The 57,671-nt window shown below is 37.0% G+C and carries 61 protein-coding genes and 3 pseudogenes (2 of these 64 only partly in view); 47 read left to right on the forward strand and 17 right to left on the reverse strand.

Features of this window, described 5'->3' with window-relative positions; genetic code table 11:
• A protein-coding gene (locus tag MHI18_RS19585) for a DUF4183 domain-containing protein (protein ID WP_340849882.1) crosses the window boundary here: on the forward strand, positions 1-287 show its 3' portion. 64 nt of this gene lie to the left of the window's left edge; only the last 287 of its 351 coding nucleotides appear in the window; the start codon falls outside the window, past its left edge; the stop codon is at positions 285-287.
• Positions 288-377: 90 nt separating this feature from the next.
• On the opposite strand, the gene MHI18_RS19590 is transcribed toward MHI18_RS19585, so the two are convergent.
• Positions 378-1,112, reverse strand: coding sequence for a glucose 1-dehydrogenase (locus MHI18_RS19590; RefSeq protein ID WP_340849884.1), 735 nt, complete (start codon positions 1,110-1,112; stop codon positions 378-380).
• Between the two features lie 331 nt (positions 1,113-1,443).
• Between MHI18_RS19590 and MHI18_RS19595 the strand changes: the two genes are divergently transcribed.
• Positions 1,444-2,607, forward strand: coding sequence for a YhgE/Pip domain-containing protein (locus tag MHI18_RS19595; RefSeq protein ID WP_340849885.1), 1,164 nt, complete (start codon positions 1,444-1,446; stop codon positions 2,605-2,607).
• 53 nt (positions 2,608-2,660) lie between these two features.
• Positions 2,661-3,200 (forward strand): PadR family transcriptional regulator, encoded by a 540-nt coding sequence (locus MHI18_RS19600; protein WP_340849887.1) that lies wholly within the window; start codon positions 2,661-2,663, stop codon positions 3,198-3,200.
• Positions 3,201-3,280: 80 nt separating this feature from the next.
• Here the strand turns inward: MHI18_RS19600 and MHI18_RS19605 are convergent, their stop codons facing one another.
• Genes MHI18_RS19605 through MHI18_RS19620 form a run of 4 tightly spaced genes read right to left on the reverse strand, consistent with a single transcriptional unit; the run spans position 3,281 to position 5,467 of the window.
• Positions 3,281-4,006, reverse strand: a complete 726-nt coding sequence (locus tag MHI18_RS19605) for an ABC transporter permease (protein WP_340849890.1) — start codon at positions 4,004-4,006, stop codon at positions 3,281-3,283.
• Complete coding sequence (locus tag MHI18_RS19610) at positions 3,990-4,859, reverse strand: ABC transporter ATP-binding protein (RefSeq protein WP_340849892.1); 870 nt, start codon at positions 4,857-4,859, stop codon at positions 3,990-3,992. The genes MHI18_RS19605 and MHI18_RS19610 overlap by 17 nt, the downstream gene beginning before the upstream one ends.
• Before the next feature lie 21 nt (positions 4,860-4,880).
• Complete coding sequence (locus MHI18_RS19615) at positions 4,881-5,237, reverse strand: DUF2178 domain-containing protein (RefSeq protein WP_340849894.1); 357 nt, start codon at positions 5,235-5,237, stop codon at positions 4,881-4,883.
• The gene (locus tag MHI18_RS19620; protein ID WP_340849896.1) at positions 5,234-5,467 is read right to left on the reverse strand and encodes a helix-turn-helix transcriptional regulator; all 234 of its coding nucleotides are present in this window, start codon (positions 5,465-5,467) and stop codon (positions 5,234-5,236) included. Before MHI18_RS19620 ends, MHI18_RS19615 begins: the two co-directional genes overlap by 4 nt.
• 409 nt (positions 5,468-5,876) lie before the next feature.
• On the opposite strand from MHI18_RS19620, the gene MHI18_RS19625 reads away from it, so the two are divergent.
• Positions 5,877-7,262, forward strand: a complete 1,386-nt coding sequence (locus MHI18_RS19625) for an L-cystine transporter (protein ID WP_340849897.1) — start codon at positions 5,877-5,879, stop codon at positions 7,260-7,262.
• A gap of 73 nt (positions 7,263-7,335) precedes the next feature.
• Here MHI18_RS19625 and MHI18_RS19630 read toward each other — a convergent pair whose 3' ends face one another.
• The gene (locus tag MHI18_RS19630) at positions 7,336-7,551 is read right to left on the reverse strand and encodes a hypothetical protein (protein ID WP_340849900.1); all 216 of its coding nucleotides are present in this window, start codon (positions 7,549-7,551) and stop codon (positions 7,336-7,338) included.
• Positions 7,552-7,712: 161 nt separating this feature from the next.
• Here MHI18_RS19630 and MHI18_RS19635 point away from each other — a divergent pair, with 161 nt between their 5' ends.
• From MHI18_RS19635 to MHI18_RS19680, 10 genes are all read left to right on the forward strand, one after another.
• Positions 7,713-8,570, forward strand: a complete 858-nt coding sequence (locus MHI18_RS19635; RefSeq protein ID WP_340849902.1) for an N-acetylmuramoyl-L-alanine amidase — start codon at positions 7,713-7,715, stop codon at positions 8,568-8,570.
• Positions 8,571-8,882: 312 nt separating this feature from the next.
• On the forward strand, positions 8,883-10,241 hold the full coding sequence (locus tag MHI18_RS19640) for an acyclic terpene utilization AtuA family protein (RefSeq protein ID WP_340849903.1): 1,359 nt from the start codon (positions 8,883-8,885) through the stop codon (positions 10,239-10,241).
• Positions 10,238-10,546 carry a DUF4387 domain-containing protein gene (locus tag MHI18_RS19645; protein ID WP_340849905.1) on the forward strand — a complete coding sequence of 103 codons (309 nt, stop codon included), beginning with the start codon at positions 10,238-10,240 and terminating at the stop codon, positions 10,544-10,546. The genes MHI18_RS19640 and MHI18_RS19645 overlap by 4 nt, the downstream gene beginning before the upstream one ends.
• A gap of 48 nt (positions 10,547-10,594) precedes the next feature.
• Entirely contained in the window at positions 10,595-11,497 is a 903-nt protein-coding gene (locus MHI18_RS19650) for an ABC transporter permease (RefSeq protein ID WP_340849906.1), read from the forward strand.
• Between the two features lie 11 nt (positions 11,498-11,508).
• Entirely contained in the window at positions 11,509-12,387 is an 879-nt protein-coding gene (locus tag MHI18_RS19655) for a carbohydrate ABC transporter permease (RefSeq protein ID WP_340850340.1), read from the forward strand.
• A gap of 44 nt (positions 12,388-12,431) precedes the next feature.
• The gene (locus tag MHI18_RS19660) at positions 12,432-13,889 is read left to right on the forward strand and encodes an extracellular solute-binding protein (protein ID WP_340849908.1); all 1,458 of its coding nucleotides are present in this window, start codon (positions 12,432-12,434) and stop codon (positions 13,887-13,889) included.
• Positions 13,890-13,902: 13 nt separating this feature from the next.
• Complete coding sequence (locus MHI18_RS19665; protein ID WP_340849909.1) at positions 13,903-15,045, forward strand: ADP-ribosylglycohydrolase family protein; 1,143 nt, start codon at positions 13,903-13,905, stop codon at positions 15,043-15,045.
• On the forward strand, positions 15,020-17,173 hold the full coding sequence (locus tag MHI18_RS19670; protein ID WP_340849911.1) for an ADP-ribosylglycohydrolase family protein: 2,154 nt from the start codon (positions 15,020-15,022) through the stop codon (positions 17,171-17,173). The genes MHI18_RS19665 and MHI18_RS19670 overlap by 26 nt, the downstream gene beginning before the upstream one ends.
• Before the next feature lie 63 nt (positions 17,174-17,236).
• Positions 17,237-19,150: an alpha/beta hydrolase gene (locus MHI18_RS19675; protein WP_340849912.1), complete on the forward strand. Its 1,914-nt coding sequence runs from the start codon at positions 17,237-17,239 to the stop codon at positions 19,148-19,150.
• A 66-nt stretch (positions 19,151-19,216) separates the two neighbouring features.
• Entirely contained in the window at positions 19,217-19,447 is a 231-nt protein-coding gene (locus tag MHI18_RS19680; protein ID WP_340849915.1) for a hypothetical protein, read from the forward strand.
• Positions 19,448-19,856: 409 nt separating this feature from the next.
• On the opposite strand, the gene MHI18_RS19685 is transcribed toward MHI18_RS19680, so the two are convergent.
• Entirely contained in the window at positions 19,857-20,051 is a 195-nt protein-coding gene (locus MHI18_RS19685; protein ID WP_340849916.1) for a YqaE/Pmp3 family membrane protein, read from the reverse strand.
• Between the two features lie 491 nt (positions 20,052-20,542).
• On the opposite strand from MHI18_RS19685, the pseudogene MHI18_RS19690 reads away from it, so the two are divergent.
• The 3 genes and pseudogenes from MHI18_RS19690 to MHI18_RS19700 all read left to right on the forward strand — a co-directional run.
• Positions 20,543-20,719, forward strand: a pseudogene (locus MHI18_RS19690) (PadR family transcriptional regulator); the annotation flags it as partial.
• A 136-nt stretch (positions 20,720-20,855) separates the two neighbouring features.
• A complete protein-coding gene (locus tag MHI18_RS19695) occupies positions 20,856-21,068 on the forward strand; it encodes a hypothetical protein (RefSeq protein ID WP_340849918.1) in 213 nt (70 codons plus the stop codon).
• A gap of 116 nt (positions 21,069-21,184) precedes the next feature.
• Positions 21,185-21,571, forward strand: a complete 387-nt coding sequence (locus tag MHI18_RS19700; protein WP_340849920.1) for a hypothetical protein — start codon at positions 21,185-21,187, stop codon at positions 21,569-21,571.
• A gap of 127 nt (positions 21,572-21,698) precedes the next feature.
• Here the strand turns inward: MHI18_RS19700 and lexA are convergent, their stop codons facing one another.
• The gene (gene lexA / locus MHI18_RS19705; RefSeq protein ID WP_040375154.1) at positions 21,699-22,322 is read right to left on the reverse strand and encodes a transcriptional repressor LexA; all 624 of its coding nucleotides are present in this window, start codon (positions 22,320-22,322) and stop codon (positions 21,699-21,701) included.
• Positions 22,323-22,479: 157 nt separating this feature from the next.
• Between lexA and yneA the strand changes: the two genes are divergently transcribed.
• From yneA to MHI18_RS19745, 8 genes are all read left to right on the forward strand, one after another.
• Positions 22,480-22,791 carry a cell division suppressor protein YneA gene (gene yneA / locus MHI18_RS19710; protein WP_340849924.1) on the forward strand — a complete coding sequence of 104 codons (312 nt, stop codon included), beginning with the start codon at positions 22,480-22,482 and terminating at the stop codon, positions 22,789-22,791.
• Between the two features lie 66 nt (positions 22,792-22,857).
• On the forward strand, positions 22,858-23,517 hold the full coding sequence (locus MHI18_RS19715; protein WP_340849925.1) for a YneB family resolvase-like protein: 660 nt from the start codon (positions 22,858-22,860) through the stop codon (positions 23,515-23,517).
• Positions 23,518-23,585: 68 nt separating this feature from the next.
• Positions 23,586-23,822, forward strand: coding sequence for a DUF896 domain-containing protein (locus tag MHI18_RS19720; RefSeq protein WP_340849927.1), 237 nt, complete (start codon positions 23,586-23,588; stop codon positions 23,820-23,822).
• Between the two features lie 248 nt (positions 23,823-24,070).
• Positions 24,071-26,077, forward strand: coding sequence for a transketolase (gene tkt, locus MHI18_RS19725; protein WP_340849929.1), 2,007 nt, complete (start codon positions 24,071-24,073; stop codon positions 26,075-26,077).
• A 142-nt stretch (positions 26,078-26,219) separates the two neighbouring features.
• Positions 26,220-26,660, forward strand: a complete 441-nt coding sequence (sirA, locus tag MHI18_RS19730; protein ID WP_340849931.1) for a sporulation inhibitor of replication protein SirA — start codon at positions 26,220-26,222, stop codon at positions 26,658-26,660.
• 86 nt (positions 26,661-26,746) lie between these two features.
• Entirely contained in the window at positions 26,747-26,962 is a 216-nt protein-coding gene (locus MHI18_RS19735; RefSeq protein WP_040375160.1) for a YneF family protein, read from the forward strand.
• Positions 26,963-27,303: 341 nt separating this feature from the next.
• Positions 27,304-28,080, forward strand: coding sequence for an SDR family NAD(P)-dependent oxidoreductase (locus MHI18_RS19740; protein WP_340849934.1), 777 nt, complete (start codon positions 27,304-27,306; stop codon positions 28,078-28,080).
• Between the two features lie 748 nt (positions 28,081-28,828).
• Complete coding sequence (locus tag MHI18_RS19745) at positions 28,829-28,999, forward strand: hypothetical protein (protein WP_340849936.1); 171 nt, start codon at positions 28,829-28,831, stop codon at positions 28,997-28,999.
• A 395-nt stretch (positions 29,000-29,394) separates the two neighbouring features.
• Here the strand turns inward: MHI18_RS19745 and MHI18_RS19750 are convergent, their stop codons facing one another.
• Complete coding sequence (locus MHI18_RS19750) at positions 29,395-31,107, reverse strand: methyl-accepting chemotaxis protein (RefSeq protein WP_340849938.1); 1,713 nt, start codon at positions 31,105-31,107, stop codon at positions 29,395-29,397.
• A 585-nt stretch (positions 31,108-31,692) separates the two neighbouring features.
• On the opposite strand from MHI18_RS19750, the pseudogene MHI18_RS19755 reads away from it, so the two are divergent.
• The 3 genes and pseudogenes from MHI18_RS19755 to MHI18_RS19765 all read left to right on the forward strand — a co-directional run.
• Positions 31,693-31,991, forward strand: a pseudogene (locus tag MHI18_RS19755) (manganese catalase family protein); the annotation flags it as partial.
• Positions 31,992-32,691: 700 nt separating this feature from the next.
• A complete protein-coding gene (locus MHI18_RS19760; protein ID WP_340849940.1) occupies positions 32,692-34,029 on the forward strand; it encodes a TrkH family potassium uptake protein in 1,338 nt (445 codons plus the stop codon).
• 24 nt (positions 34,030-34,053) lie between these two features.
• Entirely contained in the window at positions 34,054-34,716 is a 663-nt protein-coding gene (locus tag MHI18_RS19765) for a potassium channel family protein (protein ID WP_340849942.1), read from the forward strand.
• 376 nt (positions 34,717-35,092) lie between these two features.
• Here MHI18_RS19765 and MHI18_RS22165 read toward each other — a convergent pair whose 3' ends face one another.
• Together MHI18_RS22165 and MHI18_RS19770 are read right to left on the reverse strand one after the other, a co-directional pair.
• A complete protein-coding gene (locus MHI18_RS22165; protein ID WP_445670048.1) occupies positions 35,093-35,170 on the reverse strand; it encodes an LPXTG cell wall anchor domain-containing protein in 78 nt (25 codons plus the stop codon).
• 15 nt (positions 35,171-35,185) lie between these two features.
• Complete coding sequence (locus MHI18_RS19770) at positions 35,186-35,767, reverse strand: LppM family (lipo)protein (RefSeq protein ID WP_340849944.1); 582 nt, start codon at positions 35,765-35,767, stop codon at positions 35,186-35,188.
• Positions 35,768-36,103: 336 nt separating this feature from the next.
• Between MHI18_RS19770 and MHI18_RS19775 the strand changes: the two genes are divergently transcribed.
• From MHI18_RS19775 to MHI18_RS19805, 7 genes are all read left to right on the forward strand, one after another.
• Positions 36,104-37,582 carry an alpha-N-arabinofuranosidase gene (locus tag MHI18_RS19775; protein WP_340849946.1) on the forward strand — a complete coding sequence of 493 codons (1,479 nt, stop codon included), beginning with the start codon at positions 36,104-36,106 and terminating at the stop codon, positions 37,580-37,582.
• Positions 37,563-38,564 (forward strand): MBL fold metallo-hydrolase, encoded by a 1,002-nt coding sequence (locus MHI18_RS19780; protein ID WP_340849949.1) that lies wholly within the window; start codon positions 37,563-37,565, stop codon positions 38,562-38,564. Before MHI18_RS19775 ends, MHI18_RS19780 begins: the two co-directional genes overlap by 20 nt.
• A gap of 15 nt (positions 38,565-38,579) precedes the next feature.
• Positions 38,580-39,749, forward strand: a complete 1,170-nt coding sequence (locus MHI18_RS19785) for an acyl-CoA dehydrogenase family protein (protein WP_340849951.1) — start codon at positions 38,580-38,582, stop codon at positions 39,747-39,749.
• A 34-nt stretch (positions 39,750-39,783) separates the two neighbouring features.
• Entirely contained in the window at positions 39,784-41,322 is a 1,539-nt protein-coding gene (locus tag MHI18_RS19790; protein WP_340849954.1) for a class I adenylate-forming enzyme family protein, read from the forward strand.
• Positions 41,323-41,413: 91 nt separating this feature from the next.
• On the forward strand, positions 41,414-42,175 hold the full coding sequence (locus tag MHI18_RS19795) for an SDR family NAD(P)-dependent oxidoreductase (protein WP_340849956.1): 762 nt from the start codon (positions 41,414-41,416) through the stop codon (positions 42,173-42,175).
• Positions 42,176-42,204: 29 nt separating this feature from the next.
• Complete coding sequence (locus MHI18_RS19800; RefSeq protein ID WP_340849959.1) at positions 42,205-42,654, forward strand: FAS1-like dehydratase domain-containing protein; 450 nt, start codon at positions 42,205-42,207, stop codon at positions 42,652-42,654.
• Positions 42,655-42,669: 15 nt separating this feature from the next.
• Positions 42,670-43,089, forward strand: coding sequence for a MaoC/PaaZ C-terminal domain-containing protein (locus MHI18_RS19805; RefSeq protein WP_340849961.1), 420 nt, complete (start codon positions 42,670-42,672; stop codon positions 43,087-43,089).
• A gap of 123 nt (positions 43,090-43,212) precedes the next feature.
• Here MHI18_RS19805 and MHI18_RS19810 read toward each other — a convergent pair whose 3' ends face one another.
• The gene (locus tag MHI18_RS19810) at positions 43,213-43,368 is read right to left on the reverse strand and encodes an aspartyl-phosphate phosphatase Spo0E family protein (RefSeq protein WP_081704894.1); all 156 of its coding nucleotides are present in this window, start codon (positions 43,366-43,368) and stop codon (positions 43,213-43,215) included.
• Between the two features lie 255 nt (positions 43,369-43,623).
• On the opposite strand from MHI18_RS19810, the gene MHI18_RS19815 reads away from it, so the two are divergent.
• The 11 genes and pseudogenes from MHI18_RS19815 (at position 43,624) to MHI18_RS19865 (ending at position 54,312) form a co-directional block, all read left to right on the forward strand.
• Positions 43,624-44,331: a cytochrome c biogenesis CcdA family protein gene (locus tag MHI18_RS19815; protein WP_340849965.1), complete on the forward strand. Its 708-nt coding sequence runs from the start codon at positions 43,624-43,626 to the stop codon at positions 44,329-44,331.
• Between the two features lie 196 nt (positions 44,332-44,527).
• Positions 44,528-44,887: a response regulator gene (locus MHI18_RS19820; protein WP_340849968.1), complete on the forward strand. Its 360-nt coding sequence runs from the start codon at positions 44,528-44,530 to the stop codon at positions 44,885-44,887.
• 118 nt (positions 44,888-45,005) lie between these two features.
• Positions 45,006-45,488, forward strand: a complete 483-nt coding sequence (locus tag MHI18_RS19825; protein WP_445670022.1) for a CcdC family protein — start codon at positions 45,006-45,008, stop codon at positions 45,486-45,488.
• Positions 45,489-45,713: 225 nt separating this feature from the next.
• Complete coding sequence (locus MHI18_RS19830) at positions 45,714-47,042, forward strand: erythromycin esterase family protein (protein ID WP_340849971.1); 1,329 nt, start codon at positions 45,714-45,716, stop codon at positions 47,040-47,042.
• A gap of 201 nt (positions 47,043-47,243) precedes the next feature.
• Positions 47,244-47,692, forward strand: a pseudogene (locus MHI18_RS19835) (GrpB family protein).
• A 26-nt stretch (positions 47,693-47,718) separates the two neighbouring features.
• The gene (locus MHI18_RS19840; RefSeq protein WP_340849973.1) at positions 47,719-48,243 is read left to right on the forward strand and encodes a GNAT family N-acetyltransferase; all 525 of its coding nucleotides are present in this window, start codon (positions 47,719-47,721) and stop codon (positions 48,241-48,243) included.
• A gap of 109 nt (positions 48,244-48,352) precedes the next feature.
• Positions 48,353-48,541 carry a hypothetical protein gene (locus tag MHI18_RS19845; RefSeq protein WP_340849978.1) on the forward strand — a complete coding sequence of 63 codons (189 nt, stop codon included), beginning with the start codon at positions 48,353-48,355 and terminating at the stop codon, positions 48,539-48,541.
• Positions 48,542-48,645: 104 nt separating this feature from the next.
• Positions 48,646-49,074 (forward strand): DUF2621 domain-containing protein, encoded by a 429-nt coding sequence (locus tag MHI18_RS19850; RefSeq protein ID WP_040375172.1) that lies wholly within the window; start codon positions 48,646-48,648, stop codon positions 49,072-49,074.
• A gap of 155 nt (positions 49,075-49,229) precedes the next feature.
• Entirely contained in the window at positions 49,230-50,375 is a 1,146-nt protein-coding gene (locus MHI18_RS19855; RefSeq protein WP_340849980.1) for an exonuclease SbcCD subunit D, read from the forward strand.
• Positions 50,372-53,503, forward strand: coding sequence for an SMC family ATPase (locus MHI18_RS19860; RefSeq protein ID WP_340849982.1), 3,132 nt, complete (start codon positions 50,372-50,374; stop codon positions 53,501-53,503). Before MHI18_RS19855 ends, MHI18_RS19860 begins: the two co-directional genes overlap by 4 nt.
• Before the next feature lie 20 nt (positions 53,504-53,523).
• Positions 53,524-54,312, forward strand: coding sequence for a type II pantothenate kinase (locus MHI18_RS19865; protein WP_340849984.1), 789 nt, complete (start codon positions 53,524-53,526; stop codon positions 54,310-54,312).
• Between the two features lie 4 nt (positions 54,313-54,316).
• Here the strand turns inward: MHI18_RS19865 and MHI18_RS19870 are convergent, their stop codons facing one another.
• Both MHI18_RS19870 and MHI18_RS19875 read right to left on the reverse strand, forming a co-directional pair.
• On the reverse strand, positions 54,317-54,688 hold the full coding sequence (locus MHI18_RS19870; RefSeq protein WP_340849986.1) for a hypothetical protein: 372 nt from the start codon (positions 54,686-54,688) through the stop codon (positions 54,317-54,319).
• Between the two features lie 122 nt (positions 54,689-54,810).
• Complete coding sequence (locus MHI18_RS19875; RefSeq protein WP_340849987.1) at positions 54,811-54,945, reverse strand: small acid-soluble spore protein P; 135 nt, start codon at positions 54,943-54,945, stop codon at positions 54,811-54,813.
• Positions 54,946-55,080: 135 nt separating this feature from the next.
• Between MHI18_RS19875 and MHI18_RS19880 the strand changes: the two genes are divergently transcribed.
• Positions 55,081-55,503 carry an NUDIX hydrolase gene (locus MHI18_RS19880; protein WP_445670023.1) on the forward strand — a complete coding sequence of 141 codons (423 nt, stop codon included), beginning with the start codon at positions 55,081-55,083 and terminating at the stop codon, positions 55,501-55,503.
• A 43-nt stretch (positions 55,504-55,546) separates the two neighbouring features.
• Here the strand turns inward: MHI18_RS19880 and MHI18_RS19885 are convergent, their stop codons facing one another.
• The 3 genes from MHI18_RS19885 to MHI18_RS19895 all read right to left on the reverse strand — a co-directional run.
• Positions 55,547-55,879 carry a hypothetical protein gene (locus MHI18_RS19885; RefSeq protein WP_340849991.1) on the reverse strand — a complete coding sequence of 111 codons (333 nt, stop codon included), beginning with the start codon at positions 55,877-55,879 and terminating at the stop codon, positions 55,547-55,549.
• 45 nt (positions 55,880-55,924) lie between these two features.
• On the reverse strand, positions 55,925-57,190 hold the full coding sequence (locus MHI18_RS19890; RefSeq protein WP_340849994.1) for an MFS transporter: 1,266 nt from the start codon (positions 57,188-57,190) through the stop codon (positions 55,925-55,927).
• Between the two features lie 280 nt (positions 57,191-57,470).
• Positions 57,471-57,671: the final stretch of a phosphorylase family protein gene (locus tag MHI18_RS19895; RefSeq protein ID WP_340849997.1), read on the reverse strand. 555 nt of this gene lie beyond the right edge of the window; the window shows 201 of its 756 coding nt (coding positions 556-756); its start codon lies beyond the right edge, outside the window; it ends in the stop codon at positions 57,471-57,473.

A 57,671-nucleotide genomic window follows, 5' to 3' on the forward strand; every position in this document is an offset into this window, starting at 1 on the left:
TACCTTCAGAAGAGGTTCGTTATCGCCTTCCTAAAAAAGTGAAAGTCTATGAGTATTACTCAATTTCAGATGGACATTGCAGAGTATTTAAAGAAGCGGATGGTGTTAAGGAATTAGGCAAACAAGAAATTTTAGATCCAAACGATGTTTCGTACATGAATCTTTTTGTAAATGGAGTGTTACAACCTAAAGAAAGTTACGATGTCCAAAGGGGAGTAATTAAGCTAAACACATTAGACGTACCGCCAAAAGGAGCGCCAGTCATCCTGCAGATGTTTATAGTATGAAATTAATTGATGTAAACTTTTTAAATAAAAAAGCGAAAAATCGAAAAAAACTGGTTGTCCTCAAAAGAGACAACCAGTCGTTTGTTTACATTATTGAGCTGTTAAACCACCATCAGCTACGAATTCAGAACCTGTAGAATAGCTTGATTCTTCAGAAGCTAGGAATAAAACCAGATTTGTTATTTCTTCTGACTGTGCAACACGTTTAAGAGGAATATGTTTTGCAAATTCCTTAATGACTTCCACAGCATCGCCTGTTGTAATCATTGGTGTTTCAATTACACCTGGGTGTACAGAGTTAACGCGAATGCCATATCTAGAAAAATCAATGGCCGCTGCTTTTGTCATCCCACGAACAGCAAATTTTGTATCTGTATAGCCGATAGCTCCAGCTACTAAACCATTCATAGAAGAAATATTAACGATTGATCCGTTTTCTGTTTTCTTCATTGATGATACGACAGTTTTCATTCCTAAGAATACTGATACTTGGTTGATATTGACGATTTTTAAATATTGATCTAAAGAAGTTTCTTCAATAGAGTTGTTCAAACTGATACCAGCATTATTTACTAAAATATTTACAGGTCCAAATGCCTTTTCTGTTTCAGAAACGACGTTTTCCCAATCTGCCTGACTTGTTACATCTTGTTTAATAAACATAGCATTTTCCCCAAGCTCATTTGCAAGAGCTGTACCTGCTTGTTCGTTTAAATCAGTTAGGACAACTTTTGCGCCCTCTTCTACAAATTTACGAGCATGAGAAGCTCCCATACCGCCTGCTGCACCGGTAACAATTGCCACTTTATTAAGTAATCTTTCCATACTAACACCTCTTTTTTGAATTTGATAGTTTAACTATCAATATGTGCAGGTATATTCTATCCCATTTGTTCAACTTTAACAAGAAGAAAGAAAAAGGGAATACACGACAAGAGTTAGACCACGGTAAATTTGTTCCAATCTTTTTCATAGACAAGAATCATCATCTGTATAGTATATCCAGAAAAAGTCCATTTAATAGGGTCTATATTTTTTGTTTACATAATGAATAGATTAACGTATACTAATGAAATCAATTAAAGTACTTTAATTAAAGTAGTTATATTAAAGTAGTTTGATTAAAATGAATCTTTAGTTAGGATGGATGCAACAAATGAAATTTACTCAATTCTTGAAAACACAAGGTGCAATTGCTGCCATATTCATGGGGATATTCTATTGCCTTTGTATGCTAGGCATATTCCTGCCAGGTTATACCGCAATTCCAGGTAATATCGACAAATTGCCGATTGCCATCGTCAACGATGATGCTGGAGAATACGGAGAGAAGATAGCCAGCCAATTACAAGAAAACTTACCGTTTAAAGAAATACAAACGGATATAACCAATAAACAAGCATTAAAAGAGTTAAATAAAAATGATTTAGCGTTAGTCGTACACATCCCGAAAACATTCTCAGCGGATATGCAAAACGGCGAAACATCATCTAGTATCGACTTTACTATTAATGAAGCAGGGGCAACTGTTGTATCTTCTTCAATGACGTCAATTGTTGCAGAAATTAACAACCAGTTGAGTGCCCAATTCTCTCAGCAAACAGCTCAGGGCGTATTAATGAACTTTAATTTACCTGAAGATCAAGCTGCTGATATGGCAAAACAAATTGAAACAGCTTATGCAGGAAATATCGTGACTATCAATGAAGTACCAGATGGTATGCATAACAATATGCTGCCGATGTTCTTAACGATGGCAGGATATGTTGGAGCCATGATCGGTGCGATGCAATTAATATCTTCATTTAGACAAAGCCGTGTAAAAGCGAGCAAAACACGTTTATTCATGTATGTACAATTAACTGCGATATTGATTGCCGTTATTTCGTCATTGGTTGCGCTAGGCATAACTTATTTAGTTAATGATCCAAGCGGAGATCTATTCTTTAGTACGTTAGGTCAACAAATTTTAAACTATATGGTCTGTTTCAATTTCACAGCTATTTTGATTTTCTTAGTTGGTGATGGCGGTATGGTTTTAAATATTCCAATTTTATTAACACAAACCATTGCAAATGGAGCCACAATTACACGGGATATGATGTATGCACCATATGAATGGATGAGCTACATCTCACCAATGTATTATTCAGTGCAGGCATACTATGCAAATCTTTATAGCAGCATTAGTCCAAGTCCATATCTATGGTCTATGGTTGCTGTCGGTCTAGGTGCGATGCTCATCAATATTCTTATCGTTGCATTTGTTCACAAAAAAGAACCAGTAGAGATTCAAGCGATTGAAACAGATGCTGCTTAAATGATGGTTAGTTTGCTATAATAAGGATAATTCTTCTTGAAGGAGCGTAAAGAATGTCCATACAAGTTTTTATATTGTGCAAACTGATAGAAGGTAACAATTATCCTTATAAACTAAAAAAACTGCTTTCCCATCCGATTCCATTTGATGAATTTGGTGGACTGACAGAAAGCAAACTGTATTACCATTTCGATTCCTTAGCAAAACATGGGTTCATTGAAACAGTAGAAGTCATAAAAGAAGACCATAGACCGGATAAACAAGTGTTTGGAATTACAAATAAAGGCCGTGAAGAATTACCAAAAAAAATCTACAAGTTGTTTGAGAATGCTGTTTCTATTAGTGATATGTTGGTAGGACTTGCCTATATCAAGCATGTGGATCGTGATCAGGTAGTAAAGATACTAGAAAAAAACCTAAAAGAATTCAGGACTCGCCGAGAATATATCTTGGATTTTGAAAAACAAATTCGGAAAGACCAAGTGAAAGAAAACTTTTTGAATTATCTTCAAGGCTACTATTCAAGTAAATCGGAGCATACAATTTATTGGCTTGAAGAGTTAATTAAACAGATTCAAGAAAAGAAAATATAAGAATAGACCCCAGCTCCTTTCAAAGGAGCTGGGGTTTTATGTCGAAGAATCATCTATGAATAGGGAACCTTCTGAGTAGCCTATATTTCAATTTTTCTACTTTTGCTGAGAACAAGTGCAAATAGTATGAGTAAGCTTAAAATACCAATAAAGTATTGTAGAGGAGAAAGGGGGTTTGAACCAACCATGACTGGATAGAAGTAACCAGGAAAGTTTTCAATTAGACTGGAAAGAAATTTATTATCAGTACCTATTACCACATTTGACAAAATATTATGAACGAAAAGTAATGAAGCTGTCAAAATAACATATACTGCAGCACTCCGAATCCCATGTAATATTAAAACATATACGAATAAAAAATAAGTTAACACTAGAAGGAAGACGTTGGTAAAGAATCCAAGAAGGAAGGGCACCGTTAAATCTCCCGGTACTCCGAGGTGACTTGCAGCTAGAATCATCAATAATCCTACTGTTGCATAGAGGAAACTCACGAGTAGTGAAATATAGATATTGGCTAGTACATAGTTCTTTCTGTTTTGCTTTGAGTTGTTAATCAAAGAGATTGTCTTAGATGAATAATCTCTATTAACAAAGTAAAGTGGGTGCAATACAGCTGCAAGCATGCCCAACATGCAATAAAAGTTTGAGACATGTTTTATCCCAAACGAGGTATTTCCCTCTAGGATAAAATAAACCATGATTAGTGCGGGTCCTAATCCTGCTAATATTCCCACAGCTAAATGGCCCTTCTTAAATAGTTCACCCATATTGTAACTAACATAATGTTTAATATTTAGAATCATGATATTCGCCTCTAAGTTTAGACATATACACATTACGAAGCGTTTTCTTTTCTGCAGTAAAATCAACTAACCTTACTCCCAATTGATTAAGAAAATTAATAATTTCAGTATTTTCAGCAGTTGTTTCAATTTGGAGTGTGCTTTCATTTGAATGAATGATGTCTCCAAACATTTGATGTTCGATAAACATTGCTAATTCAGTAGCATTAGCAAATGATAGTTTTAGAATATTCAGTCTTTTGTTGTTAAATTGTTCTTCTTCTCGAATGGTGCCTTTTTCTAATATAAAGACTCGATCACATATGGTTTCAATATCTTCTAACTTATGGCTGGAAATTAAGATTCCAACATTCCACTCTTTTGATAATTTTTTTAATTGTTGTAATACCTCGAGGGATGTTTCTATATCCATGCTGTTTGTCGGTTCATCTAATACGACATAATTTGGCTTATTCAAAAGACTGATGACTACCCCTAATTTTTGCTTCATTCCCAGGGAGTATTCCTTCACCTTTTTATTTAATACATCAACTAATTGAAGACCCTTTAGAAGCTCTTCGTATTCACTAAACTTGAAGGTATTCCCATAGATTTTTGAGAAATAGGACAAATGGGCTAATCCAGTCATATTATTGAATAGTTTGGGTTCTTCAATCAAGTATCCGACGGAACTGTTACATTCAACAGTTCCATCGAAAGTCTGAATGATTTGCGTAATCACCTTCATAAGTGTGCTTTTCCCCGCGCCATTACGACCAATTAGACCAACGATTTCCCCTTTTTTAAAATCAAAAGATAGTTCTTTTAGAACGACAGATTCTCCATATTTTTTAGTAACTGATTTTATCAGCATTTACTAATCTCCTTTCCTCTTTTAATTTAGGAAATCTTTTTTATATCGAATAGCTAGATAGATTCCCCCAGCGATGAATGCTAGAGAATACTTAAATAAAAAGAATAGTTGCCACATATATTCTTTCGGAAAAATCATGTCTAATAAAATGACTACAGCAAACATTATGTAAGTGCTCTTTAAGTAGATTGAACTTGTTCTTTCGTCAGTTTTGCCTATCTTACTTCTATATACAAATACAAGTATTACTCCGATGATTATCAGGCCTAAACCGCCAACAAGCATCATATTCCAATGATCGTTGGATTCCTCCACCCAAATTTTAAATGGATGAAAGATTTTTTCTGTGATCTTTCCTGTAATCGAATTATCTTTCATTTTGAATCGGCTCCTTTCAGATAAGTAAAAATATCGGTAACATCCACTTTAAAGAAATCGGCAATGCGAAAAGCAAGCAGTAACGTAGGTACATAATTTCCTTTTTCCATTACGAAGATGGTTTGTTTTGAGACACCAACTTTTTCTGCCAATTCTTGCTGAGACATTCTGGCAAGTACTCGATATTCGTAGACTTTATTTGATATCGAATCGCCAAAATCCTTCTTCATATTTATCACCTCTTTAAAAAAACATAAATCAATCTATTCTAAAAGTAAAGTAAACTTATACAATGTTAAAAATTAATTATATTTAAGGCGTGGTTTTTAAACACAAATGGAAATCTATTTTACATACGATGGAGAGTATTTATACTCAAATGGAAATTCATATAGGCCGATGAAGGCATTCCTAGAGGCATCTTGGAATGAACAAGGTGGCAGAGTGGCAGAATATAATGTGAAGTTAATTTGACGCTGAAACGGCAAATAAATTGCTGGAATCATACGAATGTTCAGGGTATTTATCAAAATGGTTTTTGTCAGATTTTTTTGTGGTAAATAATTATCTTATGTTGTATGATAGTTTTCAGGTATTTATTATTCCGATTTCTTTAATCGGGATTTAGGGGGATTAAGTATGATTGGTTATGTGTTATTGAATATTGCTATTATGATTATTCTTTTAGCGGTTTTGTTCTATATGAATAGAAAACACGTTTCGTTTACAAAAAGAGTATTTACGGCATTAGGATTAGGAATTTTATTTGGACTTCTCTTACAGTATTTTTATGAACCTAATTCAGATGCAATTGTTCAATCGGCTGACTGGTTTAACATAGTTGGTTCAGGATACGTTAAGTTCCTGCAAATGATTGTTATGCCGCTTGTATTTATCTCAATATTGTCTGCATTCACTAGATTGAAACTAACGAGTAATATCGGTAAAATTAGTTTCTTAATTATTGGGATATTAATCGTTACAACTGGGATTGCAGCTGCTATAGGAATTACGGCTGCTACTGTATTTAACTTAGAAGCTGTTCAAATCGAACAGGGTGATGCAGAAGTTAGTCGTGGAGATCAAATTACGGAATCTTACGGAACGATTCAAGAAAAAACGATGCCGCAGCAAATTATAGAATTAATTCCTGCTAATCCATTCCTGGATTTAACAGGAGCGCGCCCGACCTCGACTATTTCGGTTGTTATTTTTGCAGCCTTCTTGGGAATCGCTTATTTAGGTGTTAGAAGAAAACAACCGGAACAAGCTGAATTTTTCGCGAAAATTGTAGACACGTTACACAGTATTATAATGCGAGTCGTTACATTGATTCTACGTTTGACACCTTATGGAATCTTAGCCATTATGACGAAGACTGTTGCAACTAGTGATCTAGATGCCATTCTAAAATTAGGTAAATTTGTAGGTGCTTCTTATGTGGCCCTTCTGATTATGTTCGGCATTCATCTATTATTACTGTTGGCCGCTGGATTAAATCCGGTGACCTATGTCAGAAAAGCTTTTCCAGTTCTATCTTTCGCTTTTACCGCACGTACTAGTGCTGGGGCGTTACCGTTAAATATACAAACACAGAAACAATTAGGCGTGTCTGAGGGGATTGCCAACTTTGCTGGTTCATTTGGACTTTCAATAGGTCAGAATGGCTGTGCAGGTATTTACCCAGCGATGCTGGCTGTGATGATTGCTCCAACTGTTGGAATCAACCCATTGACACCATCTTTTATTGCAACATTAATTATCATTGTTGCAATCAGTTCATTTGGGGTTGCAGGAGTAGGCGGAGGAGCAACGTTTGCCGCGATTTTAGTGTTATCTGCAATGAACTTACCAGTCGCCTTAGCTGGTCTGCTAATCTCAGTTGAACCGTTGATTGATATGGGAAGAACAGCTTTAAATGTCAGCGGAAGTATGACTTCGGGAATCCTGACCAGTAAAGTAACAGGTGACTTAGATAAAGAGATGTACAGCGATGGTTCATTAAAAGCTGAAGCTGATATGTAAAATATAAAAAACGCTGTCGAGATATTGTCTCGGCAGCGTTTTTGTTTAAATTTAAACTACATCAAGCGGGAACTTATACTTTTTTCTTATCCTGTGCTGCCGCCTTATCTACACTTGCCTCAGCTAGAATATAAATGGCTACTGATGCGAAGTTGGTTATGATTGCTGTGATTTGAGCAATTTCATTTTCCCCAAAGTTAAAGGCCATTAATAGGGAACCAATAAAAGCGGCAATGAGTACCCAGAATTTTCGTGAAGCTAGTTTCTTTATGATTTGTTCTTTGGTCATTTTTCATCACCCTCCATACTGATAATCTATGATGATGTTGTATAATGGCTTGTACATATTAATTAGGAAACATGAACTTTCAACTTTAACTCAACAAATTTTATTAGCAAACGTACAAGCATGAGTATGTCCTCGTCATACTCTATATTGAGGTGATTATTTTGGTGAAAATATATATAGATCCAGGACATGGAGGCTCAGATCCAGGGGCAGTGGGAAATGGGTTGAAGGAAAAAAATCTGACTTTACAAATTTCAACGCGAGTAAAAGAGATTCTCAGTAAAGAATACCAGGATGTTTCTATCAAAATGAGCAGAACGGAAGATACGTTCCCATCTTTATCTGACCGAACCAACCAAGCCAATGCATGGGGGGCTGATTTTTTCCTTTCGATCCATATCAACTCCGGCGGCGGAACAGGTTTTGAAAGTTATATATATCCTAGTTCAGGAGCTCCTGCGACTACGTACCAATCTGCAATCCACGCTGAAGTATTGAAGTTGGTAAACTATACCGACCGCGGTTCGAAAACGGCCAATTTTCATGTGCTTAGAAAATCGACTATGCCGGCTCTCTTAACGGAAAATGGTTTCATCGATTCTAGCAGTGATGCATCTAAGTTAAAAACAGCCTCGTTCATAGAAGCTCTTGCCAGAGGACATGTTAATGGGGTAGTAAAGGCATTTTCTTTGAAGAAGGTACAAGAGCATGAGAACATTGAAAAAAAGACGTTTCATACGGTTGTTAAAGGAGATACATTCTATTCCATTGCAAAAGAATACGATACAACGGTGGCTCGTCTAGAAGTATTGAATCCAACCATTGATCCAACCGCTCTTCCTATAGGTAAGAAACTAGTCGTACGTGTAATAGAAACGATTTATTATATAGTGAAAAAAGGAGATACGGTTTCCGCACTTGCTGAAGAGTATGGAAGCAGTACTAATAAGATAAAGACTTGGAATAATCTTGACAGCAACTATACCATCCAAATTGGGCAAAGATTACGAGTAAAATAAAGCGAAAAAATCGGAGTAAAAAAAATATTTCGATTTATTACATTTATATTTAAAAAATAATCGACAAAAATCGACAATGAGGTTATAATAACTTGAAGGTAATTCTTGCAGGAATTGCTTTCTTTTTACTCATGTGCAGCCAGACGCCCCTAAAACGTCTGGCTGTTTTAATACTCAATTATCGACACCGCTCATAAAAGGAGCAGGTGTTTTTTTTTTGCTTTTTATTTCTCATGATTTGTACAGATTTATAATTTACATGAAAAAGTAAGCATATATTTCTTTGTACTACGAGAAAGATGGGGTGGAGAGATGGTTGAGGATATAAGAATATTATCTCCATGTGGAATGTTGGGGTATGGATTTCCGATTGAATCATTCATGAATGGGATAAAAGAAAAACCACATGGAATTATTGTTGATGCAGGGTCGACAGATGCAGGTCCTCATAAGTTAGGAGCTGGGGTATCGATTGTAAGTAGAAGAGCAGCTAAGAAAGACTTGGAAATCATTATCACCAACGGGACAGTCAATAAAATCCCTATTATCATCGGATCTGCCGGTGGGGCAGGTGCGAAAAAGCATGTTGATTGGACGTTAGATATTATTGATCAAATATTCCAAGAGCATACTATTTCGGCTAAAGTAGCGGTTATCTGGGGGGATATACCGAACGATATGGTGATGACGGCTAATGACTTGGGAAAAGTAACCCCATTAAGTCCCAATATTAAGCCTATGACAAATGATATTATTAGGGAAACCAATGGTATTGTTGCTCAAATGGGGCATGAACCGATACTTGAAGCTTTAGAGAACGGTGCTGATATCATTGTTTGTGGAAGAGCTTATGATCCTGCTCCTTTTGCAGCTTTAGGGATCTTTCACAAAAAGGATCCTGGTCTAGCCTATCATCTGGGAAAAATCTTAGAATGCGGCGCACTATGTGCGGAACCTGGCACTACCAAAGATTGTATTATGGGAACATTAAAGAATGACTGTTTTACGGTTAAGTCTCTAAATCCTAACAGAAGATGTACGTCAATTAGTGTTGCCGCGCACACGTTTTATGAGAAAGAACATCCTTATATTCTTCATGGTCCTGGCTTTATCTTGAATTTAAAGAATTGTTGTTATAAAGAGGATGAAGGAGTAGTTGAAGTGTCCAACAGTCAATACATTCCAATCAAACCCTATTTAATTAAGCTAGAGGGAGCAAGGCAAGCGGGGTATCGTACGGTGGTCATTGCCGGGGTAAGGGACCCAATTTTGATTAATCATATAGAAGAAATAGAAAAAGAAGTTGAAGCCCAAGTACAAAGATATTATGATGAAATCCCAACAGAAGACTACACCATTCGATTTTATAATTATGGAATGAATGCAGTTCTTGGCGAAAAAGAAAAAGAAAGGTTTACGGGGCATGAAATTGGTGTTTTACTTGAAGTAACTGGTAATTCGCAAGAAATAGCAAACAGTATTTGTGCAACTGCACGGTCAACTTTACTGCATTATGGTTTGGAAAACAGAAAGTCTACTGCAGGGAACCTTGCCTTTCCATTTGCTCCAAGTGATATTGAATTTGGACCTGTCTATGAATTTTCCGTTTATCATTTGATGGAAGTGGATGTAAACCCTTTCAAGATTGAATACAGACAGGTGAACAAATGAGAACTTTATATGAGCTTGCTAAAGTTTTAAGAAGCAAAAATTCAGGTCCGTTTGAACTCACTCTGGATATTTTATTTGACAGTATCGAGGATTACCAGTTGGTAAAGGATTCAGGAAAGATCTCAGTGAATGCAATTTGTGATTTGTATAATCTATCAAAGGAGGAAGTCAGACATCTAGTTTTTTATGATCAAGCATTAGGAGTGAAAATTACGATTTTACGAGATATCCCTTCAGGCTCCATTGGGGATCGAGATGTTTACGGAGCACAGCAGCATGCACCATTGATGAATATTCGTTTTTGAAAAAAAGTGAACGTTCGACGACCAGATAGATAAAGGGGAGCACAGCTTATGAAAGAAAAGCGGTTATGGTTTCAGATAAAAAGAGATTGGGTCTTATATGCCATGTTGCTGCCAGCGTTAGTGTACTTTTCTATTTTCCATGTGATTCCTCTAATTGGTATGAAACTGGCTTTTCAAGATTATCGGATAATCGGCGACAACGTATGGGTGGGACTGAAACATTTTAACGTGTTATTTAGTTCTCCAGCTTTTTTAGATGTTCTAAAAAATACAATTATAATTAGTTCGATGAAAATAATATTTTTCTTCCCGGTACCAATCATTCTTTCACTCATTATTAACGAGGTAAGAAACGGTCCTTTTCGAAAATATGTTCAATCAGTCATTTATTTACCTCATTTTCTATCATGGGTAGTTATTACAGGTGTATGGATTAGTTTATTAAGCCCGGTGGATGGCGGAATAAATGTCATTCGCAACTTCTTTCAATTACCTTCGTTAGACTATATGACTAGTAAAGACCATATTCGATGGGTATTGGTAATCTCAGAAACTTGGCGTAGTGCTGGATGGGATTCCATCATCTATTTGGCGGCCATTATGAAAATAAGCCCTGGTTTATATGAAGCGGCTAAAATCGATGGGGCGACGAGTCTTCAGCAAATGAGATATATCACCATACCTGAACTACTAAGCACCGTGGTAACAGTGTTTATACTTAACTTAGGCTTTTTTATGAATGCAGGTTTTGACCAAGTCTTTAATATGATTAATGACTCAGTCATTAGTGTCATTGATATTCTGGATACGTACGTGTACCGTATTGGAATCTTGAATGGTCAATATGCCTATGCAACAGCAGCCAGTTTGTTCAAAGGCGTCATTGGGGTTATTTTAATTCTTAGTACTCATTTTATCTCGAAAAAAGTTAGTGGAAAGGGAGTGTGGTGAAAATGAGAAAGCTGAAAAAACTTACTTGGACGACAGCCATTATCTACGGCATTCTCTTTCTCGTTTCACTATCTATCCTTATTCCAATCTTAAATCTACTGGCCATGTCATTTTCAGATCCTTTAAGAGTTCATGAGTTGAAGGGTCTGGATATATTTCCAAAAGGATTTTCATTAATCAATTACGAAGTGTTATTTTCAAATCCTCTGATTGTCAGGAGCATATTTAACAGTTTGTTCATCACTGCTGCTGGTACGGCGTTAAATCTTTTTTTAACCGCGATGGCAGCCTATGTATTAGCAAGGACAAACTTTGTTGGAAAACGCTTGGTCATTCTATTTTTAATTGTCATTATGGTCTTTGAACCAGGCCTAATTCCTGAATATCTGCTCGTTAAAGATCTAGGATTATTGGATTCCTATTTATCACTTATTTTATATAAAGCAATCAATGTTTTTTACTTATTTATTTTAATGAGATTCTTTGAAGATGTGCCAGATAGTATTTTGGAAGCAGCAAGAATAGATGGTGCAGGTCATTTTAAAATTTTCACGAAAATTATGCTGCCGTTGTCTAAGCCAGGTCTAGCTACCTTAGGATTATTCTATGCCATTTACCACTGGAACGAGTATTTTCGAGCAACCATTTATTTAACTGATCCTAATAAATGGCCGCTTCAAGTGGTCCTTCGGCAATTTGTTGTCGAGCGTGATAATACATCATTGCTTGGTGCACAAAATGTCCTTTCTTATGAACAAGTGGCAGCGTTAGACTTTGGTTCCCTTCAGGCTGGCACCATTATCATTTCGATGGTTCCATTACTGGTTTTCTATCCGATCATTCTTAAATATTACGCTAAGGGTGCACTCGAAGGAGGAGTAAAGGATTAATTGGTATACATTATTTTTGAAAGAATAAAAGAGGGGGAATTATTTTGAAAAAATTAGCTATATTCATATTTACATTGTTATTAGTACTTACTACGGCTGCCTGTTCAGATAAAACAGCAAAAGAAAACGAGGAAGATTCAGGAGGTACAAAAACGATAAAGGTAGTGTACAAAGATGAAGGGCCCTCTAACCCAGTGGCTAAAACCTATTATGCTAACCTAGAAAAGGCTCTGAAAAAGGATGAAAAATTAGATGTTAAGTTTGAATTGGTGGAAATGCCGCAGGGAACTTATTCTGAAAAATTAAATTTGCTGCTTCTCAGCGGAGAGATTCCAGATTTAATTTATTTTCAAGGCGGCGATCAGCAAATGGTTGAACAGCAATTATTAGAGGATCTAACGCCATATATTGAGAAATCTACTTATATTAAAAAAATTATGGGGACACATAATCTGGAAAGAATGAAGAATTATCCATATTTATTATGGGTTAAGCCATTGGATTCTAAAACACCCGTTATCCGGAAGGATTGGCTGGAGCAGACGGCAAGTTCAAAAGAATTAATGGAAAATCCAACAGTAGATAACTACTATACGTTCTTCAAGGAACTCGTGGCTCAATCGTCTGAAGGTAAGCCTAAATATGCCATTACCACTGCAGGGGATATTGGGGAGCTTGATTATCTATTTGAAATGGCCTTTGGAATTAACCAAACTTGGTTAAAAAATGGTTCAGACTATGAATATTCGAAAGTATCAACAAAAGAAAAAGAGAAACTTGCTTTTTACAATAAGTTATATAAGGAAGGCTTGCTTGATCCACAGTATTTAACGAAACAATGGGATACCAAAGAAAAAGCGTTTTATGATGGCGAAACCGCGGTAATCGTTGGAACGAATGGTAAAGTGGTTGATATTTATAATGGGAAAATGAAACAGGTTAATGGCGATAATGCTGAAGTTTCCGTTCTACCCCCAGCAAAAGGTGAATTTCAAGGATATGCCCCGACTGATATTACCAAAGAATCACGCGGGTTAGCTATTTCATCTCAGTCTAAAAACAAGGATACGGTGTTCAAAATTCTAGATTATCTTGCAAGTCCTAAAGGTCAAATGTTTGATCGAATTGGCTTCGAAGGGGAGCACTACCAAGTTACTGATTCAGGCATTGAACTAAACGAGAAATATTATAATGAGTGGTATGCACGATACTGGGAGCCGGAAGAGTTTACAACTGAAAAACCGCTGAAAACTCCATTATTAAGTGAACCTGCTGAAAAATCTAGGGAACTTGCGAACGAATTTTACAGTGAGGATAATCTTTTTCTTATTCCAGAGGAGCTCGTGTCTAAATGGGATGCGATGGAAAACCTCTACAAAGAGTACGCCACGGATATTATTACAGGTAAACAGCCAATTGGGAACTTCGATAAGTTTGTCAGTGAGTGGAAGAAGGCAGGCGGCGATGAAGTAACTGAGTATGCGAATAAAAATATAAAATAAAGGAGTTCTATGGATGCCCTCATTTCAGGAAAAAGTCAGCGGGGTGATTTATTCAACCGCGCTTGGCGATGCATTAGGTGCTCCTATTGAAAAGTTAAGTTACCAGGAGATTAAAGATCGATATGGCCGTGTGGAATCACTTAAGACAGAGTGGTATAAAACAAATAGCCAGGAGACAATGGGGAAAAGACGTGGAAATGGAATTACAACAGATGATACCCTATTGACAATCGTTTTAATAAACCTTTTTATAAAGGAAAAAAGGCACCTAGATGCATATGATATGGGGAATGGTTTTGTTAAGAGGATAGCCTTTGAACCGACCTATATTCCAGAGTTCGATAAAAAAGCGATGATTATCGATCGATTGTTTTATCCTGAAAAATATATCTTTATCCGTCATGTTCTAGCTAATTGTGAACCTAGGGAAGGCGGGCTTGGCAATATGGTTAATTGCGGTGCCGCTATGTATATCGCACCAATCGGCATTGTGAATGCAGGAAATCCGAAAGCCGCATATGATGAAGCGATATTATTTGCGATGGGACATCAAAACAGCTATGGATTAGAAGCAGCCGGTGTATTAGCAGCATGCGTAGCTAAAGCATTTGAACCTGATGTGACAGTCAATGATATTATTGAAACCGCTCTTATACTGGCTAAGGATGGAACCAGGATGGCCATTGAAGAGCTGACGCGTGCAGCAAGAGAACTCAAAGCTCGTGCAGCTGGCATGGATGAAGTAATGGAAGTGTTCAAAGGTATTCTTGCTGTCTATTCGCCTATGAAGGATGATGTTAAACGTACCAGTGAGAAGCTGGGTATCCCTGCGAACCACTATACACCCAGCAGATTATTTTCTATTGAAGAACTGCCAATTGCACTTGCCTTTATTGTATTAAATAACGGGGAGTACTACCAATCCATCTATGATGGGGTTAATTCTGGAAGAGATACTGATTCAATCGGTGTCATGATTGGGGTTATCCTTGGAGCAATGTACGGAGATTCTGTCATAAAGAAAACGGATAAACAGCTGCTTGAAACAATAAACAAAACGAATTACAAAGAGGTAGCTGAGCAATTTGCTTCTGTAGCTGAAAGTATAATTAAGAAAGACATTTTAATGAATGAAAAAAGAAGAAAACTATTTTAAGGCTGCTGCAGATGTGCACGGGAGGGATTTTATGATTCCTGAGAGATATTTAGAAAAGTTATATGCGGGTGTACTGGGGATGAACAGCGGAATTAGACTAGGTGCCCCTCTCGAACCATTAGAGTGGACGGCAGAAAGAATCCAACAGGTGCACGGCGATATAAAAGGCTATGTAAAAGACTATAAGACGTTTTCAGCAGATGATGATGCCAATGGCCCGATTTTTTTTATCCGATCATTATATGACGAAGCGAAGGATAAGGAGATCGAGGCGGAGGATGTTGGGAAGACCTGGATGAATTATTGCCGTGAAGGAATCGGAATGATTTGGTGGGGCGGAGAAGATATAAGTACAGAGCATCGAGCGTTCACGAATCTTCAGAAAGGGATAAAAGCTCCGCAATCTGGTTCGGCCAAGGTGAATGGTGTGGTCATGGCTGAACAAATTGGCGGACAAATTTTTATTGACAGCTGGGGATTAATCTTTCCTGATGCTATAGAAAAAGCGGCGCATTATGCGGAAGTTGCCGCAAGTGTTTCACATGATTTGAATGGTCTATACGGTGCGAGATTTATGGCAGCCTGTATTTCCAACGCTTTCTCTGCTCAATCTATAAACGAAGTTCTGCAAACCGGATTAAGTATGATTCCAAGTGATTCGACGTATGCGAAAATGGTTAGAGCGGTCACCAACTTTCACCAAAAAAATCCGGCTAATTTTCGATTATGCCGTCAATATTTAGAAGAGTTCTGGGGGTATGATAAATACCCTGGAATCTGTCATATTATCCCGAATGCCGCGGTATGTGTGTTAGCGCTCCTATATGGAGAAGGAAATTTTTCGAAAACCATAGAAATTGCTGTAATGTGTGGATGGGATACCGACTGCAATGCAGGAACTGTTGGAACCATTACAGGGGTTCTAACAGGGCTTGAAGGGATCCCGGAGCATTATCGAAAACCCATTAATGATTCGATTGTTGCTTCAAGTGTTTCTGGGTATTTAAATATTGTTGATTTACCGACATTTACACAGGAATTGGCTTTGCTTGGTTACCGTATGGCAGGGTTAGAACCTCCAGAAGAAGTACTAGAATCGATTAAAGAGGGTGATGTCTTCTTTAATTTTCACTTACCTGGTTCGACGCATGGGTTTAAAACAGATAATCCCTTCAAAGCGTTTCTTCGTCATAATAAACATGTCGGCGAAGGATCCTTAGAAGTAATTTTTGACAGAATGGTTGAAGGTGATGTGAGTAAGGTGTTTTATAAGCCTTTTTATCGCAGACAGGACTTCAATGATGAAAAATATAAACCGACATTTGCACCTAAAGCCTATTCAGGTCAAACGGTTTCCGTAGACTTTTTCTTAGATCAATGGCAAGGTGCAGGACTTGTTGTTACTCCGTATGTACGGATCACGGATAACCAAGAATGTTTGTACCTAACCAAATGTGAGCTGAATAATCAAGCATGGAATCACGTTGATTTTCAAATTCCAGATACAGCCGGATCGTTAATTGATGAAGTGGGATATAGAATTGAAAGTCCTTCAAATCTTACGTGTCGAGCGATAGGGGCTCTTTATGTGGATAACTTTCATATAAAAGGTCTGGTAGACTATTCAATCGCTTTTTCGAAGCAATTCGAGGAATTCGGCTCCTTGACTCCATTTGCACATAACAAGGGAAACTGGAAATTGGATGGACAGACGATGAAATATTCTGCTTCTGAAGACTGCTCCAGTTATACAGGTAATTACTATACGAAAGATGCAGTTATTGAAGCCGTAATTACTCCAATCGTAGGTGTTAGTCATAAACTGATTTTTAGAGCTGAGGGTATCCAGCGTCAATATTTAATTGGATTTGATGGCATTCACCAGGTTTCACTTATAAAAAAGGATTTTGGTTATGAACGATTAATTACCGTCCCCTTTGAATGGAAGCATCATCAAGCCTATGTATATAAGGTCGAATACCATGAGAATAAAATTTGTTTTTTTATTGATGATGAAAAACTTATTGAATACAATGATTCAAGGTTCTCGAAAGGGATGTTCGGATTTGGCTGTCTAGAAAAAGGAGAAGCGGTAATTTCATCATTCAAAATTAAAGAAGTAGGGTAGGTTGGAAATGAGGCGGAGTTATCTCTGCCTCATTTCTTAGAAAAGAAAAAGGAGTTGGCAAATTTGAGTAAAAAAATTGGGTTTGCTTTTATGATTGTCATGATCATCATTTCTGCCATCTTTACTTCTGATTTTACCGTCCACGCAAAAAATCACGGAAAAAGTATGACTGTAGTGAATAACCTAACTTCGTATCAACTTACACATGATTCTACTCGTAATAATGATCAGCTTACTTATAAAGTCTATCTTCCGAAAGGGTACGATAAGCATCGTAAAAAAGCCTATCCGGTCATCTATTTACTGCATGGAAGCAATGGCAATGAAAACAGCTATGATGATTTTTGGAAAACGCTTGATAAGATGATTCAAAAAAAGACAATAGAACCAGTAATTGCGATCGTTCCTTCAACAGGTAACAGCTATTGGGTGGACTCAGAGAAATATGGCCACTATGAATCTGCTGTTATCAAAGATCTCATTCCAGCTATAGATAAAAAATACCACACTATCGCAAACCGTTCAGGAAGATATCTTACGGGTTACTCTATGGGCGGTTACGGCGCGCTTAGGTATTCTTTGGTTTATCCAGAACTGTTTTCAGGTACCGCTTTATTAAGTCCTGCTATTCAAAACCAAGAACCTCCAGAAACATCTGGTGCAGTACAAAGAGGGAGTTTTGGAGACCCATTTGATTTGGACCTGTGGAATGCTAAAAATTATCCAACTGCGATTGATTCATATGTTTTACAGCCATATAGGGTGCCAATCTACATTGCAACAGGAGATGATGATTGGAATCATCTAAGTGAAAAAGAAGAGTTACCATCTGATGCAGCTAAATATAATTTGGAAGTTCAAGCTGTCCAACTTTATCAGGAGCTTCATCGGAAAAATCTCTTTCAAGTGGATTTCCCAAAATGGGGAGACGTTCCATCAAGCCCGGCAGAACTTCGAATCATGGATGGCGGTCATGGTAAAGAGGTATGGCATCAAGGTTTTGAAGAAGGAGTGAAGTATTTATTTGACAAAAAAGGAAGTGAGCAATCCGCATCTGTTTACGATCCAAAACAATATCAGACTAAAAAGAACGGGAAGGTAACGACAGAAACCTTTACAGCATCCAGTCTGGTTAACGATTCTACTCCAGGGCTGGACCAGTTAACGTATAACATGTATCTGCCGCCTGGATATAATAAGAAAAATAAATACCCAGTGGTATATTTGCTGCACGGAAGCAGTGGAAATGCAGAAAGCTGGAATTCATTTTGGCCAATCATGGATAAAATGATAGAACAGAAGAAGACTCGTCCGTTTATAGCGATTGCACCGATAACTGGGAATAGCTATTGGGTTAATTCACATAAATATGGAGCAGTTGAGTCAGCCATTATCAACGATCTAATCCCTAAAATTGAGAAGGAACATAGTACGATAGCATCCAGGGAAGGCAGAGGGCTAATCGGTTTTTCTATGGGCGGTTATGGAGCCTTACGTTATTCGCTCACTTACCCTGACTTGTTTGCCGGTACGACTTTACTTAGCCCTGCTATTCAAGATAAGGTGGCCCCAGCTACTTCAGGAGCTGTAGAAAGAGGATCATTTGGAGAGCCTTTTGATTCGAAAGTCTGGGACGAACTCAATTACCCAGCTGCACTTAAACAATATAGTAAACAACCCAATCAGGTTCCCATCTTTATCGTAACGGGAGATGATGATTGGAACCATTTAAGCGAGCAAGAAGATTTACCAGAGGATGCGAACAAATATAATATGGAAGTGCAGGCGGTAAATCTATATCAAGCTCTTCACCGCTCAAATCTATACAACAAAGATTTTGAAAAGTGGGCGGATGTTCCAGGAAGTCCAGCAGAACTACGAATATTAAATGGAGGACATGGAATGTCAGTTTGGGCAGAGGGGTTTGAAAAGGGATTACAATATATGTTTAAAAATGGCTTAGGAAAAACTAAATAAGAAAAGTAACAGCCTTGACTTCCTCTCTCAAACCGTTTTTGATTAACGTAAAGGGGGGAAGATGAAATGCATAGCGTAACCATCATAGACAGCATTTTAACAGAATACAATACTCTATTTGTGAAAATAAAGGGATATGATTCGAACGGTAACCGACCCTTCGAAGGAGAAATAAAGTTTATCGGAGGAAGACCTTACGGGGATTTAGTCCATCACAAGAGATCAAGCCTGTCACCAGAGTGTCGAGACTATGTAATTGAAACATTAATGAGTAAATTCTTACGAGAAGAATTCTAAAAAGAGTAAGCATTAGAAAAGGTGAGAACTTCTAATGCTTACTCTTTTTAATTTATACAAGTACTCTAACGAAATTCTCTTATCATGGAGTAACCATTATATAAAGATTATAAAAATCTTTTAGTAGAAAAAAGTAAACAGAGTCCACAATGAAAAAATGAATAGATAGACCTGTTTTTTTATGGCTATTATAGATAGTAAAATAAGAAAATATAACTAAATTATATTTTCAGAATAATTATAGTCGACAATAACCGACAAGATATGGTATTATGATTTTGAAAGATCGTAATTCTATTGCTGGAATTGCTTTCTTTTTGTTCATGTGCAGCCTAACTCGCTCAAACGGGTTGGGCTGCATTTTTTTGTTAAAAAAATAAACCCTTTTTTAAGGGGTTTATCGAAAAACTTAGTCTTGTCGTGACCTTGCATACATTTTTGCTGCTCTTTTATCTGCTTTTTTTTCATTAACTACGAGTATCGCATGGATCACACCAGGTATCCATAGAAAGATACATAAAATTAAATTTAGAACGGCTTGTACAGGCTTACCTGACAATAAAACAGCAACAGGCGGTAAAAGAATGGCCAGTAAATACATCATTAAATGTTTCCTCCTATCCAATGTAACTAGATTTATTGGGATTGTGTATGCGTCAATTGTATCATAAAAGACCGTGGAAATTAGAGCGTATCAAAACTCCTTTTAATGGGAACGTGTCCCCATTTTGTGGGTCTTACGTCTAATAACATGAGTCTTTGGAAATAAATACTTGTAAACGCTTTAAAAAATAATAAAGCAAGGGAAATGATAAACATGAAAAATATAAAAAGACAATCTAATGTTGATGAAGGAAGTAACAACCATTCCTGTGTTAATTGTAAAAAATCCACAATTACCGCCCGATCATTGTATTGTATAGATCACTTTGAAGCATTTTTAGAAAAGGACAAAGTAACGGTGGGAAATTAGTTGTCGCCAGAAAGGGTTCGGACTGCTTCTACTAGATGAATGGAAATCCCCAATTTCTTGCTGAGATTGGGTTTTTTAATGTAGGAATTGACGATAGAGCTTAAAAGCTTGATTGGTAATAAAAGAATAAGGAGCTGATAACGAGCAGCAGGGATACATTTGAAAGCAGGCTTCGGAAATATTATGTGTTGAGTGAATATGGGGTGGAAATCTTTTTGCAGTTGAAAATGGAATGAATCAAAAACTCGAAAGAACTATATGTCTTATTAAAAGAGGATGATGAAGATGAATTTAATTGAGGTGTATATTCATGAAGTCGTTCGGAGGCTGCCTGAAAAAAAACGTCAATATATAGCCCTTGAATTATAGTCGACGATTGAAGATATGCTGCCCGAAGATTTCAGTGAAAAAGAGGGAAAGCAAGTTCTTGAAAATTTGGAGTCCAGTTATATTGGCCAGCGGGTACCCGACCAACCTAAGCATCTTATCGGCCCGCGCTATTATGATACGTATGTCACGGTATTAAAAATGATCGTGCCTATTGCCGCGATCTTTGCGATGATTTCGTTGATTGCCGTAATTTTTATGGGCTATCGAGAAGAGGAATCGATCCTCAGTACCTTTATAAATTTGTTTAGTTCATACTGATTTAAATTGCAGCTGCGATGCAGGTGCATTTTTTTGTGTTTCAGAAAGGTTGTCCACACAAAAAAGAGACATAAAGAATACTCTAAGATAGGGAGGTGTGGGATGGGGGATATTAAATGAATGAAGATATAAATAAAAAAAATAGGATCGTACAAAAAGAACTCATCATCCAGTTAAAAACCCTTATTGAACGAATTATCGCAGAACAAGAAAATATAGCAGCCCAATTAGATGTAGTAAAACAAGGAATTGAGCATATAATGGTCAGCCAACAAGAGCTACAAAATTTATTCAGCAGACAAATCCAAATAAACCATGATATTCATGCTGATAATAATAATATGATTTCTACACTCTTGAAAATTGTAGATTCTAACTCGAAGTCTAAAGCAAAATTAAAAGTAAAGACATTAGAGCTAGAAGAAAAGGTATTGCTTGGTATATTTGGTACTGGAGGATTGGCAGGAATAATTGCAGCAATTGTCAGTTTACTAAATAGCTGATTGAAAATAAAAGAAAGTAACATCTCCTAAATATGAATCTAGTTTATGTAATAGGATGATTTACATAAACTAGATTCTGAGATGGAGTTCTTAAAAAACTACATAAAAAAAGAGCAATTAAGCTCTCTTAGTGGATGGTTCTATATAAGCCGATTACTTTACCGAGCAGAGTAACATTGCGAAGAATAATCGGTTCCATACTCGAGTTTTCCGGTTGTAAACGGATATAGTCTTTTTCTTTAAAGAATCGTTTAACTGTTGCTTCATTTTCTTCTGTCATGGCAACGACAATATCTCCATTGTTTGCAGAACTTTGTTGTCTGACGATGACATAGTCCCCATCATGAATACCAGCTTCTATCATACTTTCTCCCATAATTTCAAGCATAAATACTTGATCATCATGCGCAACCATTGACTCTGGAAGTGGGAAATATTCTTCTATGTTCTCAATGGCTGTAATAGGCATACCAGCGGTTACTTTACCGAGTAAAGGAACATTAATAACATTGCTTTTAGGTATATTATTCATTTCTTCTTGACCGAGTATTTCTATGGCACGGGGCTTAGTTGGGTCTCTTCGGATTAATCCTTTACTTTCAAGACGGGAAAGATGACCATGAACCGTGGAACTGGATGCTAAACCTACAGCTTCTCCGATTTCTCTGACAGACGGCGGATATCCCTTGGAACGGACTTCATCTTTAATGAAATTTAAGATGTCTTGTTGGCGCTTTGATAGTTTAGTCATTTTGGCACCTCATTTGCTAATTTTTCTTACTATGATTATATCATGGCAAAATTAAAGATACAAACATAAGTTCTAATATCGCTTGACTAGAAACAAATGTTCGGTTTATAATCTAATTATAGCAAACGAACAAACATTCGCTTTTGGAGGGATTCTCATGAAGTCTTTATTTAAAAATTACACTTACACACTAGCCTTGGCTGGACTGGTAGCAATTATTTCATTATTATTTTCCTTAAATATAAATCCAGAAAAAATGGATGAATATCTTTCTGTGACATTAAAAGAAACCGATAACGTGTCGACAATTGTTGAACAATACAATACTGGGGAATTGACAAAGCGGCAATTCATTGATTGGATAGAAGAGAATAATAGAGTTTATGCCAATACACTGGAACCGGGAGATACAATTGTGATTCCTGTATCGCAAAACCATGAGGTTATAAAGGTTGCCAGCCGAGATTAACATAAGTATGTAAAGAAGTGTTTTTGTAGAAAAATGAAATATTTATAAAAGAGGTTGGATGTCAGCATGAAAGCAGTTATTTACTGCCGGGTGAGCACCGAAAAAGAAAGCCAAGAAACCTCCCTGGCAAGGCAAGAAGAAGAGTTAGTCAAGATGGCATCAAAATGGAATTTTGAAGTAGCGGCCATTATTAAAGAACAAGCAAGCGGGTATGACTTAGATCGGGATGGCATTTTTGAAATGCTCGATCTATTCAAATCTAAAAAAGCTGATACGCTGTTAATACAGGATGAGACTCGTTTAGGCCGCGGCAATGCGAAAATAGCGCTATTCCATGTAATAAATAAAGAATCAGTCAAAATTTTTTCAATGGCTCATGATGGGGAAATGGAATTGTCCGACTCGGATGCTATGGTCATTAAAATTGTAGGAATCGTGGAAGAATATCAAAGGAAGTTACATAATTTAAAAATTAAGCGCGGGATGCTGCGGGCAGTTGAAAAGGGGTATCGGCCACAGAAAAACCTTAGTAATAGAGGGAATATCGGTGGAAGAGAACGTAAAGAAGTACCTGTCGAGGAAATTGCTAAACTTCGTGCAAATGGTCTGACTTTTGAAGAAATTGCGGCGACACTGCGTGGATTTGGACATAAGGTTTCTAAGGCAACTGTGCATAGACGATTTCTGGAATTTGAAAAGCAGAAAGTAACCGAAACTGAATCGTAGAACTTGTTTTTTTATGTTTCTTTATATAACATGGCAGTATCATTTATATAAAGGAGTACAGTACAATTATGCTATCAAAAGAAAAAATGGCAAGGATTAATGAACTTTCAAGAAAGTCTAAAGATGCGGGTCTAACACAAGAAGAAGCCAAAGAGCAGACACAACTTAGAGGGGAATACCTTCAGACGTTTAGAAAGTCAATGGCAGATACCTTAGAGAATGTCACTGTGGTTGACCCTGAAGGTAATGACGTTACACCAGAAAAATTAAAAATGATAAAAGAAAATAAAAACAAACTTCATTGATTTACTGATTTAACTATTACTAAATTTAAGGGATAGAAATAAATCAGCTGTTAAGGGATTACATTTTGAATGTAATTCTTTTTTTAGTTCATTCTATATTAGAATAAGTTTTTGTGAAGATTTATAGGAAAGGTGAAATTCTTCATCATTTATTCACAATCCCCTTTGAAATCAAGGTAATATAGTTGTTTTTATTTAGTTTGCACTATAATATAAAGAGGAATATGAGAAAGAAAGGATGTTTACTTATGTCTAATTCTATAAATACGCTTTCAATTAACACAATCCGTACACTTTCTATTGATGCTATTGAAAAAGCTAATTCTGGTCATCCAGGGATGCCGATGGGCGCTGCACCAATGGCATATACACTATGGACCCAATTTATGAACCATAACCCGAAAAATCCAAATTGGTTTAACCGCGATCGCTTTGTATTGTCTGCTGGTCATGGTTCTATGCTTTTATACAGTCTATTACACTTAGCTGGATATGGATTAACGATTGATGATTTAAAAAGTTTCCGTCAATGGGACAGCTTAACACCTGGACATCCTGAGTTTGGTCACACAGCTGGTGTTGATGCAACAACAGGACCACTTGGTCAAGGGATTGCAATGGCAGTAGGTATGGCAATGGCTGAACGTCATTTGGCTGCTACTTATAACCGTGATTCATACAATGTTGTTGATCACTATACATATGGTATTTGTGGAGATGGGGACTTAATGGAAGGTGTTTCTGCTGAAGCAGCTTCACTTGCAGCTCACTTGCAACTAGGCCGTCTGGTAGTTCTATATGATTCAAATGATATTTCGTTAGATGGAGATCTTAATAAGTCTTTCAGTGAATCAGTTGAAGACCGTTTTAAAGCATACGGTTGGCAATACCTGCGTGTTGAGGATGGCAACGATCTTACTGCAATTGCTGAAGCGCTGGAAGCCTCTAAAACAGATGAAACACGTCCAACACTTATCGAAGTGAAGACGGTAATCGGTTATGGTTCGCCAAACCGTTCTGGTAAATCAGCAGTTCATGGTGCACCGCTTGGTTCGGATGAATTGAAACTCACTAAGGACGCTTACAAATGGACATTTGAAAAAGATTTCCATGTACCAGAAGAAGTTTATGAACACTTCAAAAAGGCTTGTGTTGAAGCTGGAAGCAACAAAGAAACTGAGTGGAATACACTTTTCAATGAATACAAAACTGCTTATCCAGAGCTTGCTCAGCAATTAGAGGGAGCCATTAACAACGAACTTCCTGAAGGTTGGGATAAAGACATTCCAGTTTATGAAGAAGGAAAAAGTCTTGCATCTCGTGCGTCAAGCGGAGAAGTGCTAAACGGCATTTCAAAAAACCTTCCTAGTTTGTTTGGTGGTTCAGCTGACTTAGCTGGATCAAATAATACGATGATTAAAGGTGCAGAAGACTTTACTCCTGCTGACTATGCGGGCCGAAATATCTGGTTTGGAGTTCGGGAATTTGCAATGGGTGCAGCTCTCAACGGAATGATGCTTCACGGCGGCGTACATGCTTTTGGCGGAACGTTCTTCGTGTTCTCAGACTATCTGCGTCCAGCTATTCGTCTTGCAGCTATTATGAAATTACCTGTAACGTATGTATTTACTCACGACAGCGTGGCAGTTGGTGAAGATGGTCCTACTCATGAACCGGTTGAACAATTAGCAGCATTACGTGCTATGCCGGATTTAGGTGTCATTCGTCCAGCAGATGGCAATGAAGTAGCGGCAGCATGGAGAACAGCTATTGAGTCAACTGATCGTCCTACAGCGCTTATCCTTACTCGTCAAAACCTTCCAACACTTAAAAATACGGCTGAATTGGCGTATGAGGGTGTTAGAAAAGGCGGTTACATCGTATCTGCTTCTAAAAAAGAACAAGCTGATGTACTTTTAATCGCTACTGGTTCTGAAGTTAATCTTGCTGTTTCAGCGCAAGCAAAATTAGCAGAAGAAAATATTGATGCTGCTGTTATCAGCATGCCATCATGGGATCGTTTTGAAGATCAGTCTAAAGAATACAGACAAAGTGTCATAAACCCAGCTGTTAAAAAACGTCTAGGTATTGAAATGGCTTCTCCATTCGGATGGGACCGTTATACAGGAGATGAAGGAGAAATTCTTGCCATTAATCGTTTTGGTGCATCTGCACCAGGTAACAAAATTATGGAAGAATTCGGTTTCACTGTTGATAACGTAGTTTCACGCGTGAAAGCACTTGTTCAAGAATAAGTAAAAATATGGCTGACACCTTTATTGGTGTCAGCTTTTATTGATTTTTCGACAAAAATAGTATGGGTTTCCTCCATGATTCAACATACCTTTTCATGACTTGCTTATATAATAGTAAAAAGGAATGCAGGGAGGCAATTTTATGAGAAATTATCAGATCTATCTGATCGAAGATGAATTCGCCATGCATTATTACGGCAGAGAAAAATTGTTTTTCAATTTGTTTTTGGAATATATTAACTCAAATGGTTATCATAAAAGTATCTTGCAAAAACAAATCGAATATGTGACGAAAGACATTCCTTTTAGTAAATTGTCTAAGGCAATTGCTGAGAGAAGGAACCCGACGCATGATCATGTATCGGAAAATGATGTGTATTATACAGAAACTAAAAATGGGACAAGTAAAGCAGCGCTAGTCATCGGTAAAGATTATCTGCATTTAAAATCCGAAGGAACTTACGAAGCAGAAACTGAATTTTTTGAAAGTATTCGAAAATGCGAATCTGGATTTTTAGCGTTAGATTTTGAAAACAATCATTTTGGATGGCTAAAACCCGTGAAAGAAAGAAAATTTGTCTAAAGATAGGGCATATTGGCTTGAAGTATTGTATAATAATCTTTGGTCTAGTACACTGTTTATAGACAACATGAAGGAGGAAAGATAGTATGTGGGTATACATTCTAGTTGGTGTCCTAGCATTACTTGCTGGGTTAGCACTCGGATTTTTCATAGCTCGTAAATACATGATGGACTATTTGAAAAAAAATCCGCCGATTAACGAACAAATGTTAAAAATGATGATGATGCAAATGGGAATGAAACCATCCCAAAAGAAAATCAACCAAATGATGAGCGCTATGAGCAAACAGCAAACGAAATAAAACCATGTTATATCAACGTTTGGAGAGGGTTTTAAGCTGAGTTTCGAATAGAAAGTAGACTGGCTTTAGTCCCTGGACTGAAACCTTCATCTGTTTTTCGTTTGAAACTTGGTTTAACCTTCTTTTATACACTATAAACCACTTTTTCTGGATGAAAGATTCAGTAAAGGTGGTTTTTATTATGGAATTGATTGATGTTTTAGAAGAGTCTGGTTATCATGTTTGGCAAAGGGGTAGCCAGAGACAGAAGCAACAACTAACTACTCGATCAATACAACTATTGTTGTAAGCGTTATACTAGTACAAATAATAAACCGGAAATCTGGATGGGAGATTCGACCATGAAAACAGTATTAATTACAGGAGGTACTAGTGGCATTGGCGAAGGACTGGCAAAGTATTTTTTAGCAGCCGGGAATAGGGTAATTATCGTAAGTAGAAATAAAGGTAATTTACATAATGCTATTTATCTACAAGCAGATCTGAGTCTTGTTTCAGAAAACTACCGTATCATAGAGAATATTCAAAGGACCTATGGCGCAATTGATGGAGTGATTCTTTGTGCTGTCCTACAAACAGCTCGTAAAGACGCTTTAATCACACACGATGGTTTAGAATTCACTTTTGCATTGCAGTATTTAAGTCGGTATATCCTTTCAAATAAGATAGCATTTAATGATGACTCTTTTATTTTAAATGTTGCTACCCCAGGAATCTACAGCACTGTCAATTTTGACGATTTAGAATACAGACGTAAGTTTAACAGCGTGAAAGCTAATGCCAATGCCAACCGGCTAAATGACTTGCTGGGTGCGGGATTCAATCGCAAGGGCGTTCGTTATATTCTATATAATCCAATGGCTGTAAGAACTACTGGAGCTAGATCTGTCTTTGCGAACCCATTAATGAGAATATTCTTGAGAGTCGTTCACCGTCTAGTAGGACATGAGGTTGGTGAAATCGTGAATAAAATTGTTGACGTTTTACAGGAATCAAAGTCTAAGAGTTTCTCAGCTTATAAACTTTCAAAACCTATTGACTTATCCATGAAAACATTTGATCCACAAAAGGCTAAACAGTTAAAAGAAATTACTAGAAAGGTACTTTTAACTATATAGGAAATTACGAACGTTCTGATATAGAGTTGTTCTTTTAAAGATGTTCAAAGTGCGCGCAGTCGTGAATGGATAAAAGGAGATGTTTGATCAGGCTATCATTTAAAGCTACAGATGTACGACATGCAATCCTTTAAACCATTTTCAAGGCAAACGATCAGAGGGGAGAGTTTAATATGACTAAAACGCAAGTAATAGTTTATTTCTGCTTGTATGGAGACATGTTCCACACCAGCATACTCTGCACCCTTATTTAACTGCCGGTGAGCCTGAGTAGGTGTAATTGGTTGTCACCTTTACGAGACGGGAATAAACAGACGCTCTGAACGTTTTTAGCGTACTCATAGACCTCCTGGAAGCAATTCCCGATATATATATATGTCGCGGAATTTTTGTGTTTTGCCTTTAAGGGTGAGGATTTGTTGGAAGGGTAGCCGGAGAAGATCTCCTACACGCTGGCCGGTTTCGCAGCCGAGGAGAAAGAAGAATGTAATCTCGTTCCGAACAGTGGCATTCAGCGCCCATTTCATATCGTCTAGTTGCTGCTGATTCCGAATCGGCTGCACACTTTTTCTGATTTCATGTTTTTCGCCCTTTCTGCCGACTTTTGAATGAAGAATGTATGATTTTTCTAATAAGTTACATTCAAAATCTATAAACGATTCTTGAACATCGTGATTTTAGAATGAAGCTTTATTGGAAATAAACCAGTATTATAATTTATAACAAATTTAGCTAAGGAGGGAACAGCATGAATATTAGTTTACTATTGTCCATTGTGATGGTAATTGTTGGAATGGTTTTCTTGATTTTATCGTTTTTATTTCCTAGCAAAATTCAAATAGGTGCATTTGTAGCTTCTTTAATCATTGCTGCTGTTTTTTATATGCAATACAAAAGACAAAAGAAAAAAGCTTCCTAACAACTGAATTTAAGGATTGATAGACTCGGTTTTTACAAAAAAATCGAGTTTTATTATTACCTTTGCGTTGCTATTTAAAAGAGAACTGAATGTAACTTAAAATTAAATAAACCAGGTATATAACTAACTCTAATTGTGAAAAAAGTACTTAAACGAACAGGGGCGTTAGGTCATAAGAAGGGCGCCAATTAGGGGCCTGATTCTTAGTAATCATTCATTTGAATTCAAGAAAAAACTCTTCAGGGGGTTAGATAGATAAGAAACAAGTACTTGATAGACTATATTTTAGCGTGTCCTGATAAAAAAAAGGACTCTTCATAGAAGAGCCCTAAAGATATCGAGCTAGTCCTCTCATAAGAGGCTAGTATAAAAGGGGAGGAATCAACTCTATACGATTAAACTTTGAATTGTGCAACAGAAGCATTAAGTTCTTCAGACAAGCTAGCTAATGATTGCGATGTTGCCGCAGTTTCTTCACTAGCTGCTGCTGCTTCTTCACTAGCTGCTGCTATACTTTCGATTGACCTCATCGCCTCAACTGATTGTACCGACTGTTGTTCACTTGCAGAAGCAATACTTTCAATAGACTTCATTACTGCTTTTGATTGTCCAGACTGCTTTTGACTAGCTATCTCAATTTCGGCTGTTTTATTTGAAGACTGCACAACCATCCTTGCAATCGACTCAAAGGCTACACCCGTTTTAATAGAATTATCCACCCCATCTTGCACGGCTGAAACACTGCTTTTAGTGCTGGCTTGAATCCCTTTGATAATTTCATATATTTCCTTAGTTGATTCTCTACTTTTCTCTGCTAAACTCTTCACTTCATTTGCCACAACAGCAAAACCTTTGCCCTGTTCTCCTGCACGTGCGGCTTCAATGGCTGCATTTAATGCTAAAAGATTTGTCTGGTTAGATATATCTTCAATAACCTTTATAATTTCCCCGATTTTACTAGTATCCTGCTCAAGTATAGACATATGCTCTCTTACCGTGGTCATACCATCAATGGAGTGTTTAACAATATCGCTCCCATTCTGAGATTCAATGGATAGGGACTGTCCAATGTCTGCAGTTTCTTGAGCTGTTTTAGCAACTGTATCAATCACGATGTTTAACTCTTTAAATAAGCTAAACATTGTTTGGGCATCATTCGCTTGAACATCCGCACCATTTGCAATTTCTTTAAATACCTGAGTGATAATTTGCGCATCATTCGCCTGAGTTGAAGCACTACTTGCGACTTCTTCAGTTGTAGCTGATATTTCTTGGGCTGATGCGGCTACATTCTCGGCTGATTGTAATATACTACTGATTGTTTTTCTAAGACTCGTGGTCATCGCTTTAATGGATTTAGCTAACGCGCCTACTTCATCTTTAGTGTCGATAGTAGTTGTCACCGTAAAGTCACCTTCAGCTACTTTACCAACTAGATCAACTACCTCTCTAAGTGGTCTTACAATCAGTTGAGAAATTAGATATCCAAAACCAATGCTGAATAAGAATGAAACGATTAATACGATAGTTGTAGTGGTTCTAGTAGAAACATATGCTGCTTTTGAGTCAGTATTTGATTTTTCAGCCTTCTTGACATTGAAGTCACTCAGGTTTTTGATAAGGTTTTGAACTTTATCTCCTCTTGCTCTGAATTCAGGAGCGATTGCTTGATAACCTTTCAAATCATTGGCATACCCTAATTTTATTGTTTCATCTAGGATCGTGTAATAGTCAGTAAAAGCCGAGTCTAGGTCTTTAAGTATCTTTTTTTCTTCGTCTATAAGATAACCACTTGAATACAATGTTACCTGCGATTCAATATCTTTTTGAATGTCTTTTATTATTGTTTGAAACTCATCCTTAGCTTCAGGCGTTTTAGCAACAAAAACTAAATCTCGGATATTTACGCGTATACGCTGATAATTTGTTTCCATCCTACCCAATGTGCTTATCGGAATGACACGCTCATCATACATGAATTCAAGTTGTTCATCTGATTTCTTCAAGTTATCCATCCCGTAAATCCCAACTACTCCTAAGATAATAGCCATTACTACAAAGGCGCTGATTAATTTCACTGATATCCCTAAATTTTTAAACCACTTCATTTTAAAATCCTCTACTCTCATATTATGTATTTTTCTAAGGTGACTAAAAAGAAAGCATTATATGGCTTACATTTAAAGTCATGTTGCTAACACTGAACTTTCTTGTGGGAAAATCTAACATTGGGTTATATTACTCTTAAATGGGGGCAAATAAAAAAACTTTTCTATCTCTACTTTTTGGTAGAAATAAAAAAGTATCCTTTTTCCTACTTGACGAGTTTATATAAATTTGACCAATGATTGTGTACATAGTTATATCGGCTAAGATTGAAAGTTATAAACCATAAAATATAAACCATATTTGTTTATATTTAGTAGATACTTCTTTTCAGGTAGCAAAAAAATTCTTAAAAAAAGTGGATTATTCGACTTTTAAATGTAGGATTCTAGGTTTCCTATAGTAAACCGAAACCCTTCAGATTCTTCTTTTGTAGAAATAATGTTTTTATATTTGGTTGTCACCTTAATCACTTCTTTAATTTGAAATATAAGATTAAAAAATGGATTTATGTTAAATAAATTGCGAATATTTTAGTTTGTAAATAAATATCGATAAATGATTCTTACACGAATCATTTCATTCAGAATCCTCAACATGCGATTGTTTCAGGTTTAGGAGCCATGCCTGCAGATAGCGTTAGAAATAGGTGGACAGCTGACTATATAATCGCAAGTGGCAATTATTTAGAAGATTTCAGAGCCAACCTTAATGCTGAGTGTCAAGGTCGCCTCCAAGCTGTTAGGTTATACGAGGTTAAACGATCGGGGAGTTAAAGACATGTTATCCTGGCTGATTGCCCGTAATACCATGCAACAAAATCAATGGATTGCAGCTCAAAGAACTAGAGGCTGCTGAAGGTGGCATAGTTGTTGATAATTCACCTCTTGCTAAGCTAATCCTGGGAATATCCGCCGAGTATGTCTTAATGATAGTCAAAAAAGGCTTTAACCTAACAAATCTATTGGAGAAGTCCATTCAGATCTAAAAAAATTTTAGGTAGGGTTTTATTATAGAATTAGAAAAGCTCTTACTCGTTTGAAGTAGAGATTTTTTTAATTAATTAACGATTAATACGAAAACTGTAAACATATTATATAAATAAAAAAAACTGTCATTCCGCTAAAAAAGGAGGTGCGAAGCCAAGCTTAAGTGGATGGTATTATGATAGCCTAGGTGGTTTATCATAATTTTATATTTGACTAAATAAAGTTTAGTTACATAGGCAAAGATATCTTTTCTTGTTTACAATTTTTTTTTAGAGGAGTACAATACTCCCATTAATTAAAGATAAATAAAATAATAGCCAATTCTCAACAATTGAGAACGGAGGTCCCATTGTTGGGGGGGTAATTCTATATTTAAGAAGGGATGAGATATATTCTTTCGTAATCCTATCCGTAGGCTAGTGTCGAAGGATGACCTATAGAAGAGCGCCTTTAAACAAGTTTTTTCGCTATTTAAATGGTCCTTATTAATTGTCCGAAAAGTTACTTATTTTTTTAGTTCGAATTGATTTTCATTTGAAATTCATATTATTTATTAAATATGTAATTTTACTAATCACTAAATACTTAGGAGAAAAAATGAAGAGATTAAAAGAACGTCTTAATCCAGCAAAAGTTCTTGTATTGGGATTTGCTATTCTTATTTTTATAGGTACTTTTTTATTAACCCTGCCTATAGCAACAGAAGATGGTAATAACCTAACGTTTTTAGATGCATTATTTACGGCTACATCTGCTACATGTGTTACAGGCCTAGTTGTGGTTGATACTGCAGATACATTTTCCTTGTTTGGAGAAATTGTCATTCTCGCCCTAATCCAAATAGGCGGGTTAGGATTTATGACATTTGCTACTTTTTTATTTGTTCTATTAGGGAAAAAAATTTCATTAAAAGAAAGGTTGTTACTAAAAGAGGCTTTTAATACAAATTCTACTGCCGGGCTAGTGAAATTAGTTAAACGGATAATCATTTTCACCGTATTAATAGAGAGTATTGGCGGTATCATATTGGCCATTCGTTTTTCATTTGATATGCCTATCGGTCAAGCCATCTATTTTGGATTCTTCCATGCGATCTCAAATTTTAATAATGCAGGTTTTGACTTAATGGGCAAGTTCAATAGTTTAACAGGTTATGTAGATGATCCATTTGTAGTGTTAACGGTTTGTTCTCTTATTATAGTAGGTGGACTAGGTTTTATTGTTATAAATGAACTGTATGAATATCGTGAAACTCGTACTCTCTCTGTCCATACGAAAGTTGTACTTAGCACGACAGTGGTCCTTATTGTTGGAGCAACCATCTTAATATTCTTTTTTGAGTATGGTAATCCCAAAACATTAGGTCCCTTATCTACTACCGGAAAAGGACTTGGATCTTTTTTCCATAGTATAACACCCCGAACTGCTGGTGCTAATACATTGTCTATGGCGGATTTGACACATGCAACCTTGTTCTTAACCATTTTTCTAATGTTCATCGGTGGAGGTTCTGGTTCAACTGCAGGGGGGATAAAGGTTACTACTTTTGCTCTTTTAATGATGACAGCCCTTTCACAACTAAAAGGGAAAGAAGATGTGGTTTTATTTAAACGACGTATTGTCATCGAAAATATCCTAAAAGCGCTAACGGTTGCTATGAGTGGAATCATGATAGTGGTCATGGTTACTTTTTTGTTAACATTTACGGAAAATGGCCATGTTTTTCTAATGTATTTATTTGAAGCGACCTCAGCTTTTGGCACTGTCGGTCTATCGATGGGGTTAACACCTGATCTTTCTCCATTAGGTCGTATACTGATTATTTTAACAATGTTTGTAGGTAGATTAGGACCTCTAACACTAGGTTTTGCAATTACGAAAAGACGTAAAAAAGAAGCATACCGATATACAAAAGGAAACATAATGATTGGTTAATTTTTAGTAAGGAAGGGAAATAGAATGGCTATCAAAAAACAATATGCAGTAATTGGTTTAGGGAGATTTGGAACTAGTATTGCCAGAAGATTACATGAAGCCGGGCAAGAAGTTTTGGGTATTGATATAGACGAAGAAAAAGTAGAAGATGCTATAGCTTACGTTACAGATGGAGTCATTTCAGATTCTACTGAAGAGAAGGCACTTTTATCGTTAGATATTACTAACTTTGATTGTGTAATTGTAGCAATTGGAGATGATATTCAAGCAAGTATATTAACATGTATGCTTCTTAAAAATCTTGGAATCCAAAAAATTATTGCCAAGGCCATTGGAAAACGTCATGGACAAGTATTGGGAGCGATAGGAGTAGATCTAATCATTTATCCTGAAAGGGATATGGGGGAACGAGTAGCAAATCAGCTTCTTTCGCCGAATACGCTTGATTATATTGAATTATCCAAAGATCATAACTTAGAAGAAGTCATAACTCCTTCTAAAATGATTGGAAAAAATCTAAGGGAATTGGATGTTCGTGCTAAATTTAATGTTAGTGTAATTGCTATTATAAGAAAGGGAGATATGATTATTGTCTCGCCATCTCCAGAAGAATTACTCCAAAAAGAAGATATACTAGTTACTATTGGAAGTAAAAATGATTTAGTGAAATTTTCAAGTATAGACTAAGCAATAAAATAAGGACCTAGCATAGACAAAAACCTATTTTTAAGGTGTGGGAAACACCATCCCAAAAGAAAATCAACCAAATGATGGGCACTATGAGCAAATAGTAAATGAAATAAAACCTAAGCAATGTTGATAATATAGAGATTTATTTTGTTTTACTCTCTCTTTCATCGTTATAATCTGAAACCTCTCACTCTGATTGAATCTAGATCAGAGTGAGAGGCTTATTGTGAGCGAAAGATTTTATTTTTAAAACCCAATAATCAAAAGGGAAAAATACCAAGCTAAAACTTTCATCTCATAGAATAAAGAGAAACAATAGAACAAGATATAGAAGATTTACATAGATAAAAGTTCGTTGCTTTGATGCTTAAAGCTAAGTGAGCTTTCGTTTCTTTCTAATAAACAATAAAAATCCGACTATCAGTAATACTCCGGCAAATACTAAGGTGATGTTTAAATAATTCGTCTAGGTAAACTCAACTTCAACATAATTTTTTATACCAGGAATAAAACTCCAATACAAATTTTTACCATTATCTTTAATCTCTGTAGCATTGTTTTTTCCTGCTTTTACCGGTAATTCAAGGTTAAAAGTTAAATCTAATTGACTAAGAATTGAGTCTTCTAGTTCTTTTGTTATAATTTCATCCTCTTCTGTTTCAATTATATCTTCAAAATCAAATACTGATTTCACATCATATTTAGTTTTGAAAAAACGTTTATCTTCTTTAATATCAATTTCAAAGAGATCGGTATTTCCACTCGGAGCTTTGATATTTTTTAAGTTATCGTAATGTTTCTTTATCTTAACGCCAAAATACTTTTCGCTGCTATAACCGGATACTTTATAACCTTGGTCTCTTGCTTCGTTTTTCATTGTTTCTATTTGATTTTTGGTTTCTGTATTAGCAAGTTGTTTATCTAATGCATAAACCAAAGTTAAATCCCCACTGTTGTTTGAATTCACCTTGAAATTAGTTTCTACCTTAACACAACCAGTTAATAAGATCATAATTAACGAAAGTAAGCCGATTTTTAATTTATTCATTGAATCTCTCCAATTGTATGTATATTTGCGTCATGTAAGTTTAGTTTGCGACGCCTGTACTTTAGTATGCTAAAAATTGAGTGTTGTTTCTTGGTAACATATATATTTAAATTAAAACTTCATTTACAGATGGCTACCTATTATTGCTGTTAGAGAGTCCAACTTTCGAAAAGTAATTATAAAGTTAATTAGCAAAACCGGTTTTTTAAAACAAGAAAAAAATGTAAAATAGATGAATGTACGATTATCTTTAGCTATAATAGTGTATATGCAGTCGTTTTTGAGAGTATTTCTAGTTATTATTTTCTGAAATTTCTAACATTAGGAGGAAGGAAGATGTCGGAACAGTTATTTACCATCCATTTAGACCAGGAACTTGGGAAAATTAATCGAAACATTTATGGTCATTTTGCTGAACATTTAGGCAGAGGTATATATGAAGGTATCTGGGTAGGGGAAGATTCCTCAATTCCAAACAAACAGGGAATTCGATTAGATGTTGTTGAGGCTTTAAGGGAAATCAATATTCCCGTACTTCGCTGGCCAGGTGGATGCTTTGCGGATGAGTACCATTGGAAAGATGGCATTGGACCTCGTAGTGAAAGAAAGAGAATGGTGAATACCCATTGGGGTGGTACTGTTGAAAATAACCATTTTGGTACACATGAATTTATGATGTTATGTGAAATGCTTGGTTGTGAGCCTTATATATGTGGAAATGTGGGGAGTGGAACTATACAGGAAATGTCAGAATGGGTCGAATATATGACATTTGAAGGCGAATCACCTATGGCTGATTGGAGAAAGGAAAATGGGCGGGATTTACCCTGGAACCTAACCTACTTTGGCGTTGGTAATGAGAGCTGGGGATGTGGAGGTAATATGACTCCTGAGTATTATGCTGATTTATACCGACGTTATCAAACATATGTCCGAAATTATGGTGAAAATAAAATTTATAAGATTGCTGGCGGTGCAAATACAGCTGATTATCACTGGACCGAAGTTTTAATGAAAAATGCAGGTGACTTGTTTGATGGTCTTAGTCTTCATTATTACACGATCACAGGAGAATCTTGGCATGAGAAAGGTTCTGCAACAAATTTCACGGAAAATGAATGGCAAACAACTATGGAAAAAGCATTCTTTATGAAAGAATTACTCTCAAAACACGGGGAAATCATGGATAAATATGATCCAGAGAAGCGAGTAGGCTTAATTATTGATGAATGGGGAACTTGGTTTGATGTAGAAGAGGGGACTAATCCAGGTTTTTTATATCAACAGAACACAATACGTGATGCTTTAATAACAGCCTTGCATTTTCATATTTTTCAAGAACAGTGTGAGCGCGTACAAATGGCGAATATTGCTCAAACAGTTAATGTACTGCAAGCAATGATTCTTACAAAAGAAGAAAAATTACTATTGACACCTACCTATCACATATTTGATATGTTTAAAGGGCATCAGGATGGAAAACTACTTTCCATTGAAAAGAGAGAGAAAGATACTAATGAGATTCCTCAAATCAGTATTTCTGCATCTAAAGGTGAGGCAGGTGAAATAACCATAAGTTTATGTAATTTAGATTTACATGAAGAAACAGTTTGTGGACTAAAATTACCATCAATGGATATACATAAAAAAGACATTAAGACAAAAATTTTAACCGCCGCGAAAATGAATGCTCATAATACATTTGAGGATCCTAACGTAGTAGTTCCTAGTGAATTAAAAAGTATAAAAATGATTGATAATACCATAGAACTCAAATTACCACCTATGTCAGTAGTTGTTCTTACTATCTTATAAATGTTTTGGTTCACTATTTACCGGAAACAGAGGAGGGATTTTCATTCAGATTATACCATTAACCTTAGAATCTAGTTTTGCTGAAGGATCAGTAAATGCGTTCCTAGTGGTTGGGGACACCGTTACACTGGTCGATACAGGCAATCTGGATGGTCCTTCCTTTGAGCAATTAAAACGTTTGATTGCCCTTGAAGGATACGGCCTGTCAGATCTTGATCACATTATTTTGACACATATGCATACTGACCATTCAGGAGGTGTAGCTCGTATTCAAAACGAGGTATCTATTCCCGTATATGTCCACGAAAAGGCAAGACATGTGATTGAAGGAGGGGAAGTAGAGTTTACTAGAGAACAATCCTTTTATCAGGATTTTCTATATCGGAGCGGGGCTACCATTAACGAACGTATTACCCAGTCCTATCGCGAATTGAATTGGCAGGAGATTCGGTATGTGAAAGAGAATGAGTATATAAAGATGGGCGGTTCTGATTTTACCGTAGACTATGTACCAGGCCACAGTCAGACGGATCTTTTATTTTATAATCAGGAAGGTGTGGCACTTGCCGGAGATCTTTTACTTCCGGATATATCTGTAAACGCTTTCATTGAACCTCCAGATCCGGGAACCTCAGAGAAGCCTAAACCATTGCTTCAATATCGTGAATCGCTTATGAAGATGTATAAGCTGCCGTTAAAAACAGTCTATCCTGGTCATGGCCAAGTTATTATTAATCACAAAGCTTTAATCGAAAAGAGATTGGCTGAACACGATAAACGTTGTGCACGCATTTTAGCTGTCCTAGAAAAGGGCGATGCAACCGTATATCAGCTTTGTCAGACAATTTATCCTAAATTAAAGGGCTCTGCGGTGTATTTGGGCTTATCACAAATACAAGGGCATTTAGAATTGCTTGAGGTAAGAGGGGAAACCATTTGTCAGCAAAGAAATGCCATAGATATCTATTCAATACGTACGTAAATTGGAGGGGAAACCGTGGATTTTTCATTAACTGATGAACAGAAAATGATTCAGAAAACCGTAAGAAGTTTTGTTAAAAAAGAATTGATCCCGCTAGAAGCAGAAGTGCTGCGTAACGAAAGGGATGGAAAGCCAGGAATTTCTGAAGAGAAAATCGCTGAATTAAGAAGTAAAGCAAAGGATATGGGATTTTGGGGAATTAATACGCCGGAAGAATTTGGCGGAGCTGATTTAGGACCGACCATGACTGCATTAATCATGATGGAGCTGGGGAGAACGTTTGTCCCATTTAGTTTTGGCGGATCTGCCGACAATATTCTTTATTACTGCAATGAACAACAAAAAGAAAACTATCTGCTTCCAGTGATAAATGGCGAGAAAAAGTCATGCTTTGCACTTACTGAACCAACGGCTGGTTCTGATGCTGCAAATATTACTATGCGAGCAGTTAAGGATGGAAACGACTGGGTGCTGAATGGTGAAAAGGTGTTTATCACAAATGGAAATGAAGCCGACTTTGCCATGGTATTTGCGATTACAGATAGTGAAAAGGGTCCTCAAGGCGGGGTAACCTGCTTTTTAGTTGATCGAGAAATGGGCTGGCATTCGGAATATATTCATACTATGGGTGAATGGGGTCCGGCATCACTCGTTTTTGATAATGTACGTGTACCAGAAGAAAATATTCTGGGAGAACTAGGTAAAGGGTTTGCACTGGGGATGAAATGGATTGGGCAAGGACGTTGGATTATTCCGGCAAGAGGTCTGGGTGCTGCGGAAAGACTACTGCAGATGGCTATCGACTATTCACATCAGCGTTTCACGTTTGGTAAGCCAATTTCAGAACGTCAGGCTATTCAGTGGATGATTGCAGATTCTGCTGTCGAGATTGAAGCCACTCGTTGGCTGGTTCTGCATGCTGCATGGCTTGCTGAAGAGGGACGTGATAACCGTCATTATTCTTCTATCGCAAAACTATATGGAACAAATATGGCGAATCGTGTGGTTGACCGTGTCCTGCAAATTCACGGAGGTATGGGGTATACGAAGGAATTGCCAATTGAGCGATGGTACAGGGAAATGCGTGTTTGGCGGATTTTTGAAGGAACAGATGAAATCCAGCGCCATATCATTTCCCGGAATTTATTAAAAGGAAATGTCAAAGTAGGGGAATTGATGGCCTAGAGTGTTCCAACTATTCTTAAGGAGGAGATTTTTAATGAATCTAACACAACTTCTTGAAGAAAATATCAGAACTTATGGGGATTATCCGTTGCTTTATGACCTGGACAAACACTATACAAATATTGAGGTAAAACAACATGCTATGAAGATTGCAGCAGGGCTCAATTCTTTAGGCATAACTGCAGGCGACCGTGTTATTGTTTGTATGCCTAATTGCCCTGAAGTGCTTTTTTGTTATCAAGGAATTACGCGGGCAGGTGCTATAATTGTTCCGGTTATGTTCACTCTTCACCCCCGGGAAATTCATTTTATTGCTGCTAACTGTGGAGCGAAGGCTGTAATTACTTCCTCACTTGTTCGGAATAAGATTGAAGAAGGAATGATGGGATTAAAGGAAAGTCCTATTCTTATTTCGATCGACGAAGCAGAAAATGATAAAACCGTGAACTTATCTCAATTAATGAATGAGTCTATTCAGACTGACATAATGGAATATGAGCCAAATGAAGAAGAAACGGCCGTTATTCTTTATACGTCAGGAACGACTGGTCAGCCAAAAGGTGTACGCCAGACTCATAAGAATTTGTATTCAAATGCACTTAGTTCATTTAAACATAGTGAATCTGAGCGAGGGACAACACTTGGAATATTGCCGCTTGCTCATGCATATGGCTTAACACTTTCTAATATTGCCTTTATTGCCGGAAGCTCGATCGTGATTTTTCCTAAATTCGATCCTAAAGGGATTTTTGAAGCAATTGAAAAATACCAAGTGCGATCATTTTCGGCTGTACCAGCTATGATTCATGCGCTGCTTGGATCACCAGATTCAGAGAATTATAATCTATCTAGTTTTCAATACATTGGTTCGGGTTCGGCACCGCTGCCAATCAGTGTTATTCAAGCCTTTCAACAGAAATTCAAAGCAGATATTCATGAAGGGTACGGTTTATCAGAAGCCTCAGCGATTGTTACTGCACAGCGCAAGGGAATGGAATACAAACCTGGATCTGTTGGTATCCCAATTCCTGGAGTAGAGGTGAAAATCATCGCTGCAAATGGGGTAGAACTTCCGGTTGGTCAAGTAGGTGAAGTAGTGGTCCGCGGAGATAATGTTACACCGGGATATTACAACAACACGGAGGAATCGGAAAAGGCCATTAAAGATGGCTGGCTTCATACAGGAGATCTTGGGAAATTGGATGAAGATGGTTATCTATTCATTGTTGATCGTCAAAAGGATTTAATAATTAGAGGCGGATTTAATATTTATCCACGGGACTTGGAAGAAATATTAAATCATCATAAAGGGGTTTCAGAAGCAGCGATTATTGGCTTACCTGATGAAAAAATGGGTGAGCAGGTAGTAGCATGCGTGGTAAAGAATTCAGAAAGTGAATTAACTGAACAAGAATTAATAGCATACTGTCAAGAACACCTTGCTAAAAATAAAACACCAACGAAAATTGTATTTCTTGATGCACTTCCTCGGAATGGGGTCGGAAAAATTTTAAAAAATCACCTGCGCTCATCGGTTAGTGAACAGCAGTCGAGTGTTCCAAATAAATTGTAATCGATTACAAGTATTCGGCAGGATTCAGAAACATTGTAATCGAATTAGGTAGGATGAATAAATAACATCCATGATGAAGGAGAGAGAAACCATGAATCGTTTTACAGGAAAGTCAGCTATCGTAACTGGAGGAGCTAGAGGGATCGGAGCAGCTATTACTAAAAAGTTTGCCCGCGAAGGTGCAGCAGTTGCCGTTTTGGATGTTGATTATGATGGTGCAAGTATGCTGGCACAGGAAATCAAGGATGAAGGCGGAAAGGCGATTGCTTTGAAAGTAAATATTGCAAACGCCGAAGAAGTGGAGACAGCATTTAACAAAGTTGTGGAAGAGTTCGGTAAGCTCGATATTCTCGTGAATAATGCTGGGGTTATCCGTGATAATATGCTGTTCAAAATGGAAGAATCCGATTGGGACACCGTTATGGATGTTCATTTAAAGGGAAGCTTCTTATGCTCGCGTGAAGCTCAAAAACATATGGTGGCCCAAAAGTACGGAAAAATTGTTAATTTATCATCAACTTCTGCACTCGGCAATCGCGGTCAGGCGAACTATTCTGCTGCTAAAGCAGGGCTGCAAGGATTAACTCGGACGATGTCTTTGGAACTCGGACCATTTGGCATTAATGTAAATGCTATTGCGCCTGGTTTTATTAAAACAGAAATGACGAAGGCTACAGCTGAGAGAATGGGCATTACCTTGGAACAAATGATACAAGGGTCACTGTCACAACTGGCTATTAAGCGGGCTGGAGAACCGGAGGATATTGCAAATGCAGCGGCATTTTTATGTTCAGAAGAAGCATCATATGTGACTGGACAGACATTGTACGTAGCAGGGAGACCGACCATATAAGCAATTGTTTGATGAAAGGAGAATGATAAATGGCCATTGATCATAGCTTGATAGGCAAAAAAACTGAGATATACCAATATGAGGTTGAGAAAGGACATATCCGGCGGTTTGTGGAAGCAGTTGGTGATGATTCTCCTTTATACGTAAATGAAGATTTCGCTGGTGAAACCGCTTTTAATGGACTAATTGCCCCTCCGACGTTTGCAACTACATTGACGATGGGAAAGGAAAGTCCCCTTGATGGCATAGAAGGATTTGAGATGAGACGAGTTCTTCATGGTGAACAGGAATATGAATTTCACCGTCCGATTAGACCCGGTGCACAGTATTGGGTTCAAAGTGAGATTACCAATGTATTTGATCGGAAAGGGAATTCAGGGGCCATGACTTTTATCGTTGTCGAAACAAGAGCAAAAGATATTGACAAGCAACCAGTCGTTACCTGCAAATCAACAATTGTTTACCGCCAAAGTTTATAAGGGGGAGGGAATGGTATGGCACAACAGGTTTTATTTTCGCGTTTAAAAGAAGGGCAGGAGCTTCCTGAACTAGTAAATCCACCTATTACAAGAGTACAGCTTGTTAAATATGCAGGGGCATCTGGTGACTTTAATCCGTTGCATACTGTGGATAGCTTCGCTGAAAAGGCAGGGCTTGAAGGGGTGATTGCTCATGGAATGTTAAGTATGGGCTTTATCGGGAAGTATGTAAGAGAAATTATTGCTGAACATGGTGATATTAAAAAAATTTCAGTTCGCTTCAGCCGAATGGCTAAGCCTGGAGATACACTTACGTGCAGTGGTAAAGTAAGTTCAGTATCGAATGATAGTCAACAAACAGAATTTGAGGTGCTTGTCCGCAACCAACATGGTGAGAAGGTTACGTCTGGAGTATGCCTCGTTCATTATTTTTAAAAAGTAGATATAGTCAAGTAAGAGAAACGATAAAAACCCACGAACTAACTAGTTCGTGGGTTTTTACACGTAGAGGACAAGTGCCTCTCTATTATTTTTTATTTCCAGAGAGTTAAAGATTGTTTATCGTAAAAAAGAATGGTCATACTGATTAAGCAGCTGATCCAATTCTTGACTATACAGGATAGTTATATGGGAATCTAAACCGTTTTTTAAAACAATATTTTGCAGTTCAGTTCGTTTATTTTCGATATGCTCAAGTAGTTCGTTTTTTGTCACAGCTGCTTATCCTTTCTGGAACTGTTCCTGCAGAATGTAAGCCGCAGGGGCAGTGAATACTTATTGTTAATGAGGCTAGTACAAGTATAATACCATTTGGAAATATATTCAAATGATTTAAACTACATCTTATTATTTTAACACGACATATAAATAATAAGAATGCCAGATTGAGATTGTTCACAAAACGTTAAATATCTTTTTTTTCTTTGCTTTGTTAGAATGATGATAGATAATAAATAGGAGTTGACTATCTTGAATGATGTAAACGTATTTTTAGCATTTGGAGCGGGATTTTTAAGCTTTATTTCTCCTTGCTGTCTGCCGCTTTATCCAGCCTTTCTTTCATACATAACCGGAATGAGTGTTGGTCAGCTTAAGTCTGAGAATGCTATGCTTCAAAAACGCAGTTTGCTGCATACTTTATTTTTTCTAATTGGTTTTTCATTAGTTTTCGTCGCATTAGGTGCCACATCAACGATTTTTGGTGAATTCTTCTCTAAATATCAAGATTTAATCCGTCAAATTGGTGCTATTTTAATTGTTTTCTTTGGTTTAGTGATAATCGGGGCATTAAATTTTGAATTTTTAATGAAAGAGCGCCGCGTTGATTTTAAAAATCGACCTTCTGGTTATTTTGGATCGGTATTGATTGGTCTTGCGTTTGCAGCAGGTTGGACACCTTGTATGGGTCCTATTTTGATGGCGGTAATTGGATTGGCAGCAAGCAATCCTGGTTCCTCAATGGTCTATATGCTAGCTTATATTCTCGGATTTGCCATTCCGTTTTTCGTTCTTTCCTTTTTTATCGGAAGGATGAAATGGATTAAGAAGTATAATCATTACATTATGCAAGTCGGCGGTTACCTTATGATTGTAATGGGAATTATTTTATTCTTTGATTGGATGACTAAAATTACTTCTGTATTTGTTAACGTAATGGGTGGTTTCCAAGGATTTTAATGACTAGGTGTGAAATTAAATTAAACTTTTATGCATAAATGGATTGAAATTAGTTCTTTAGTCCGATATATTTAAAGGTAAGTAACGTCTTATTATCTCTTAAATTACATATTTTACATAATTATCCTGTTGAACTGTTTATTAAGTCTACTCATGTCGTTTTAGTTTGTTATTAAAAGAAGGGGAGGATTCAAATATGTCTAGGATACTAATCGTTGATGATGCAAAGTTTATGAGAATGACCCTTTCTAATATACTGATAAAAGCCGGACATGAAGTAATTGGTGAAGGAGAAAATGGGGAGCAAGGCATTCGCTTGTTTCGTGAATTAAAGCCTGATATTGTCACAATGGATATTACCATGCCAGTAATGAGTGGACTCGAAGCGGTGAAACAAATAACCACCGAATTTTCTGATGCGCTTGTTATTATGTGCTCTGCAATGGGACAACAGAAAATGGTAGTAGAGGCGATTGAAGCAGGAGCAAAGGATTTTATTGTTAAACCTTTTGATGAAAACAGGGTAATTGAAGCCGTTAGCCGAGTCCTAGATTAACCGTTTAGACGAGTCTAAACGGTTTTTTTATTTTTTTTATGATTTTTTTTGCTAAATACAAAGGGTAGTATATAATAAGAAAAGAATATATCTTATTAAGATAAAAGGATGATTGCACGTGATATGGATTTCAACTGCCCTAGCTTTGATCATGGGAATATCGGTAATGTTTGTGAGAATGAAGGCAGCTAATCGGCCTACATCCATAAAGAAGATTATCTTACCACCTTTTTTCATGAGTACAGGGGCCCTAATGTTTTTCATTCCAATGTTCCGGCTGACCGGATATGAAATTATAGAAGCTGTTTTTGTAGGGATGCTCTTTTCCATCTTATTAATAAAAACGTCTAATTTTGAAGTACGCGATGACCAAATATATCTTAAGAGATCAAAAGCATTTGCATTAATATTAATCACGCTTTTAGTGATTAGAACAGCAGCTAAATTTTTCCTTAGTGCAACAATAGATGTAGGCCCATTGGGCGGCATGTTTTTCTTGTTAGCCTTTTCGATGATTGTTCCATGGCGGCTGGCGATGGTATACCAGTTCAAGAAAGTACAACGAGAATTTCTCACAAATTCACCTATAGGGAAAGCCTAGTGAACCAAAAAGCTATTATCGAACCATGATAATAGCTTTTTTTTATGTTAAAGAAAAAAATAATTCCTCTCTAAATTAGTCACCAGATGTTCTTTCTTCGATATCTGGCAGGTAGCTCTAAAAAAAGGAGTTTTCCTTTTCTACGTGAATAGTTAATATATGAAAGTAAAAAACGAGCATATTAGACAAGAAATGCTCGTGAGTTTTACCACTTAGGAGGTACATATGAGAAGGAGCATTAAAACGTTTTTAACATTCAGTACAATAATATGCTTAGTTTTACTGGGGTGGTATGTCTATCAATATTCATTAAAAATAGAAAAGGCCGAATGGTGGGTAAACAATACCCATAACATAGATACAACTAGTAATGATGATGATTTAAAATTTTTGGATTCGATTTTAAAAGGAAAAAAGTATGTTTTTCTTGGTGAAAATTCTCACGGAGTGGCTGAATATAATACAGCTAAAGGAAGGTTGATTAAGTATTTACATGAAAATCAGGATTATGAAGTTGTAGCATTTGAAAGTAATCTTGCAGATCCTGCGGTAACATTTGCTGAACTTGATACCAGCCATATTAGTTCTAAGACATATATGCAGTGGACGATACCAGGCGTTTGGAATGCCACTCAAAATTTACCCTTATTTGATTATATTCTCGAAAACCGTAGAAAAGAAAAAGCATTAGTCAATACTGGGTTTGATATTCAACCGTTTGGTCGTACTTTTACAAACTTTACGACAGATTGGATAACTAAAAGAAGTCCTTCAACGGGCAATTCATTTTCAAAATTAGAGAAAGAATGGTTAACAAAGTATCTTTCTTTTCTTGATGGAGGGAAGCTCTCAGATAAAGAAGTGACAAAGTTTAAAGATGGATATAATGAAATAATCTCTTTCCTAACGCAGCATGAAACGGGCTTGAAGGTTGAATTTCCCAATCAGCCCAAGCTAAATCTCTTTATTTTACAAACGCTTCAGAATCGAATGGAACTGATGATACGAGTGAGTAAAACCAATTATACGATAGATGAAATTAATGGAGTGAGAGATTCACTTATGGCAGAAAATATTAAATGGTTAAGCGAGAAGATTTACCCTGATAAAAAAATAATTTTTTGGGCTCATAATGCACATATACGGAATCATAATACAGATATCACCTATAGAGATGAAGGCGAGACTGAGTTTCGTCCATTCCTTCATAAAACAATGTTCGAGTACCTACCTGATGATTTTAAGAAACAAAGCTATATACTTGGTTTTTATATGTATGATGGGGAATTTTCGTATTATGAAAGTAATATAAAAAAAGTAAATGACGGCAAAGACTATCAAGCTGATTCTCTAGAACAGATTCTAATTCAGTCAAACTATGAACAGACTTTTATAAATTTAAATGGACAAACCAAAAACAAATTCAATAAATGGATGTTCGAGCCTGTATACGCGTTAACACAGGGACTATATCCTGAAAAAATGGTTGTATCCAACCACTATGATGGTCTATTTTTTATAAAACATGTAAAACCCTCAACTTATATTAGGTAGGAGAAAGCAGAACCTTTCCTATCATTTTTTGATCTTTTGGATTAGTTTTGTTTTTATTGAAGAAGGTTTTTGGTCAACTTTATAGAATTCCATTAAACAGTTATATTTTATAGGTGGGGAAACAATATGAATAAACCAATTGTTGATCTTAGTGAGTATAACCCTGATTGGGAAAAACAATTTGAATATGAACGCAATAGAATTGTTGACGTTTTAGGTGATAAAGTTGTTGCGATTGAACATATTGGAAGCACTTCTATAAGGGGACTAGAAGCGAAACCGATAATTGATATTATGGTAGGCGTACAAGATTTAGATGAAGTATCCAACTTTGTTTTTCTACTCTGTGAAATTGAATATGAATATATTCATAAACCGGAGTTTAAAGATCGAAGGTTTTTTAGGAAGGGAATATGGGGACAGGGTACAAGTCATCTGCATATCTGTCAATTTAACAGCAGTGAATGGATTGAAAACTATTGTTTCGGGATTATCTTAGGTTACACCCCCATGTGGCTAAAGAATATTCATCGTTAAAAAAAGAACTGGCAGATAAATATAAGTTTGATAGACCAACCTATACAAAGAAAAAAGAACCGTTTATTAAAACGATTATCGAAAGTGCTAGGAAGGACTTGTACAGAATATAAACATCGGTATTTGAGGAGGCTGGCATATGGTTGAACTTAAAATATTTGAGAAAGCTGATTTCCAGCAGCTTATTGACTGGGTTGATTCACCTGGATTTCTCCTGCAATGGGGAGGTTCGGCCTTTGAATTCCCTTTAACGGAAAAACAGGTAGAAAAATATATCGAAAATCCGGATACTCTAGTCTTTAAAGTAGTTGAAAGTGACACGGGAGTTGCTATTGGACATATTTCTTTAGGCAGAATCGATAGAAAAAACAAATCTGCTAGAGTAGGAAAGGTCTTAGTCGGTGATATGAAGGGTAGAGGTAAGGGAATTGGTCAACAAATGTTAAGTGAAATCCTTAAAATTGCATTTGACGAACTTCATTTACATCGAGTTAGTCTTGGCGTATTTGATTTTAATAGTCGAGCGATTGCTTGTTATGAAAAAGCAGGGTTTATCAAAGAGGGGTTACATAGAGATTCTAGTAAAATTGATGATGAGTATTGGAGTTTATGGGAAATGAGTATTTTGGAAGATGAATTTCGTAACATTAAAAAGCTTAATTGAAGATAATGTCCTTCTTTTTAATTCATGCATGAAAGTTTGGTTACTGCCATCTTCAACTACGAGGTAGCAGAACACAGACTAATATGTACTAAAAAGGAGCGGGTTGAGGATGGACGAGGATAAAAAGCCTTTTAATGATGCAATAGATCATATGAATAAGATTGAAGGAAATGTTTCAAATCTTGGCAATACAGACTTGGAGAAGTTACCAAGACCATTAAGATATATTGGTTACTTAATCGTTGGTTTCTTTTTAATTACTATTCTATTAATGGCGATTTTGAGTTTTATATTATAATTTTACGTTATTTAACAGAGGCTTTGGTGTAGTTGACAGCTTGTAATGCCAAGGGAAGATGACTATAATGGAATTACTTACTAACGAAATCTGGGGTGAAAAGCGTGCTTGAGGGCTGGTTTTTATGGTTTATTTTATTCTGGGTTGTTATTCTCATAACTTCGATGTTTATTGGCGGATTTTTCATGTTTCGTAAATTTCTTAAAAGATTTCCTAAGGAAGACGGAAAATCTGATATGGATTGGGAAGAATATTATGTGAATCAAACAATTCATCTGTGGACAGCTGAACAAAAGGAATTACTTTCTGATTTGGTTTCACCTGTTCCAGAACTATTCAGGGATGTGGCTAAACAAAAGATTGCGGGTAAGATTGGGGAACTTGCTGTCAGGGAAAGGGCTTCGGCCATCACTGAGGATTTGGTGATTCGTGGATATATTATTGCGACTCCGAAGCGTGATCATAAATTTTTGCGAAAAAAACTACTCGAACGTCAAGTGAATATGAATCCATATGAACATCTTTTTGGTTAAATGGAACGGAAAAAAGACAGGCCCTCTAGGGGAACCTGTCTTTTTTTGTTATTGAATAGTAGAGGAACTTCCAAAAGTTTGTTAGGAACGAATGTACGGAAAATCCTCTTATTTTTGCTATAATACTAACATAGCTAACGAACGGAGTGAAATAGATGAAATTTATACACACAGCAGATTGGCATCTAGGGAAGATTGTTCACGGGGTGCATATGACAGAAGACCAACGTCACGTGTTATGGCAGCTGATAGATGTGATAGAGGAAGAGAAGCCGGATGCACTTGTCATTGCCGGTGATTTGTATGATCGATCCGTTCCGCCTACAGAAGCGGTCGATTTATTGGATGAAATTCTTGTAACCATAAATGTCAAAATGAAAACACCGATTGTCGCGATTTCGGGAAATCATGATAGTGCAGAACGCTTATCGTTTGGATCTTCCTGGTATCGTCATAGTCAGCTTTATATTGAAGGGAAACTATCGGAAGACTTAGCGCCAGTTAATGTAGGCGGCGTCAATTTTTATTGTGTGCCTTATGCAGAACCTGGTATCGTCCGTCAAGTGTTGGGAGACGACAGGATTCACTCTCATCAAGATGCTATGCGTGAGATTACAAGCCGAATTGAGCAAAATTTAAATCCAAATGAACCAAATGTTTTTGTTGGACATGCATTCGTACTTGGTGGGCAAACGTCCGATTCTGAACGAGTGCTGTCAGTTGGAGGCTCTGGCTGTGTTCAGGCAAACTTGTTTGATGCCTTTGATTATACCGCTTTAGGTCACTTGCATAGTCCTGATGCGTTGAAACATCCTAAGGTTCATTATTCAGGTTCTTTACTTAAATATTCTTTTTCCGAGGCCAAGCAAAACAAATCATTTTCCATTGTTGAAATGAATAGTGACGGTAGTTTCGACTTACGCTACCACCCGCTTAAACCTCTGTATGACTTGCGTGAACTTGAAGGATATATGGACGAGCTTCTTGATCCTCATTTTTATCAAGCACAACAAGTGGAAGACTATTTAAAGGTGACGTTGTTAGATGATGGAGCGGTTTTAGATCCAATGAATCGACTCAGACAAATTTATCCTAATATCCTTCATTTAGAAAGGAAATGGGATTTATCTGATAATCGGCGGAAACAATCTTTTTCTTCAATTAGAGATGAAAAAAAGTCAGAACTTGATTTATTTGAAACCTTTTATGCGGAAATGACAGAACGTGATTTTGATGGTTCCAAACGAGCGGTAATGACATCTGTCATTGAAAAAGTTAAGAAAGAGGAGGAAGTGAAGTGAAACCTCTTGTACTGACAATGCAGGCTTTCGGGCCATATGCAGGCAGGGAAGTCATCGATTTTAAACAACTGGAAAACCGGACAATGTTTGTGATTTCTGGTAAAACAGGTGCAGGTAAAACAACGATTTTTGACGGAATCAGCTTTGCCATATACGGAAAAGCGAGCGGTGAAGACAGAAGTGGTCAGGAATTACGAAGCCAGTTCGCCGAGGATGACCTTGGGACAGAGATATCGCTTGAGTTTGAGCTTCGTGGAAAAACATATTTTATCGTAAGAGCACCTCAACAGGAGCGTAAGAAAAAGTCAGGAGAAGGCCATACTGTGGTCGGAGCCAAAGCTGAATTATATAAGCTGACTGATAGCGGGAAAGTCCTGCTTGGTGCAAATATTCGCGATGTAGATGAACAAATCAAACATATTATGGGAATTGATGCCAATCAGTTTAGACAAATCATAATGATTCCACAAGGTGAGTTCCGAAAACTGTTGACTTCGGATAGTAAGGACAAGGAATTAATTTTGCAGAAACTATTTCATACGGAGTTATACAAACGAATTGAAGAGAAATTAAAAGAAGATGCAGCGGAGCTGCGAAAGCTGAGTGAGCGTAGCAGGCAGACGAGAATTCATCTTATTAAAGAAATTCAGTCTCTAGAAGATTCGATTCTGACTGAGGAAATTCTGGCTGAGGAACCGAATGAACAAAGGATATTGCCGCTTCTTATCGAAGAAATTAACAAAGCCAATGAAAGCCTTGTCGTTTATACAGAAAAAATTAAGAAGGAACAGACAGCTCGTGACAAAATTCAGGGAGAAATTTATCAGGCTCAAGAACTACTTAAACGGTTTGAAGAGCTTGAAAAGCTCCGTTTAGAAAAGGACGAGCTGGTCAAACGTAAACCAGAAATGGAAACCAAAGCGGCTGTCATTAAAATGGCGCAAAGAGCAGGAGCTCTTGAAAAGCAAGAACAGTTTTATTTACGAATGGGCAGACAAGCAAAAGATCTTCAATCTCAGCTGGATCAGCAAAATGAAACAGCAAAGAAGCTGTTTGAAAACACCATTCTCTTGCAAAAACGATATGATGCTGAGATGGACAAGACATCTGATCGAGAACAACTATCGGCGAAAGTGCATCATTTGCAGCAGCTTAAGCAAATGGTGGATACGGTTTCGGAACAAAAACAGATCGCTGTTGATTTGAATGGTGTTTGGAAACAGGCTCAGACTGAACAAGTGAGACTGGAAAAACAGCTGTCTCAAATGGAAATAGATGAAGAAAAAATTGCCCTATTAAAAACAGAGGCTGAGCAGGCGATCGTGTTATTTGCAGAATTAGAGCGACAAGCTGACAAAAATGAAGACCTCTTGACCAAACTAGTAAAGCTTGAGGAATCCGACCAATTTGTTAAACAAGCACATGATGAATTTTCTGGAAAAAAAGAAGTAGTCAAACAGGCGGTGGAACGTGCCCTTCAGCAAAAAACAGCCTTAGAACTACTTGAAAGTAAATGGAGAGACAGTCAAGCAGGTATTTTAGCGGCTGCTCTTACGCATGGTGAAATGTGTCCAGTATGCGGATCCTCTGAGCACCCTGCAAAAGCAGTTCACTCGGCTGAACAACCTGATGAAGATGAACTGAAACAACAAAAAGCAGAAGTAAATAAAGCTGAACAACAAAAAACAAGTGCAGAAACCGCATTTTATAAAGCAGAATCCCGTTATCAATCTCTTCAGGAAACGTATCAAGAGCGATTTGCTGCTGTGAGGGCTTTAGTCGATGATTTTGAACTAAATCGGTTGGCAGAATATAAAAACAACTGTCAGCAGAAAAAACACGAAAATGAGGAGCAGTTACGGGTTCTCCTGAAGCAAAAACAAACGATTTCAAGTATTTCTGAAAAACTTTCAAGGATAAAAACAGAGAAACGAACAATAAAGTTTGAGATTGAAACCGTGAAAACAAAAGAAGAAAAGGCAAGAACTCAACTTCTTGAGGCTAATGCTAAACTCGCGGCTACAGTGGCTTCCATACCAGAAGAAATTAGGGAACCAGAAGCCTTTAACCAGGCTTTAAAACAAGCTGTTACAGAACAAAAACAACTTGAAGAGGCACTAGAAGCGGCGAGAACTTCCTTAATGCAAGGAAAGGAACAAGAAACCACGATTAAAGCAAATATCACTTCCAGCGAGGAACAACTGAAAAAAGTAACCATCGAGTTAAACGAGGAACGAAGCAGATTTAAAGTAGAAATGACAGCACTAGGGTTTGAGTCTTACGGAAGCTATGTAGCTGCAAAAAAAACGGAAGCGGAAGTAAAGACATTAGAAAGTGATTTACAAGAATATGAACAGCGTTATCAGACAGTTACCAACGTTTTTCATGATTTAGAATTGAAATTGAAAGGTGCAGTAAAACCAGATATTGAAGCCTTGCAACAACAATTTACGAATGCCGACCAGGTCTTAGAAGAGCTTCGACAGTTATTTGCTAAACTGACATCTGCCAAACAGAAAAATGAGCAGATTCATGAAAAACTCGATAGGATGATCTTGGAACAAAAGGAAATAGAAGATCGATACCGGGTTATTGGACATCTACATGAAGTGTCCAAGGGGCAGAATCCATTCCGTATTACTTTCGAACGCTTTGTTCTCGCTTCTTTCTTAGATGAAATTCTTAATGAAGCGAATATACGTTTAAATAAAATGACGAGTGGACGCTTCCAACTCATGCGTAAAATCGATCCAACCCGTAGAAATATTCAAAGTGGATTGGAACTAACTGTTTACGATCAGTACACAGGACAAGAACGTCATGTTAAAACACTTTCAGGTGGTGAAAGCTTCAAGGCGTCTCTTGCACTGGCGCTTGGTCTTGCAGATGTTGTACAGCAGCATGCAGGCGGGATATCGTTGGAAACGATGTTTGTTGATGAAGGATTTGGAACGCTTGACCCTGAGTCACTTGACCAGGCATTAGAAGCACTAATGGATATTCAGAACAGCGGTCGACTTGTGGGAATTATTTCACATGTACCGGAACTAAAGGAAAGAATCGAAGCGCGTCTTGAGGTAATCGCTACTCAACTAGGAAGTCGAACTGAGTTTCAATTTATCAGTTAATACAATCTGGAGGGGATTAGATGGACAAGAAAGTTGGAATTGATGCAGGGACTACACTGATAAAACTTGCTTACAATGAAAACGGTATGTACCATTTTAAGAAGTACTCCTATCAACAGAAGGATTCTCTTCTGCAATGGCTCCAAATGGCAGCTCCAGATGCTCGTTGGAATGTAACGGGCGGGAAAGGGCATCATTTCCTGTCGGTTTCTGATAATAGCAGAGAAATTGCTGAGTTTACGGCGATTACGGATGGAGCTATGTATATGACAGCGGCGCAAAAGTTAAACGTAAAAAACTATATTTTAGTAAATATCGGGACGGGCACTTCATTTTTTTCAATCAAAGATAATTCAGCAGAACATCTTTATGGGAGCGGGATTGGCGGAGGGATGCTAATGGGGTTATCAACGATGCTAGTTGGAGAACGGCCATTTTCTGATCTTGCAGCTCTGGCTGAAAGTGGAGAGCGCGCTAAATTAGATTTGCAGGTACGTGATATTTATGCAAGTGAACCGCCAATTTCAGGTGATTTTACGGCAAGTAATTTTGGAAAAGCGACAACCGCTGATGTTAAAAAAGAGGATGTCACAGCTTCTTTATTCGGATTAATTGCTGAAACGACCATGCTTCTTGGTGTTCAATCAGCTAAGGCAGCAGGTGAAGTAGATATTGTTTACACCGGTGGAATGGCGGCACATCCATACATGGAAAAAAGCCTCAAAGCAGCAACTGAGGCATTTGGATGCAAGGCTCATTTTCTTACAAATGGAGAATACTGTGGTGCCATGGGTGCCCTTATCTATTGAAGAATTAAGGAACCTCAAGTTTCCATATACTTGGGGTTCCTTTTTCTATGGTATTTTTACTAACACAAATTAGCAATGCATCAGTGGAAAGTTCAGGTGTAATAGTTCGATCTTCTATAGAAAATGGAAAAGTAAAACTACGTTCTAGTGAGCCATCAGAACCCGCTGCAAGGATTGTTAAGGTGTTCATATCTATAGAAATGGTAATGTTTATTACGTGTTTTTTTTCGAATAACGCTTCTAAAAGATAATGAGTCGGGTACTCAAAAACATCTAGACGAAATGTTTGAAAATCGATAAAACTCGTATTCGGATCGACGAAAAAATTCCTCAACCATTTTTCAAATAGTAGTGGGTCTTCCTTATCCGTAGTCATGTAAATTACTCCTTACTTTTGCCTTTTTCTATCTTATGTTCTGGGCAGCAAAAGGGATAAGGTAAAAGGAAAAAAGCAGCAATTTTTTCTCTTGAAATAAAGAAAAAATTGCTGCTTTTTAATCACATATCATGATGGCTATTGTGCTTCTGACGGGAATGATTTTTATTTTTTACTTTATGAGAACCGCTTAAGGGTGCAGGCTGTCCCTCTTTAGGAGCATTTTTCCTACTATCTTTTTCATTGTTCTTTTCCATATTGCATCCCTCCTTATTAGTAAGATGGACTATTTGCCTTCATTTTATTCCCACTGTTAAACTGTTATAAATTATCTTAATTTTACAACTATTTGCTAAACCTGTTAAGATGAATTAGAAATGGGGGAGTCTCTTTTGGAAAAACGTATTTTCACACCGCCTAAACATATCGTCTCAGCAGCGACTATTGTACTTAATAAACGAGGGGAACTACTTTTAATAAAGGGACCGCGTCGAGGGTGGGAAATGCCTGGTGGACAAGTTGAAGAAGGTGAGTCATTAATGGCTGCTGCAATTAGAGAAACGAAAGAAGAAACGGGAATTGATATTGAAGTACTGAAATTTTGTGGAGTTTTTCAAAACGTAAACCAATCCATTTGTAATACCTTGTTCTTAGCTAAACCAACAGGGGGCGAATTAGCGACTTCCCCGGAAAGCTTAGTGGTAGGGTTCTATCCGATTGATCAAGCTTTAGAAATGGTCACGTATACAAATTTCAGAGAAAGAATTGAATCTTGTTTGGACGAAAGGAAACATCCCTTTTATGTCGAGTTTTAAATTATGTAGAGGAACTCCCTATTACGGGAGTTCCTCTACATAGTTATTCTTTCTTCTTTTCTTTCTTTTCACTCATAGTCCGGTAAAACTGAGTATTCATGCTGCCTTGCTTAATGTTTTCTAAGAAAAACTCACCAATTAGCTCTTTATAATCTTCATCTTCAAACATTTTTTTGTTCTGCAATTCCATTTCAGCGAGACCTTCGTATGTTGAAAATAGTGCGAAAACATGATCTGCCCCCGTAATGGGTGTTAAAATGTCTACTTTATGACTATAATTTTCAATTCGATACTTTTTAATTTCTTGCAGATTTTCAATGCATTCCTTAAATTTATCTTGTTTAATTTCAAATGTTTGATAAACAAATACAGACATTTATTTTGCCTCCAAGTAATTTTGTCAATTAAATCAGTAGTCTTATTACTGTTTGTCTTTTTCAGGCTTAATAGCAAAAAAAGTAATGATAACTCCCAGAAGACTTAATCCGCTTAATATATAGAATAGAGAGTTTTCAGCGTGTTTCATCATAATAGTCATGACTGGAGGACCGGCAGCTACTCCAATGAACCGCATAGAGCTGTAAATAGATGAAATACTGCCTCGTTCTTGCTTTTCGATACCTGAGGTAATGAATGCATCAAGACAGGGCAGTGCTACACCGATTCCAATTCCAGCTAACAAAAATAAGGTAATCATAATCCACATCACTTTTGAAAAGCTTAAGATGGCGATTGAGACTGCCAATAAGATTGTCCCGCCTACAATAATCCATTTCATAAGGACTTTATTTTCTTTAATTAGTTTTCCGGTAATATAGGAAGCAATACAAAGTCCTCCTAAAGGTATTGCGAGATATAGTCCTTTTTTAAGGTCTTTTATCTCGTAGACTTTTTCTAACGTATCTGATAAATAATATAAAACGGCAAATAGCACAAACATAAGGATAATCCCAATAATAAAAACAGCATACAGCCATTTCCAATTATTTTTAAAAGTAGTTTTAATCGTATTCCAAAATTCCTTGAAGGGGAGGGGCTTTTGTCTTTTTGCGGGTGTTTTTACTAAGAAAAACACCAGTAATACTGAGATTAAACTAAAAACAGGGATAGAAAAGAAAGGCAGATACCAAACGAATCCTGCTAAAAAGGCTCCTAACACAGGGCTTAATACTTTGCCAAGCGTATTAGATGTTTCAATCAGACCTAAGGAGCTACTGACTTCTTCTTCGGTCTTGAACATATCTCCTACGAGAGGGAGAACAATGGGGAACGCTCCTGATGCTCCAATTCCTTGTAGTGCTCTACCGATTAAAATCATTGTATAAGGATCGTCCATTTTCCAACCGGCCCAAGCAGAAATGAGTCCCCCGATAGCTGCTAAGATTAAGCTTGGAATGATGACCTTTTTTCTTCCTATATGATCAGATAAAAACCCTGCAAACGGGATAAAAATGATGGCTAAGATGGAATAGATTGTAATGATCATACTTGTTTGAAAAGCTGATATGCCAAGTTTACTCTCCATTACGGGAAGAACTGGGATCAACATTGAATTCCCTAAGGTCATAACAAGTGGAATGGAGGAGATAGACAATACAGCCCATTTTTGATTACTTGGTTTATTTTTGGTATCCTTTTTTTTCTTTTTTGAGTCCTTTATGGGTTGAATAGTTTCTATATGTTCCAATGCTAACACGCCTTTGTTTTGGGATAAGTACTAAAATCGCCGCCACTAACTAACAACTGATTGACATCCTCCGTATTATTTTGAGATTCTTCAATATACTTCTATCGTTCTCTTTAGAACTAAAATCATACTTGGAAATCACTCTTTTCTTACTAACGAAAAATTAGAGAGAAAAATGGAGTATTAGTTGGGGGAGATAGTAGGGATAAAAATAAAAGAGATAACTTTTCAAGAAAGATATCTCTCAGAATCCGCTTCTTATGGAGGTTCTTAAATTATTTCATGTGAATTTAGGACTATTAGCAGCCAAATAAAGGGCAACATCTTTTATTTTCTCGTCCGTTTCCGCTTCAATTGCTTCACGTTCGCTTGTATACGAGTATAAGGTATCACCTTTTAATAAATGTTCAGACAAGTTAAGGATACCAATCGCTTTCCTATTAAACCTTTTTGCAACAGCCAATGTACTAGCTGTCTCCAT

It is taken from the genome of Peribacillus sp. FSL H8-0477 (assembly GCF_038002765.1).
Lineage (GTDB): Bacteria > Bacillota > Bacilli > Bacillales > DSM-1321 > Peribacillus.

Excerpts from the sequence above, each read along its gene's own strand:
- MHI18_RS19610 (WP_340849892.1), bottom strand. The coding sequence starts at position 4,859 with ATGCTGATAAAATCAGTTACTAAAAAATATGGAGAATCTGTCGTTCTA.
- MHI18_RS19615 (WP_340849894.1), bottom strand. The coding sequence starts at position 5,237 with ATGAAAGATAATTCGATTACAGGAAAGATCACAGAAAAAATCTTTCAT.
- MHI18_RS19685 (WP_340849916.1), bottom strand. The coding sequence starts at position 20,051 with ATGATGTATTTACTGGCCATTCTTTTACCGCCTGTTGCTGTTTTATTG.
- MHI18_RS19625 (WP_340849897.1), top strand. The coding sequence starts at position 5,877 with ATGATTGGTTATGTGTTATTGAATATTGCTATTATGATTATTCTTTTA.
- MHI18_RS19790 (WP_340849954.1), top strand. The coding sequence starts at position 39,784 with ATGAATCTAACACAACTTCTTGAAGAAAATATCAGAACTTATGGGGAT.
- MHI18_RS19680 (WP_340849915.1), top strand. The coding sequence starts at position 19,217 with ATGCATAGCGTAACCATCATAGACAGCATTTTAACAGAATACAATACT.
- MHI18_RS19645 (WP_340849905.1), top strand. The coding sequence starts at position 10,238 with ATGAGAACTTTATATGAGCTTGCTAAAGTTTTAAGAAGCAAAAATTCA.
- MHI18_RS19845 (WP_340849978.1), top strand. The coding sequence starts at position 48,353 with ATGGACGAGGATAAAAAGCCTTTTAATGATGCAATAGATCATATGAAT.
- MHI18_RS19795 (WP_340849956.1), top strand. The coding sequence starts at position 41,414 with ATGAATCGTTTTACAGGAAAGTCAGCTATCGTAACTGGAGGAGCTAGA.
- yneA (WP_340849924.1), top strand. The coding sequence starts at position 22,480 with ATGAAGTCTTTATTTAAAAATTACACTTACACACTAGCCTTGGCTGGA.
- MHI18_RS19865 (WP_340849984.1), top strand. The coding sequence starts at position 53,524 with ATGGACAAGAAAGTTGGAATTGATGCAGGGACTACACTGATAAAACTT.
- MHI18_RS19875 (WP_340849987.1), bottom strand. The coding sequence starts at position 54,945 with ATGGAAAAGAACAATGAAAAAGATAGTAGGAAAAATGCTCCTAAAGAG.
- MHI18_RS19740 (WP_340849934.1), top strand. The coding sequence starts at position 27,304 with ATGAAAACAGTATTAATTACAGGAGGTACTAGTGGCATTGGCGAAGGA.
- MHI18_RS19700 (WP_340849920.1), top strand. The coding sequence starts at position 21,185 with ATGAATGAAGATATAAATAAAAAAAATAGGATCGTACAAAAAGAACTC.
- MHI18_RS19620 (WP_340849896.1), bottom strand. The coding sequence starts at position 5,467 with ATGAAGAAGGATTTTGGCGATTCGATATCAAATAAAGTCTACGAATAT.
- sirA (WP_340849931.1), top strand. The coding sequence starts at position 26,220 with ATGAGAAATTATCAGATCTATCTGATCGAAGATGAATTCGCCATGCAT.
- MHI18_RS19770 (WP_340849944.1), bottom strand. The coding sequence starts at position 35,767 with ATGAATAAATTAAAAATCGGCTTACTTTCGTTAATTATGATCTTATTA.
- MHI18_RS19720 (WP_340849927.1), top strand. The coding sequence starts at position 23,586 with ATGCTATCAAAAGAAAAAATGGCAAGGATTAATGAACTTTCAAGAAAG.
- MHI18_RS19670 (WP_340849911.1), top strand. The coding sequence starts at position 15,020 with ATGAAAAAAGAAGAAAACTATTTTAAGGCTGCTGCAGATGTGCACGGG.
- MHI18_RS19590 (WP_340849884.1), bottom strand. The coding sequence starts at position 1,112 with ATGGAAAGATTACTTAATAAAGTGGCAATTGTTACCGGTGCAGCAGGC.
- MHI18_RS19715 (WP_340849925.1), top strand. The coding sequence starts at position 22,858 with ATGAAAGCAGTTATTTACTGCCGGGTGAGCACCGAAAAAGAAAGCCAA.
- MHI18_RS19760 (WP_340849940.1), top strand. The coding sequence starts at position 32,692 with ATGAAGAGATTAAAAGAACGTCTTAATCCAGCAAAAGTTCTTGTATTG.
- MHI18_RS19775 (WP_340849946.1), top strand. The coding sequence starts at position 36,104 with ATGTCGGAACAGTTATTTACCATCCATTTAGACCAGGAACTTGGGAAA.
- lexA (WP_040375154.1), bottom strand. The coding sequence starts at position 22,322 with ATGACTAAACTATCAAAGCGCCAACAAGACATCTTAAATTTCATTAAA.
- MHI18_RS19800 (WP_340849959.1), top strand. The coding sequence starts at position 42,205 with ATGGCCATTGATCATAGCTTGATAGGCAAAAAAACTGAGATATACCAA.
- MHI18_RS19750 (WP_340849938.1), bottom strand. The coding sequence starts at position 31,107 with ATGAAGTGGTTTAAAAATTTAGGGATATCAGTGAAATTAATCAGCGCC.
- tkt (WP_340849929.1), top strand. The coding sequence starts at position 24,071 with ATGTCTAATTCTATAAATACGCTTTCAATTAACACAATCCGTACACTT.
- MHI18_RS19840 (WP_340849973.1), top strand. The coding sequence starts at position 47,719 with ATGGTTGAACTTAAAATATTTGAGAAAGCTGATTTCCAGCAGCTTATT.
- MHI18_RS19640 (WP_340849903.1), top strand. The coding sequence starts at position 8,883 with ATGGTTGAGGATATAAGAATATTATCTCCATGTGGAATGTTGGGGTAT.
- MHI18_RS19870 (WP_340849986.1), bottom strand. The coding sequence starts at position 54,688 with ATGACTACGGATAAGGAAGACCCACTACTATTTGAAAAATGGTTGAGG.
- MHI18_RS19595 (WP_340849885.1), top strand. The coding sequence starts at position 1,444 with ATGAAATTTACTCAATTCTTGAAAACACAAGGTGCAATTGCTGCCATA.
- MHI18_RS19665 (WP_340849909.1), top strand. The coding sequence starts at position 13,903 with ATGCCCTCATTTCAGGAAAAAGTCAGCGGGGTGATTTATTCAACCGCG.
- MHI18_RS19735 (WP_040375160.1), top strand. The coding sequence starts at position 26,747 with ATGTGGGTATACATTCTAGTTGGTGTCCTAGCATTACTTGCTGGGTTA.
- MHI18_RS19805 (WP_340849961.1), top strand. The coding sequence starts at position 42,670 with ATGGCACAACAGGTTTTATTTTCGCGTTTAAAAGAAGGGCAGGAGCTT.
- MHI18_RS19855 (WP_340849980.1), top strand. The coding sequence starts at position 49,230 with ATGAAATTTATACACACAGCAGATTGGCATCTAGGGAAGATTGTTCAC.
- MHI18_RS19830 (WP_340849971.1), top strand. The coding sequence starts at position 45,714 with ATGAGAAGGAGCATTAAAACGTTTTTAACATTCAGTACAATAATATGC.
- MHI18_RS19630 (WP_340849900.1), bottom strand. The coding sequence starts at position 7,551 with ATGACCAAAGAACAAATCATAAAGAAACTAGCTTCACGAAAATTCTGG.
- MHI18_RS19885 (WP_340849991.1), bottom strand. The coding sequence starts at position 55,879 with ATGTCTGTATTTGTTTATCAAACATTTGAAATTAAACAAGATAAATTT.
- MHI18_RS19600 (WP_340849887.1), top strand. The coding sequence starts at position 2,661 with ATGTCCATACAAGTTTTTATATTGTGCAAACTGATAGAAGGTAACAAT.
- MHI18_RS19605 (WP_340849890.1), bottom strand. The coding sequence starts at position 4,006 with ATGATTCTAAATATTAAACATTATGTTAGTTACAATATGGGTGAACTA.
- MHI18_RS19650 (WP_340849906.1), top strand. The coding sequence starts at position 10,595 with ATGAAAGAAAAGCGGTTATGGTTTCAGATAAAAAGAGATTGGGTCTTA.
- MHI18_RS19745 (WP_340849936.1), top strand. The coding sequence starts at position 28,829 with ATGAATATTAGTTTACTATTGTCCATTGTGATGGTAATTGTTGGAATG.
- MHI18_RS19765 (WP_340849942.1), top strand. The coding sequence starts at position 34,054 with ATGGCTATCAAAAAACAATATGCAGTAATTGGTTTAGGGAGATTTGGA.
- MHI18_RS19820 (WP_340849968.1), top strand. The coding sequence starts at position 44,528 with ATGTCTAGGATACTAATCGTTGATGATGCAAAGTTTATGAGAATGACC.